51 protein-coding genes and 7 pseudogenes (2 of these 58 only partly in view) are annotated in these 56,650 nt (G+C 65.6%); 23 read left to right on the forward strand and 35 right to left on the reverse strand.

Annotated elements, in window-relative coordinates; translation table 11 throughout:
• From N4G47_RS08675 to N4G47_RS08710, 8 genes are all read right to left on the reverse strand, one after another.
• A protein-coding gene (locus tag N4G47_RS08675; protein ID WP_475286469.1) for a GAD-like domain-containing protein crosses the window boundary here: on the reverse strand, positions 1–149 show its 5' end (the start). 937 nt of this gene lie to the left of the window's left edge; the window shows 149 of its 1,086 coding nt (coding positions 1–149); the start codon lies at positions 147–149; the stop codon falls past the left edge of the window.
• A gap of 116 nt (positions 150–265) precedes the next feature.
• Positions 266–613 (reverse strand): hypothetical protein, encoded by a 348-nt coding sequence (locus N4G47_RS08680; RefSeq protein WP_475286471.1) that lies wholly within the window; start codon positions 611–613, stop codon positions 266–268.
• Between the two features lie 101 nt (positions 614–714).
• Complete coding sequence (locus N4G47_RS08685; RefSeq protein ID WP_475286473.1) at positions 715–924, reverse strand: hypothetical protein; 210 nt, start codon at positions 922–924, stop codon at positions 715–717.
• Between the two features lie 98 nt (positions 925–1,022).
• Positions 1,023–2,177, reverse strand: a complete 1,155-nt coding sequence (locus tag N4G47_RS08690) for a methyl-accepting chemotaxis protein (RefSeq protein ID WP_475289915.1) — start codon at positions 2,175–2,177, stop codon at positions 1,023–1,025.
• Between the two features lie 196 nt (positions 2,178–2,373).
• Entirely contained in the window at positions 2,374–2,988 is a 615-nt protein-coding gene (gene hflD, locus N4G47_RS08695) for a high frequency lysogenization protein HflD (RefSeq protein WP_107230484.1), read from the reverse strand.
• On the reverse strand, positions 2,985–4,127 hold the full coding sequence (gene mnmA / locus N4G47_RS08700; RefSeq protein WP_475286476.1) for a tRNA 2-thiouridine(34) synthase MnmA: 1,143 nt from the start codon (positions 4,125–4,127) through the stop codon (positions 2,985–2,987). Before mnmA ends, hflD begins: the two co-directional genes overlap by 4 nt.
• On the reverse strand, positions 4,124–4,585 hold the full coding sequence (locus N4G47_RS08705; RefSeq protein ID WP_107230486.1) for an NUDIX hydrolase: 462 nt from the start codon (positions 4,583–4,585) through the stop codon (positions 4,124–4,126). The genes mnmA and N4G47_RS08705 overlap by 4 nt, the downstream gene beginning before the upstream one ends.
• 1 nt (position 4,586) lies before the next feature.
• Positions 4,587–5,060 (reverse strand): hypothetical protein, encoded by a 474-nt coding sequence (locus N4G47_RS08710; protein ID WP_475286479.1) that lies wholly within the window; start codon positions 5,058–5,060, stop codon positions 4,587–4,589.
• A 112-nt stretch (positions 5,061–5,172) separates the two neighbouring features.
• Between N4G47_RS08710 and clpS the strand changes: the two are divergent.
• A pseudogene (clpS, locus tag N4G47_RS08715) lies at positions 5,173–5,498 on the forward strand (ATP-dependent Clp protease adapter ClpS).
• Positions 5,499–5,689: 191 nt separating this feature from the next.
• Here clpS and N4G47_RS08720 read toward each other — a convergent pair.
• The gene (locus N4G47_RS08720) at positions 5,690–6,502 is read right to left on the reverse strand and encodes an APH(6) family putative aminoglycoside O-phosphotransferase (RefSeq protein WP_475286481.1); all 813 of its coding nucleotides are present in this window, start codon (positions 6,500–6,502) and stop codon (positions 5,690–5,692) included.
• Between the two features lie 138 nt (positions 6,503–6,640).
• Here N4G47_RS08720 and clpA point away from each other — a divergent pair.
• Positions 6,641–8,925, forward strand: a pseudogene (gene clpA, locus N4G47_RS08725) (ATP-dependent Clp protease ATP-binding subunit ClpA).
• Positions 8,926–8,997: 72 nt separating this feature from the next.
• Here clpA and N4G47_RS08730 read toward each other — a convergent pair.
• The 5 genes and pseudogenes from N4G47_RS08730 to trxB form a co-directional block, all read right to left on the reverse strand.
• A complete protein-coding gene (locus N4G47_RS08730) occupies positions 8,998–9,381 on the reverse strand; it encodes a hypothetical protein (RefSeq protein WP_475286483.1) in 384 nt (127 codons plus the stop codon).
• 202 nt (positions 9,382–9,583) lie between these two features.
• Positions 9,584–9,802 (reverse strand): translation initiation factor IF-1, encoded by a 219-nt coding sequence (gene infA, locus N4G47_RS08735; protein WP_005409596.1) that lies wholly within the window; start codon positions 9,800–9,802, stop codon positions 9,584–9,586.
• An 86-nt stretch (positions 9,803–9,888) separates the two neighbouring features.
• Positions 9,889–10,628 (reverse strand): annotated as a pseudogene (aat, locus tag N4G47_RS08740) (leucyl/phenylalanyl-tRNA--protein transferase).
• A 73-nt stretch (positions 10,629–10,701) separates the two neighbouring features.
• Complete coding sequence (locus tag N4G47_RS08745) at positions 10,702–11,826, reverse strand: GNAT family N-acetyltransferase (protein ID WP_475286485.1); 1,125 nt, start codon at positions 11,824–11,826, stop codon at positions 10,702–10,704.
• Between the two features lie 101 nt (positions 11,827–11,927).
• Entirely contained in the window at positions 11,928–12,899 is a 972-nt protein-coding gene (gene trxB, locus N4G47_RS08750) for a thioredoxin-disulfide reductase (RefSeq protein ID WP_295574940.1), read from the reverse strand.
• A 233-nt stretch (positions 12,900–13,132) separates the two neighbouring features.
• Here trxB and N4G47_RS08755 point away from each other — a divergent pair, with 233 nt between their 5' ends.
• The 5 genes from N4G47_RS08755 to N4G47_RS08775 all read left to right on the forward strand — a co-directional run bounded on the left by N4G47_RS08755 (position 13,133) and on the right by N4G47_RS08775 (position 20,346).
• A complete protein-coding gene (locus tag N4G47_RS08755) occupies positions 13,133–15,496 on the forward strand; it encodes a DNA translocase FtsK (protein ID WP_107230493.1) in 2,364 nt (787 codons plus the stop codon).
• Positions 15,497–15,534: 38 nt separating this feature from the next.
• Positions 15,535–17,478 carry a DUF3857 domain-containing protein gene (locus N4G47_RS08760; RefSeq protein WP_409461385.1) on the forward strand — a complete coding sequence of 648 codons (1,944 nt, stop codon included), beginning with the start codon at positions 15,535–15,537 and terminating at the stop codon, positions 17,476–17,478.
• Between the two features lie 111 nt (positions 17,479–17,589).
• Positions 17,590–18,228: an outer membrane lipoprotein periplasmic chaperone LolA gene (gene lolA / locus N4G47_RS08765; RefSeq protein ID WP_475286488.1), complete on the forward strand. Its 639-nt coding sequence runs from the start codon at positions 17,590–17,592 to the stop codon at positions 18,226–18,228.
• A 254-nt stretch (positions 18,229–18,482) separates the two neighbouring features.
• Positions 18,483–19,760 carry a replication-associated recombination protein A gene (locus tag N4G47_RS08770; RefSeq protein WP_475286490.1) on the forward strand — a complete coding sequence of 426 codons (1,278 nt, stop codon included), beginning with the start codon at positions 18,483–18,485 and terminating at the stop codon, positions 19,758–19,760.
• A gap of 214 nt (positions 19,761–19,974) precedes the next feature.
• Complete coding sequence (locus tag N4G47_RS08775; protein WP_475286492.1) at positions 19,975–20,346, forward strand: DUF805 domain-containing protein; 372 nt, start codon at positions 19,975–19,977, stop codon at positions 20,344–20,346.
• A gap of 73 nt (positions 20,347–20,419) precedes the next feature.
• Here N4G47_RS08775 and N4G47_RS08780 read toward each other — a convergent pair whose 3' ends face one another.
• Positions 20,420–20,794 carry a hypothetical protein gene (locus N4G47_RS08780; RefSeq protein ID WP_107230499.1) on the reverse strand — a complete coding sequence of 125 codons (375 nt, stop codon included), beginning with the start codon at positions 20,792–20,794 and terminating at the stop codon, positions 20,420–20,422.
• A 281-nt stretch (positions 20,795–21,075) separates the two neighbouring features.
• On the opposite strand from N4G47_RS08780, the gene N4G47_RS08785 reads away from it, so the two are divergent.
• The 5 genes from N4G47_RS08785 (at position 21,076) to N4G47_RS08805 (ending at position 26,499) form a co-directional block, all read left to right on the forward strand.
• On the forward strand, positions 21,076–22,104 hold the full coding sequence (locus N4G47_RS08785) for an alpha/beta hydrolase (protein ID WP_475286494.1): 1,029 nt from the start codon (positions 21,076–21,078) through the stop codon (positions 22,102–22,104).
• Between the two features lie 122 nt (positions 22,105–22,226).
• Positions 22,227–23,603, forward strand: coding sequence for a YncE family protein (locus tag N4G47_RS08790; protein ID WP_475286496.1), 1,377 nt, complete (start codon positions 22,227–22,229; stop codon positions 23,601–23,603).
• 51 nt (positions 23,604–23,654) lie between these two features.
• Positions 23,655–24,701, forward strand: a complete 1,047-nt coding sequence (locus N4G47_RS08795) for a heme/hemin ABC transporter substrate-binding protein (RefSeq protein ID WP_475286498.1) — start codon at positions 23,655–23,657, stop codon at positions 24,699–24,701.
• On the forward strand, positions 24,698–25,741 hold the full coding sequence (locus N4G47_RS08800; protein WP_475286500.1) for a FecCD family ABC transporter permease: 1,044 nt from the start codon (positions 24,698–24,700) through the stop codon (positions 25,739–25,741). Before N4G47_RS08795 ends, N4G47_RS08800 begins: the two co-directional genes overlap by 4 nt.
• Complete coding sequence (locus tag N4G47_RS08805; RefSeq protein ID WP_475286502.1) at positions 25,738–26,499, forward strand: heme ABC transporter ATP-binding protein; 762 nt, start codon at positions 25,738–25,740, stop codon at positions 26,497–26,499. Before N4G47_RS08800 ends, N4G47_RS08805 begins: the two co-directional genes overlap by 4 nt.
• Before the next feature lie 43 nt (positions 26,500–26,542).
• Here the strand turns inward: N4G47_RS08805 and N4G47_RS08810 are convergent, their stop codons facing one another.
• A complete protein-coding gene (locus N4G47_RS08810; RefSeq protein ID WP_475286504.1) occupies positions 26,543–26,809 on the reverse strand; it encodes a CD225/dispanin family protein in 267 nt (88 codons plus the stop codon).
• Positions 26,810–27,001: 192 nt separating this feature from the next.
• On the opposite strand from N4G47_RS08810, the gene N4G47_RS08815 reads away from it, so the two are divergent.
• The 4 genes and pseudogenes from N4G47_RS08815 to N4G47_RS08830 all read left to right on the forward strand — a co-directional run bounded on the left by N4G47_RS08815 (position 27,002) and on the right by N4G47_RS08830 (position 31,504).
• Positions 27,002–27,712: a hypothetical protein gene (locus tag N4G47_RS08815; protein WP_475286506.1), complete on the forward strand. Its 711-nt coding sequence runs from the start codon at positions 27,002–27,004 to the stop codon at positions 27,710–27,712.
• Positions 27,713–28,129: 417 nt separating this feature from the next.
• Positions 28,130–30,165: pseudogene (gene fusA / locus N4G47_RS08820) on the forward strand (elongation factor G).
• Between the two features lie 200 nt (positions 30,166–30,365).
• Positions 30,366–30,638 (forward strand): hypothetical protein, encoded by a 273-nt coding sequence (locus tag N4G47_RS08825; RefSeq protein WP_005409616.1) that lies wholly within the window; start codon positions 30,366–30,368, stop codon positions 30,636–30,638.
• 110 nt (positions 30,639–30,748) lie between these two features.
• Positions 30,749–31,504, forward strand: coding sequence for a SapC family protein (locus tag N4G47_RS08830; RefSeq protein ID WP_475286508.1), 756 nt, complete (start codon positions 30,749–30,751; stop codon positions 31,502–31,504).
• On the opposite strand, the gene N4G47_RS08835 is transcribed toward N4G47_RS08830, so the two are convergent.
• The 5 genes and pseudogenes from N4G47_RS08835 to N4G47_RS08855 form a co-directional block, all read right to left on the reverse strand.
• Positions 31,505–32,680, reverse strand: coding sequence for an ATP-binding protein (locus N4G47_RS08835; RefSeq protein WP_475286509.1), 1,176 nt, complete (start codon positions 32,678–32,680; stop codon positions 31,505–31,507).
• Positions 32,681–32,769: 89 nt separating this feature from the next.
• A pseudogene (locus tag N4G47_RS08840) lies at positions 32,770–32,886 on the reverse strand (hypothetical protein); the annotation flags it as partial.
• An 89-nt stretch (positions 32,887–32,975) separates the two neighbouring features.
• Positions 32,976–33,806, reverse strand: a complete 831-nt coding sequence (locus tag N4G47_RS08845) for a type 2 periplasmic-binding domain-containing protein (protein ID WP_475286511.1) — start codon at positions 33,804–33,806, stop codon at positions 32,976–32,978.
• Positions 33,807–33,835: 29 nt separating this feature from the next.
• Positions 33,836–34,543, reverse strand: coding sequence for a response regulator (locus tag N4G47_RS08850; protein ID WP_475286515.1), 708 nt, complete (start codon positions 34,541–34,543; stop codon positions 33,836–33,838).
• Between the two features lie 86 nt (positions 34,544–34,629).
• Complete coding sequence (locus tag N4G47_RS08855) at positions 34,630–35,112, reverse strand: GNAT family N-acetyltransferase (protein WP_475286517.1); 483 nt, start codon at positions 35,110–35,112, stop codon at positions 34,630–34,632.
• Between the two features lie 182 nt (positions 35,113–35,294).
• Between N4G47_RS08855 and N4G47_RS08860 the strand changes: the two genes are divergently transcribed.
• The 3 genes from N4G47_RS08860 to N4G47_RS08870 all read left to right on the forward strand — a co-directional run bounded on the left by N4G47_RS08860 (position 35,295) and on the right by N4G47_RS08870 (position 36,901).
• A complete protein-coding gene (locus tag N4G47_RS08860; RefSeq protein WP_475286518.1) occupies positions 35,295–36,059 on the forward strand; it encodes a hypothetical protein in 765 nt (254 codons plus the stop codon).
• On the forward strand, positions 36,056–36,343 hold the full coding sequence (locus tag N4G47_RS08865; RefSeq protein WP_475286520.1) for a hypothetical protein: 288 nt from the start codon (positions 36,056–36,058) through the stop codon (positions 36,341–36,343). Before N4G47_RS08860 ends, N4G47_RS08865 begins: the two co-directional genes overlap by 4 nt.
• Before the next feature lie 78 nt (positions 36,344–36,421).
• Positions 36,422–36,901 carry an N-acetyltransferase family protein gene (locus tag N4G47_RS08870; protein WP_475286522.1) on the forward strand — a complete coding sequence of 160 codons (480 nt, stop codon included), beginning with the start codon at positions 36,422–36,424 and terminating at the stop codon, positions 36,899–36,901.
• Positions 36,902–37,758: 857 nt separating this feature from the next.
• Here N4G47_RS08870 and N4G47_RS08875 read toward each other — a convergent pair.
• The gene (locus N4G47_RS08875; protein ID WP_475286524.1) at positions 37,759–38,691 is read right to left on the reverse strand and encodes a DNA-binding protein; all 933 of its coding nucleotides are present in this window, start codon (positions 38,689–38,691) and stop codon (positions 37,759–37,761) included.
• 102 nt (positions 38,692–38,793) lie between these two features.
• Here N4G47_RS08875 and N4G47_RS08880 point away from each other — a divergent pair, with 102 nt between their 5' ends.
• Both N4G47_RS08880 and N4G47_RS08885 read left to right on the forward strand, forming a co-directional pair.
• Positions 38,794–39,873, forward strand: a complete 1,080-nt coding sequence (locus N4G47_RS08880) for a site-specific integrase (RefSeq protein ID WP_475286525.1) — start codon at positions 38,794–38,796, stop codon at positions 39,871–39,873.
• 265 nt (positions 39,874–40,138) lie between these two features.
• Positions 40,139–43,858 (forward strand): SIR2 family protein, encoded by a 3,720-nt coding sequence (locus N4G47_RS08885; RefSeq protein WP_475286527.1) that lies wholly within the window; start codon positions 40,139–40,141, stop codon positions 43,856–43,858.
• A 419-nt stretch (positions 43,859–44,277) separates the two neighbouring features.
• Here the strand turns inward: N4G47_RS08885 and N4G47_RS08890 are convergent, their stop codons facing one another.
• The 6 genes and pseudogenes from N4G47_RS08890 to N4G47_RS08915 all read right to left on the reverse strand — a co-directional run bounded on the left by N4G47_RS08890 (position 44,278) and on the right by N4G47_RS08915 (position 50,164).
• Entirely contained in the window at positions 44,278–44,901 is a 624-nt protein-coding gene (locus N4G47_RS08890) for a nucleotidyltransferase family protein (RefSeq protein WP_475286529.1), read from the reverse strand.
• Positions 44,877–45,937, reverse strand: a pseudogene (locus tag N4G47_RS08895) (XdhC family protein). The gene N4G47_RS08890 and the pseudogene N4G47_RS08895 overlap by 25 nt, the downstream one beginning before the upstream one ends.
• An 8-nt stretch (positions 45,938–45,945) precedes the next feature.
• Positions 45,946–48,150, reverse strand: a complete 2,205-nt coding sequence (paoC, locus tag N4G47_RS08900; RefSeq protein WP_475289916.1) for an aldehyde oxidoreductase molybdenum-binding subunit PaoC — start codon at positions 48,148–48,150, stop codon at positions 45,946–45,948.
• The gene (locus tag N4G47_RS08905) at positions 48,150–49,100 is read right to left on the reverse strand and encodes an FAD binding domain-containing protein (protein ID WP_475286531.1); all 951 of its coding nucleotides are present in this window, start codon (positions 49,098–49,100) and stop codon (positions 48,150–48,152) included. The genes paoC and N4G47_RS08905 overlap by 1 nt, the downstream gene beginning before the upstream one ends.
• Positions 49,097–49,744 (reverse strand): aldehyde dehydrogenase iron-sulfur subunit PaoA, encoded by a 648-nt coding sequence (gene paoA / locus N4G47_RS08910; protein WP_475289917.1) that lies wholly within the window; start codon positions 49,742–49,744, stop codon positions 49,097–49,099. The genes N4G47_RS08905 and paoA overlap by 4 nt, the downstream gene beginning before the upstream one ends.
• A gap of 153 nt (positions 49,745–49,897) precedes the next feature.
• Positions 49,898–50,164: an aldo/keto reductase gene (locus N4G47_RS08915; RefSeq protein ID WP_475286533.1), complete on the reverse strand. Its 267-nt coding sequence runs from the start codon at positions 50,162–50,164 to the stop codon at positions 49,898–49,900.
• A 606-nt stretch (positions 50,165–50,770) separates the two neighbouring features.
• Between N4G47_RS08915 and N4G47_RS08920 the strand changes: the two genes are divergently transcribed.
• Both N4G47_RS08920 and N4G47_RS08925 read left to right on the forward strand, forming a co-directional pair.
• Entirely contained in the window at positions 50,771–51,268 is a 498-nt protein-coding gene (locus tag N4G47_RS08920; protein WP_475286535.1) for a YciE/YciF ferroxidase family protein, read from the forward strand.
• Positions 51,269–51,588: 320 nt separating this feature from the next.
• Positions 51,589–51,981, forward strand: coding sequence for a response regulator (locus N4G47_RS08925; RefSeq protein WP_475286537.1), 393 nt, complete (start codon positions 51,589–51,591; stop codon positions 51,979–51,981).
• An 84-nt stretch (positions 51,982–52,065) separates the two neighbouring features.
• On the opposite strand, the gene N4G47_RS08930 is transcribed toward N4G47_RS08925, so the two are convergent.
• The 7 genes and pseudogenes from N4G47_RS08930 to N4G47_RS08960 form a co-directional block, all read right to left on the reverse strand.
• The gene (locus N4G47_RS08930) at positions 52,066–52,494 is read right to left on the reverse strand and encodes a BLUF domain-containing protein (protein WP_475286539.1); all 429 of its coding nucleotides are present in this window, start codon (positions 52,492–52,494) and stop codon (positions 52,066–52,068) included.
• A gap of 122 nt (positions 52,495–52,616) precedes the next feature.
• On the reverse strand, positions 52,617–53,309 hold the full coding sequence (locus N4G47_RS08935) for a glycosyltransferase family 2 protein (protein WP_475286541.1): 693 nt from the start codon (positions 53,307–53,309) through the stop codon (positions 52,617–52,619).
• Positions 53,306–53,893 carry a class I SAM-dependent DNA methyltransferase gene (locus tag N4G47_RS08940; protein WP_475286543.1) on the reverse strand — a complete coding sequence of 196 codons (588 nt, stop codon included), beginning with the start codon at positions 53,891–53,893 and terminating at the stop codon, positions 53,306–53,308. Before N4G47_RS08940 ends, N4G47_RS08935 begins: the two co-directional genes overlap by 4 nt.
• Complete coding sequence (locus tag N4G47_RS08945; protein WP_475286545.1) at positions 53,890–54,648, reverse strand: PIG-L deacetylase family protein; 759 nt, start codon at positions 54,646–54,648, stop codon at positions 53,890–53,892. The genes N4G47_RS08940 and N4G47_RS08945 overlap by 4 nt, the downstream gene beginning before the upstream one ends.
• A complete protein-coding gene (locus N4G47_RS08950) occupies positions 54,636–55,577 on the reverse strand; it encodes an acyl-CoA dehydrogenase (protein WP_475286547.1) in 942 nt (313 codons plus the stop codon). The genes N4G47_RS08945 and N4G47_RS08950 overlap by 13 nt, the downstream gene beginning before the upstream one ends.
• Positions 55,578–55,679: 102 nt before the next feature.
• The gene (locus tag N4G47_RS08955) at positions 55,680–56,171 is read right to left on the reverse strand and encodes a hypothetical protein (protein WP_475286549.1); all 492 of its coding nucleotides are present in this window, start codon (positions 56,169–56,171) and stop codon (positions 55,680–55,682) included.
• Positions 56,172–56,196: 25 nt separating this feature from the next.
• A pseudogene (locus N4G47_RS08960) lies at positions 56,197–56,650 on the reverse strand (zinc-dependent alcohol dehydrogenase); it runs 709 nt beyond the window's last position.

Here is a 56,650-nt window from a genome sequence, read left to right on the forward strand (position 1 = left end):
TCGACAGGTGCGGGGTAGGGCTGCTGGAACGCTCCAAGAGTCCGCAGCGCCTGCTGAAGCGCTGCGAGCGATTCAGTGTCCAAGGTCAATGGATCACGGGTTGCCGGGAGAGCCAAAGCAACTGAAAGACAAAGAGAGGCGCTGGTCATCTGCCTGCATGCGAATCGAAATCGGTCTTTCAAGATGAAGGACAGAATCGTTCTCGATCCATGCAATTAGTCGGAAATCCTTGAGTCCCGTTGCGTCATCCACGCATGGCGTGGATCTACCGGTTCATCAATGCGATGCCTGCGATCGAATAGCTGGCGATCAGCAGCCCGATCACGTACTCCGCCACGATGATCAGCCAATAGGTCATCGGCTCGATCTCGCGCCATACATCAATGGTGCCGTAGCGGTGATGGCTTAAATGGACGTGCCCGGTATGGATGGCCGTTGCCGCCGCCCAGGCAGCCAGGAAGGCCATCAGCAGGAAGAGCAGGCTGCCGAACAGGAACGCGACCGGTCGATGCCGGGGTGGCCGCAAGGTGGCGTAGGCGGGGCGCCAGGTGAACGTGACGGCGATGAGCACCATCGCAGCAAATCCCAGCCAGGTCATGAACGTGGTGCTCATGCGACGACACTCCGTGTCCAGTCGTAGACGACGTACGCGGATCATGCCATGGGTTTGCAGCGGGTGGCGGTAAAGCCATCCACGCATGGCGTGGATCTACCTCAGGGCTTCGCCATCCAGACCCAGGTCCCAGGCCAGTCCGAGCAGTTCTTCGCCCGCAGGCAAGGGGCAGGCCGCGCATCGGCCAGCTGCTGCAGTTCACGGATTTCCTCGCGTGCCACGTCCTCCAGCTGCTGCAGCTGCTCACGCACGCTCGCGTTGCGCGGGCGCTCAGTATCGGTCAGAGAGGGCAGGGCGCGGATCAGGGTCATGGTGCGCGTACAGGATGCATCCAACGGCAGGGTACAGGCAAAGGCCCCGGAATGACCGGGGCCTTGCGGGCTGCCGGTAACGGCAGCGGACATCAGGATCAGAACAGCTCGACGGTGCCAGCGCCCATGCTCTGCTGGGCAACCGGCTTGTGCGGCGGGCGCTCCCACTCGCTGCGCAGTTCGCGCAGGCGGCTGCCGGTGCGCTGCAGGGCGGTGGCGATCTCTTCGTCGAAGACGCCGCCGTTGCGGTGCAGCAGTTCCTGCAGGGCCACGGCTTCGCGATTGATGGCGGTCAGGCGGTCCAGGTGGGTGTGCACGCCGCCCAGGGCCTGGGTGGCGATGTCCTCGAACTGCAGGGCGCGCACGGCCTCGGCCACGCTGCCATCAATCGAACGGGCGCACTCGGACACTTCGCGCATGCCGTCGCCCAGCGAGGCATTGATCTGGGCCACGTTGTCGAGCATCGCCGCCGCTTCCTGGCGTGCTTCGCGGGAACGGTCCATATCGCGCGAGGCCATGTGCGAGACGGTTTCGCGCACCTTGGCGATGGCGTCCTTGGAGCTGTGCGCCAGCTTGCGGATCTGCTCGTTGAAGGTGGTCGAGCGTTCGGACAGGTTGCGCACCTCGTCGGCCACCACCGCGAAGCCACGACCGGCTTCACCGGCACGCGCCGCTTCAATGGCAGCGTTCAGGGCCAGCAGGTTGGTCTGGTCGGCAATCGACTTGACGTCTTCCAGCAGCGCGAAGATGCCATCCAGGTGCTGCGCCATCTGGTCGATGTGCTGCACGGTGGTCGAGCTCTGGCCGCTGACCTGTTCCAGCGCTTCCACCAGCTGTTCCATGCGGTGGCTGGCGTGCTGGGCAAAGCGGGCGACGTCCAGGCCGGCGCTGCCTTCATCACCGGCGCGGTCGACGATGCGTGACAGGGCCTGGCTCTGCTGGCGCGACTTGCGGTTCATCGCATCGAAGCTGCCGCCGAGGCTGGAGACGGCCTGGCGGATCAGGTCGCGGGCGCGTTCCACTTCACCACGCGAACCGTCGATCTCGTTGCCGACGAAGTTGCGCAGCTCGGTCAGCAGCTGATCCTGCTCACGCAGGACGCGGGTGTGTTCCGGGGAACGGTGCGCTTGGGCGCGGGTGGTCCACCACGCAAAGCCCAGCCAGCTCAGCGTCATCGTGGTCAGGATCGCCCAGCGCAGGGCGGCCGGCCATTCGAAACCGATGGCGAAGGGGAGCAGCAGGGTCAGGGCCAGGGGGCGGCCAGACGGATGAAAATGCGTGAGTACATGGACGTTCTCGGGAGGTGCACGGAGGATGTATCGGCCGTACCCCCTTCTCTTTAACGTCGATGTGCCTTGATGTGCATTCTGAATGCGCCGGTTTTCCGGCGCTTGGCGGCTTCGGGGTCAGGGCCCGTTCCGTGCCGGAACGAGATCCGACCCCAAGGCCTCAGGCCAGCTGCCGGTCCACGGCCTCGATCATCGCCTTGCGGCTGAACAGGAAGTCCCAGTAGCTGCCGCCCAGCTGACGCCACAGCACCGCCGAGCGCACCGCGGCCAGCAGCAGGGCGCGGATCTCGGCCACCACGCCGGCCTGGCCCAGGTAGTGCGGGTTGCCCTGCACCATCACCCGCGGCTTGAGGTGGCTGATGGTGTCCGCGTACAGGCCGCCCAGGTTGGCCAGCACGTCCGGGTGACCACTGTCGCCCAGCTCGGCGGCCTGGCGCTGGGCGCGCTCGATGCCACTGGCAACCTTGTTCACTGTGGCGCCGTCCTGCACGAAGCGGCGTTCCAGCTGCAGCACCGACAGGGCCAGCTTGGGCAGGATCGGGTCCTGGCCCTGGCTGCGGAAATAGTTGTGCAGCAGGCGCAGGCCTGCCTTCAGTGCATGGCGGTCACCGAACACTTCCTGCGGCGAGGACGCATCGACGCGGAACACGCTGTCCACGGCGGTGCGCACGGCGGCGGCGTCGGAATGGCCGGTATCGGCGATGCGGCGGACCTGTTGCAGGGCCTGGGCAATGCCGGCCAGGGCCAGGACGCGGTCGTCGACAGTGAAACTCATGCAGCAATTACCTCAAAAGGAGAAGGGGTGGTGCGCAGGCGTTGTTCCAGCGGGGCGTCGGTGGCGGCGATCACCGCACCGCCCAGGCACACCTCACCGTCATACAGCACCAGCGACTGGCCAGGGGTGACGGCGCGCTGCGGGCGGGCAAAGGTGACCAGCACGCTGCCATCGTCCAGCACCTCGACCGTACACGGCTCGTCGGGCTGGCGGTAGCGGGTCTGCGCGGTGCATTCAAAGCGGCGCGCCGGCGGCGAGCCGGCAATCCAGTGCGCGGTCTCCGAGCGCAGGCGCTCGGACAGCATCCACGGGCTTTCACGGTCCTGGTCCACGTACAGCACGTTGCTGGCCACGTCTTTGCCGACCACATACCACGGTGCAGCGGGGCGGCCGCGCACGCCGCCGATGTTCAGGCCCTCGCGCTGGCCCAGGGTGAAATAGAACACGCCCGGATGTTCGGCGATCACGCTGCCGTCGGCCGGATCGAGGATCTGGCCCGGCCTGGCCGGCAGGTAACGGCCAAGGAACTCGCGGAAGTCGCGCTCGCCGATGAAGCAGATACCGGTGGAATCCTTCTTGGCGTGGGTCGGCAGGCTGACGTCACGCGCAATGCGGCGCAGGTCGCTCTTTTCCAGGTCGCCGATCGGGAACAGGGTGGCTGCCAGCTGCTGCTGGCCCAGCTGATGCAGGAAGTAGCTCTGGTCCTTGGAACGGTCGGCGCCGCGCAGCAGCAGCCACTGGTGGCCGCGCTGGGTCACCCGTGCGTAGTGGCCGGTGGCGATGCGCTCGGCGCCCAGCTCGCGGGCGGCGTCCAGGAAGTGCTTGAACTTCACTTCGCGGTTGCACAGCACATCCGGGTTCGGCGTGCGGCCGGCGGCATACTCGGCCAGGAAGTGCTCGAACACGCCCTGCCAGTACTCGCTGGAGAAATCGCGGAAGTGGAACGGAATGCCGAGCAGGCCGCACACGGCCACCGCGTCGCGGCGATCGTCCTCGGCGCGGCACTCGCCACTTCCGTCGTCGGCCCAGTTCTGCATGAACAGGCCGGCCACCGCTTCTCCCTGCTGCACCAGGCGCCAGGCGGCGACCGAGGAATCGACGCCACCGGAGACGCCAACCATCACGCGCGGGGTGCTCATGCGACCTCCTGGACCAGGGAAAGGGGATGGCGCTGGCCGCCCAGGTAGTCGGCCACCACCTTCCAGACCAGCGGGCTGCGCTGGCGCTCGCCGGCCGCCTGCAGTTCGGCCGGGGTCAGCCACAGGGCGCGGTCGATGCCGGTGTCCAGCGGTTGTGCCGGGTCATGCGACAGCGGCCTGGCGGCGTAGCAGAAGCGCAGGAACGCGGTGCCATCGGCGGCAGTCCACTGGTAGCAGCCGATGAAGTGGGTCAGCTCAACCGTCCAGCCGGTTTCCTCGCGGGTCTCGCGCAGGGCCGCCTCGGCCAGGCTTTCGCCCGGCTCAAGGTGGCCGGCCGGCTGGTTCAGCACCTGGCGGCCTTCAATGGTCTCTTCAACCAGCAGCACGCGGCCACCGTCAACCACCACAGTGGCGACGGTGGCATGCGGTGCCCAGCGCGGGTCCGGCGTGGCGTTCAACTCAGAAATCGTCCTTCTTGGTCAGTTCCAGCTCCATCGCATCGGCGGTGCGGATGGCCGCATCAATGGCGTCGCTGAGCTGGTCCGGGGTGGCGTCTGCATCGATCTTCACCACGAACATGGCGGTGCTGTCCTGCTTCACCCAGCCGCCCATCTTGGCGTCCTGCGAATCTTCCAGCAGGCGGTTGGCCACGGCCACCGGGAACTGCTTGGCCGTGGCGGTGTACGCCGGCGACCAGATCTCGCGGATGTTGTGGCTGCCGAAATCCTCCACCGCCGAACGCACGTAGACCATCTGGGTGCGGTCGCCTTCGACGTCGAACACCAGGCGGTAGTCACCGTCCTCGTCGATCTCGTAGGTGTAGCCCAGCTTGTCCAGATGGCGGGCCACGGATTTGTCGGCCTCCGGTGCGGCAACGGCGGAGCCGGTTACGGCCAGGCCGAGCAGCAGGGCGGGCAGAAGCGTCCTTTTCATGAAGATCCTGTGAAGCGGATTTGAAAGAAGGTGCAATTGTGACGGGGGGCGTCCGTGCCGTCCAATCTGCGGCGGGCCGACGCAGGCTCGGCACAGGCCCTATAATGGACGGATGCCTCGCGAGTCTTCCCCCGATTCCCATCACGAACACGGTATTGCCGTGGAGCCCGCGCGCCCGGAAGTGGCGCCGCCGCCGTTCTACCAGGTGATGCTGCTCAATGACGACTACACCCCGATGGATTTCGTGGTGGACGTGCTGCAGCAGTTCTTCAGCATGGACCTGGACAAGGCCACGCAGGTGATGCTGCACGTGCATACCCGCGGCCGCGGGTGTGCGGGGTGTTCACCCGCGAAGTGGCCGAGACCAAGGTTGCCCAGGTCAACGAGTATTCGCGGATGAACCAGCATCCGTTGCTGTGCACGATGGAAAAGGCCTGACCGGCTGCCGATCCGGAAGATTGTAGAGCCGAGCCCACGCTCGGCTGTGCCCACCAAGGTGGGCACCTACCAGGGCGGGTGTAGCGACGCCTGATGCATCGTGCCCACCAAGGTGGGCACCTACCGAAGCGGAAGACTGTAGAGCCGAGCCCATGCTCGGCTATGCCCCCAGGGTGGACACCCGCCGGGGATCATGCCTCCGCCAGCGCCTCCAGCGCCATTTTCGCCACCGCCTCGTCGATGTCGGCCGGGTCGCCGTCATCGCGGAACCACACCGCCGACAGGCCCATGCTGGCCGCGATCCAGCGCAGCAGGCGACGGCGCTCGATGCCGGACAGCGCGCTGACCTGCTCCAGCCGCGCCGCAAAGCGCTCCGGCCGCGTGGCGACATGGATCGCCGGGCCGCACAGGTCCGGGTTGCTGAACATCGTCGTGTAGTCGAAGGCGCGGTCGCCGATCAGCCGCTTCGGGTCGATCGCCAGCCAGCCGCGCGCGCCGAAATCCAGCACGTTGTCGTGGTGCAGGTCACCATGCAGCGGCCGGATCTCCTGCTCGTCCTGCAGCAGCGTCAGCGCCAGCGATCTGCACTGTTCCAGCAGTGGCGGCAACGCAGCCCTTGGCTGCAGCAGGTCGGCGAACCATGTACGCAGGCAGAGCAGGTCACTGGGCGCCGTACTCCGTGGCCGGTGCAGCCGCTGCAGGACCTGGCACAGGAGGGTGGTGCAGGTGTCGTCCTCGCCATCGATCGAACGCTGTCGCAGCGAGTCGCCGGCGGCACGCTCGATCAGGATGGCCGGCCCGTCATGGGCCAGCAGGCGGGCAGCGCCGTCACCGTCCCACCAGCGCAGCAGTCGATGGGCGTTCTGCTCTTCGGGCTCGTCGCTGACCTTGAGCATGGCCGGCACGCCGGTTGGGGTCAGCACAGGCCAGAGCCGGGCGCGGGGCGTTTCGATGGCCGCGCCATCACGCCGCAATCGCCAGCGGCTCAGGTAGGGTTCGCTCATGCTGGCAGGGTCGTCCTGGAGTGAATGAAGATCAAGCGATCTGCACTGCTAACGCCATCTGAACGCAGCAATCCGCTAGGGTGATGGAAATCGCGTAGTCAGGCCGCATATTGTCCCCATCTGCCGCCGGAGTAATCCATGTTCAGCAAAGACCTCGAACACACCATCGGCCAGTGCTACAAGCGCGCCCGTGAGGCCCGGCATGAGTTCATGACGGTCGAACACCTGCTGCTGGCACTGCTCGACAACCCGTCCGCCCAGGCCGTCCTGAAGGCCTGTGGGGCCGACGCCGAACGCCTGCGCCAGGAGCTGGAGCAGGCCATCGAGGCGTCCGTGTCCCGCCTGGCCGAAGATGACGGACGCGATACCCAGCCAACCCTGGGCTTCCAGCGCGTGCTGCAGCGGGCCGTGTACCACGTGCAGTCCTCGGGCAAGAAGGAAGTCACCGGCGCCAATGTGCTGGTGGCCATCTTCGGTGAAAAGGACTCCCACGCCGTCTATTACCTCAACCAGCAGGATGTCACCCGGCTGGACGTGGTCAATTACCTGTCCCATGGCATCGCCAAGCTGGGTGAGGAGGGCGAGCAGCCGTCCTCGTCCTCCGAGGGCGAAGGCCGCATGGAAGGCGGCGAGGGTGAGCCCAAGGGCGACGCGCTGACCGAGTTCGCCAGCAACCTCAACGAGCAGGCCCGGGCCGGTCGCATCGACCCGCTGGTCGGTCGTGGCGACGAGATCGAGCGCACCATCCAGGTCCTGTGCCGCCGCCGCAAGAACAACCCGCTGTACGTGGGTGAGGCCGGCGTGGGCAAGACCGCCATTGCCGAGGGCCTGGCCCGCCGCATCGTCGAAGGCTCGGTGCCCGACGTGCTGGCCGATGCGGTGATCTACTCGCTCGACCTGGGCGCGCTGGTGGCCGGCACCAAGTACCGCGGCGACTTCGAGAAGCGCCTGAAGGGTGTACTGACCGCGCTGAAGAAGGTACCCAACGCGGTGCTGTTCATCGACGAGATCCACACCATCATCGGTGCCGGTTCGGCCTCCGGTGGCACCATGGATGCCTCCAACCTGATCAAGCCGGCACTGGCCTCGGGCGAGCTGCGCTGCATCGGTTCGACCACCTTCCAGGAATACCGCGGCATCTTCGAGAAGGACCGCGCCCTGGCTCGCCGCTTCCAGAAGATCGACATCGTCGAGCCGACGGTGGGCGAGACCTACGAGATCCTGCAGGGCCTGAAGTCCAAGTACGAGCTGCACCATGGCGTGACCTATTCGGACGAGGCGCTGCAGGCGGCGGTAGACTTGTCGGTGAAGCACATCGGCGACCGCCTGCTGCCGGACAAGGCCATCGACGTGATCGACGAGGCCGGCGCTCGCCAGCGCCTGCTGCCCGAAGGGCAGCGCAAGGAGCTGATCGACGTTGAGGAAGTGGAAGCGATCGTGGCCAAGATGGCGCGCATCCCGGCCAAGCAGGTCAGTGCCACCGACAAGGACGTGCTGCAGCACCTGGAGCGCAACCTGAAGATGGTGATCTTCGGCCAGGACCCGGCCATCGGCACCCTGGCGTCGGCCATCAAGCTGGCCCGTTCGGGCCTGGGCAACCCGGAAAAGCCGATCGGCAACTTCCTGTTCGCCGGCCCGACCGGTGTCGGCAAGACCGAAGTGACCAAGCAGCTGGCGCTGCAGCTGGGCATCGAGCTGGTCCGCTTCGACATGTCCGAGTACATGGAGCCGCATTCGATCAGCCGCTTGATCGGTGCGCCCCCGGCTACGTCGGCTTCGACCAGGGCGGCCTGCTGACCGAAAAGATCGTCAAGACCCCGCACTGCGTGCTGCTGCTGGACGAGATCGAGAAGGCGCATCCGGACATCTTCAACATCCTGTTGCAGGTGATGGACCGCGGCGTACTGACCGACACCAACGGTCGCGAAGCCAACTTCAAGAACGTGGTGCTGGTGATGACCACCAATGCCGGTGCGGCGCAGGCCTCACGGCGTTCGATCGGCTTCACCAAGCAGGACCATGCCACCGATGCGATGGAGACCATCCGCCGCGCGTTCACGCCGGAATTCCGCAACCGCCTCGATGCGGTGGTGCAGTTCCAGCCGCTGGGCTTCGAGCACATCCTGCGTGTTGTCGACAAGTTCCTGATCGAGCTGGAGATGCTGCTGCAGGAGAAGCACGTCAGCCTGTCGGCCACGCCGACCGCGCGCGACTGGCTGGCCCACCACGGCTTCGACCCGCTGATGGGTGCGCGCCCGATGGCCCGTGTGATCCAGGACAGGATCAAGCGCCCGCTGGCCGACGAGCTGCTATTCGGCAAGCTGGTCAACGGCGGCAAGGTCAGCATCGATGTCCGCGACGACGAGCTGGTGGTGGAGACCCAGGCCGAGCCGGAGCGTCTGCTGCCGGTCACCGTGGAGTGATCTGACGCCGGGCCTGGACCGGTGGACCTGAAATGACAAGGGCGGCTTCGGCCGCCCTTGTCGTGCCTGCGCTCAACGGCGACGTTGGCGCGCCTTCTGAGCGAAGCTGGCGGGGTCGATGGGTTCGACGCGGGCGACGGCGCAGCGTTCGGTATCGGTGCGCAGGGTGCTGCGGCCGTCGCTGCAGAGCAGGTTCTGCTGTCCTTCGGTGGCAAAGCTCAGCGTGCGGGAGCGGGCCGCGGCGGTACAGTCGCGCTGGAAGTGCACCACGTAGTGGTCCTGGCCGTTGCGCAACAGCACATCACGGGTAACGCCGGCGCGAACCATCTGCTGGTCGCTGCCCAGCTGGATGCAGGCGGTGGTGGCCGCTGCCGGTGCATCGGCGGCCTGGGCCGAGACGGCTGACAGCAGGCTGGCGGACAGGAACAGGGAGCAAAGCAGGGGATGCCGTTTCATGGCGGGGCAGGGGGTGGCGATCCGGACTGGATCGGATTCCACGATGCCGCGGCGGCTGCAAGCGCGAATCTGCCGCAAGCCGGGCTGACCGACGCCACGGTGCGTTCGGTCACGATGACCTCCGGCAGGGCCGGATTGCGGGCATGACAAAAGGCCAGCAACCAGGGCTGGCCTTGTCGAAGTGGCGCCAGGCGCCGACCGCTTACTTCATGCGGTAGGTGATACGACCCTTGGTCAGGTCGTACGGGGTCATTTCAACCTTGACCCGGTCACCGGTGAGGATGCGGATGTAGTTCTTGCGCATGCGGCCGGAGATGTGGGCGATGATTTCGTGCCCATTTTCCAGGCGAACGCGGAAAGTGGTGTTCGGCAGCGTCTCGCTGACGGTGCCCTCGAACTCGATGGAATCGTCTTTCGACATGTAGTCCTGTGCGGTTCAGAAAACGGCCACGCTGGGCCTAAGGCGCGGTATTTTACGCGTGATGCGGCCAGCTTGCAAAGTTTGCGTTAACCCTCGGCCAAACGCTTCGCCGGCAGGCGTCCGACGGCCTGGGTCCAGGCGCCTTCACGGCCCTCGCGGCGCACCGCCTGGCGCACCTGATCCAGGAACACGGCGCGCGGCAGGTGCACTGCGCCCATCCGCAGCAGGTGTGGATTCTCCACCTGCGCGTCGATCAGTTCCCAGCCCCAGCCGCGCAGGGTGGCCGCCAGCGCCGCCAATGCGATCTTGGAGCCGCCGCTGGCGCCGCTGAACATGCTTTCGCCGAAGAACATCGCGCCGATCGCCACGCCGTAGATGCCACCGACCAGGGTCTGCCGGTCCCACACTTCAAACGAATGGGCAAAGCCCAGGTCGTGCAGCTGGCTGTAGGCGTCGACCATGGCCGGGCTGATCCAGGTGCCGTCCTGACCGGGGCGCGGGGTGGCGGCACAGGCGCGCATCACCTGGCTGAAGGCCACATCGGCAGTGACCTCCCAGTGGCTGGCGCGCAGCTGGCGCCGGAAACGGCTGGACAGGTGCACGCCGTCGGTGCGGAACACCATGCGTGGATCGGGCGACCACCACAGGATCGGCTCGCCCTCGCTGAACCACGGGAAGATGCCGCCTGCATAGGCGTTGAGCAGGCGCAACGGGTGCAGGTCACCGCCGACGGCGAGCAGGCCATCGGGCTGGCGCAGCGCGGTCTCGGCCGGGGAAAGGGCGCGTCCGGCGCATCGGCCAGGCGCCAGGGCAGCGGGCGGGTCATGCGCGCAGTGTAACGGGCGTGGGTGCCGACCTTCTTCGGTTCCGGTAGGCACGTCAGTCGAGCAAGCTCGACGCTACGGTTCCGCGCGGAACGGGCTGTGCCCCAGCAGCTCCTGCTGGTAACGGTGCACATCGCGCCGTTCCTGCCGGCACCAGTCCTGCAGGGCGTCGGCAAACTCGGCATCGGCCACCCAGTGGCGGCTGCGCACCCGCGTCGGCAGGAAGCCGCGTGCCAGCTTGTGCTCGCCCTGCGCGCCGGGCTCGAAACGGGTGAGGCCCTCGCGCAGGCAGTACTCGATGCCCTGGTAGTAGCAGGCCTCGAAGTGCAGGCCGGGCAGGGTCGCGCCTCCCCAGTAGCGGCCATACAGCGTGTCGCCGCCGCGCAGGCACAGTGCGCCGGCAATCGGCTCACCCTCCTGCTCGGCCAGGAACATCACCAGCCCGCGCCCCAGTGCGATGGCCAGATGGCGCAGGAAGGCCTCGGTCAGCGCCGGTGCGTTGCCGTACTCGAGGAAGGTCTGCAGGTAGAAGCGGTACATCGCCTGCAGGTCGGCGCGGCTGGCCTCATTGCCATGCACCACGCGGAAGCTGATGCCCTGGCGCGCGGCCTTGGCCCGCTCCTGGCGGATGTTCTTGCGGTGCTTGTGGTCCATCGCACCGAGAAACTGCTCGAATGTCGCCCAGTCGCCGGGGTTCTGCCACTGGAACTGCACGTCCTCGCGCAGCAGCCAGTCATCGCCGAACACGACCTCGTCAGCGGCAGTGTGGAAATTGATGTGCGCCGATGACACGCCCAGCGTCGGCAGCGCTTCGCGTAGAGCCGACAACAGCGCCGCGCGCTGTACATCGTGACGGGCCAGCAGCCGTGGTCCGGTCACCGGCGAGTACGGCACCGCACCCAGCCACTTCGGGTAGTAGTCGCGGCCGTGGCGTGCATAGGCATTGGCCCAGGCATGGTCGAACACGAACTCACCGTGCGAATTGGTCTTCAGGTAGCCCGGAATGGCACCGACCAGAGCATTGCCTTCCCAGAGTGTGAAGTGCCGGGGCTGCCAGCCCCAGTCCTCGCGCAGGCAGCCGTGCGCTTCCAGTCCGGCCAGGAAGGCGTGGCTGATGAACGGGTTGCGGCCATCATGCAGGGCGTCCCAGTCGGCGGCGGCAATGGACTGCAGGGAATCGAGGAAACGGGGCGAAGGCATGGGGGAAGGATAGGGCAGGTGAAACAAAAAGGCCGACGCATTGGCGTCGGCCCTTGGTCCGGGTCGAGCATGGCTCGACGCTACCGAAGCGGGTCAGCGTTTCAGCTGGCCTTGCCTTCGGCATCCAGGAAGCGCTCGGCGTCCAGCGCGGCCATGCAGCCGAAGCCGGCCGAGGTGATCGCCTGGCGGTAGTGCTGGTCGGCCACGTCGCCGGCGGCGAACACGCCCTCCACCGAGGTCTGGGTGGCGTTGCCGCCCAGGCCCGAGCGGATCTCCAGGTAGCCGTTGTTCATCGCCAGCTGGCCGTCGAACAGGGTGGTGTTCGGGTGGTGGCCGATGGCCACGAAGAAGCCGTGAGCGTCGATGTCGCGGGTGCTGCCGTCCAGGGTGGACTTCACGCGCACGCCGGTCACGCCGGCATCGTTGCCCAGCACTTCGTCCACCTGGTGGTGCCAGACGGTCTCGATCTTGCCTTCGGCCACCTTCTTGAACAGCTTGTCCTGCATGATCTTTTCCGCCTTCAGGGTGTCGCGGCGGTGCACCAGATAGACCTTGCGGGCGATGTTGGACAGGTACAGTGCCTCTTCCACGGCGGTATTGCCGCCGCCGACCACGACCACGTCCTGGTCGCGGTAGAAGAAGCCGTCGCAGGTGGCGCAGGCGGAGACGCCGCGGCCCTTGAAGGCCTCTTCGGTCGGGATGCCCAGGTACTTGGCGGTGGCGCCGGTGGCGATGATCAGGGCGTCGCAGGTGTACTCGTGGCTGTCGCCGATCAGCTTGAACGGGCGCTGGGAGACGTCAGCGGTATGGATGTGGTCGAAAATGACCTCGGTCTCGAAACGCTCGGCGTGGGCCTGCATGCGCGCCATCAGGTCCGGCCCCATCAGGCCGTGGGCGTCACCCGGCCAGTTGTCCACCTCGGTGGTGGTCATCAGCTGGCCGCCCTGCTGCAGGCCGGTGATGACGACCGGCTTCAGGTTGGCGCGGGCGGCGTAGACGGCGGCGGTCCAGCCGGCCGGGCCGGAACCAAGGATGACAAGACGCTGATGGCGGGAGGGCAGGCTGGTGCTCATGTAAACTCGCGAAAAGGTAGGTGGGACAAGGCGCTGGCGATGTTTGCGCAGCATCCATGGCAGGTCATAGAGTGGCGGCTGGGGCAGGGCGATTCAAGCCGATGAACAGAACGCCGTCATCCAGCGGTGGTCCGGGCGCCCTACAGACAGCGCAGCGCGTCGCATAACTGAAAACTGACGCCGTCTCATTTATTATCAATCACTAACAGCGCATTCCAAAGGTATGGTCTAAGGTGGCGAAGCAGGTCCCCGAACGCTCCAAGTCCGACGACAGCAAGGCGTCACGTCGCACGGCCGCGGCGGCGACGACCGACAATCCACGCCGCCAGCGGCTCTGGCGCGACCTTGGCCTGATCGCCATCGCGCCAGCGCTGCTGTATCTGGCGGCCAGTCTGTTCACCTATTCAGCCACCGACCCGGGTTGGTCGCATACCGGCAGCGTGGTTGCGCCGGTGCACAACATGGGCGGGCGCGCAGGGGCCTGGATCGCCGACGTGCTGCTGCAGCTGTTCGGCTACATCGCCTTCCTGCTGCCGGTGGTGCTGGGCGCGCTGGCGTGGATCGCCATGTTCGGCCTCAAGCGCGAGAGCAAGGGCGAGAACGATCTGGACCCGGCGCTGCGCCTGGTCGGCCTGGTCGGCTTCCTGATCGCCGGCACCGGCTTCCTGCACGTGCGCCTGTTCAGTGGCGATGTCTCCAGTGCCGGCGGCATCCTCGGCAAGCTGGTCGGCAATTCGCTCACGGTGGGCTTCGGCGCGCTGGGCGCGAACCTGTTCGTGCTTGTGCTGCTGCTGGCCTCGATCACGCTGGCCACCGGGCTGTCCTGGTTCAGCGTGATGGAGAAGATCGGCCGCGGGGTGATGTCGCTGGCGCCGTTGCTGGAGCGCAAGAAGGAAGAGGTCACCGAGTGGAAGCAGACCCGGGTGATGCGCGAGGAGCGCCAGGAAGTGCGCAAGGCCGATGCCGAGGTGCGCGCCAAGCGCGAGCCGGTGAAGATCGAGCCGCGCCCGGAACCGGTGATCGAGAAGAGCGACCGCGCCAAGCGTGACAACCAGATCCCGATGTTCCGCGGCGTCAACGGTGACGGCTCGGACCTGCCGCCGCTGGCGCTGCTGGATGATCCCAAGCCGCAGCCCAAGGGTTACGACGAAGAGACGCTGGAAACCCTGTCGCGGCAGATCGAATTCAAGCTGAAGGATTTCCGCATCGACGCGCAGGTGGTCGGCGCCAATCCCGGCCCGGTCATCACCCGCTTCGAGATCGAGCCGGCGCCGGGCATCAAGGTCAGCCAGATCAGCTCGCTGGACAAGGACATCGCGCGCGGGCTGTCGGTGAAGTCGGTGCGCGTGGTCGACGTCATTCCGGGCAAGTCGGTGATCGGCCTGGAAATCCCCAACGTCACCCGCGAGATGATCTTCCTGTCCGAGCTGCTGCGCTCGAAGGAATACGACAAGTCCGCCAGTGCGCTGACCCTGGCGCTGGGCAAGGACATCGCCGGCCGCCCGACCGTGGCCGACCTGGCGCGCATGCCGCACCTGCTGGTGGCCGGTACCACCGGTTCGGGCAAGTCGGTGGCGGTCAACGCGATGGTGCTGAGCCTGCTGTTCAAGGCTTCGCCGAAGGACCTGCGGATGCTGATGATCGACCCGAAGATGCTCGAACTGAGCGTCTATCAGGGCATCCCGCACCTGCTGGCGCCGGTGGTCACCGACATGAAGGAGGCCGCCAACGGCCTGCGCTGGTGCGTGGCCGAGATGGAGCGCCGCTACAAGCTGATGAGCGCGGTGGGCGTGCGCAACCTGGCCGGCTTCAACAAGAAGGTGAAGGAAGCCGAAGACGCCGGGCAGCCGCTGATGGATCCGCTGTTCAAGCCGAACCCGGAACTGGGCGAGGCGCCGCGCCCGCTGGAGACGCTGCCGTTCATCGTCATCTTCATCGACGAATTCGCCGACATGATGATGATCGTCGGCAAGAAGGTGGAAGAGCTGATCGCGCGCCTGGCACAGAAGGCACGTGCGGCCGGCATCCACCTGATCCTGGCCACGCAGCGGCCGTCGGTGGACGTGATCACCGGCCTGATCAAGGCCAACATCCCGACCCGCATCGCCTTCCAGGTCAGCTCCAAGATCGACTCGCGCACCATTCTCGACCAGTCTGGCGCGGAAACCCTGCTCGGCCACGGCGACATGCTGTACCTGCCGCCGGGCACCGCCCTGCCCGAGCGCGTGCACGGCGCCTTCGTCTCCGACGAGGAAGTGCATCGCGTGGTCGAGCACCTCAAGGCGATGGGCCCGGCCGATTACATCGACGGCGTGCTGGACGAAGTGCAGACCATGGGTGACGGCGTGGTGGTCGGTGCCACCGGCCTGCCGGAGACCAGTTCCGGCGGCGGCGATGAGTCCGATCCGTTGTATGACGAAGCGCTGCGGGTGGTCACAGAGACCCGCCGCGCTTCGATTTCCGGCGTGCAGCGCCGGCTGAAGATCGGCTACAACCGCGCGGCGCGACTGATCGAGGCCATGGAAGCGGCCGGTGTGGTCAGTGCGCCCGAACACAACGGCGACCGCACGGTGCTGGCACCGCCACCGCCGAAGTAAGGCCCGACGTACCCCCACGACGTCCAAGGAACCGACGCATGCTTCACCCCGTCCCCAGCGCGCTGGCACTGGCGCTGGCAGCCTTGATGGCTGCCGGCCCGGCACTGGCAGATACCGCCACCACCGCGCCCGCCACGGCGCCGCCTTCCACCAGCGGCGATACCGAAGCCAGCAACAACTTCAGCATTGTCCGTTACCGCGCCGACTACCAGGTGCGGCCGGATGCGGGCAATGTGCAGACCGAAACCTACGAAGTGCTGCTCAAGACCAAGGCCGCCGTCGAGCAGTTCAGCCAGGTGCGGCTGAGCTACAGCGAAAAGATGGAAACGCTGGAAGTGCTTGGCGCCTACACCATCACCGCCGACGGCCAGCGCCGCGACGTGCCGGCCGACCGCATCTACACCCAGGAAAGCTATTCCAGCGCCTCGGCGGCGATGTACGCCGACCGCAAGGTGCGGGTGATCGTGTTCCCGAATCTGGCTCCGGGCACCCGCCTGTACTACCAGGTGCGGCGTACCCAGGCCACGCCGTACTTCCCGGGCTACTTCGGCCTGTGGGAAACCTTCAATGTGTTCACCGAGTACGAGGACGCCGAGGTCACCCTGAGTGCGCCGGCCAACCTGCCGATGTTCGTTGACAGCCGCGGCGTGCAGGGCAGTGATCGCCCGGTGGTGAAGAATGGCCAGGCGCAGTGGCGCTGGCATTACCAGCGCCGCGAAGCAATGCCGGCGCAGAACTGGTCGGCGGCCGGCTGGGAGTTCGGCCCGAACATCATGGCCAGCACCTATCGTGACTGGTCGCAGATGGGGCGCGCCTACCAGCTCAAGGCCGGCCCGGCCGCGCAGGTCACGCCGGAGCTGCAGGCGCTGGCCGACCAGGTCACCGCCGGCATCAGCGACCGCCGCGCGCAGGCCGATGCGCTGTACCGCTGGGTGGCGCAGAACATCCGCTATGTGGCGGTGTACCTGGGCAATGGTGGCCTGGAGCCGAACAGCGCGCAGAGCATCCTCGACAACCACTATGGCGACTGCAAGGACCACGTGACGATCCTGGAGGCGCTGCTGGCAGCCAAGGGCATCGCCAGTTCGCCGGTGCTGATCGGTGCTGGCGGCGGTCCGACGCTGCCGAAGATCCCGGTGCTGGGCCGCTTCAACCACGCCATCACCTACATTCCCGAGTTCGATCTGTACCTGGATTCGACCACCGCGTGGGCACGCTTCGGCCAGCTGCCGGAAGGTGACCTCGGCGCGCCGGTGATGCGCACGCGCGATGCCACGCTGGCGCGCACCCCGGCCAACACGCCGCAGCGCAATGCCACCTCGATGGAAGTGCGCTTCACCTTCGATGCCAACGGCAACCTGCGTGGCGAGACCGTTCCGAAGCTGGGTGAGAACGCCGAGATCGGCATGCGCGCGCAGTTCTCCCAGCTCAACGCGCAGAATCGTGCGCGCGCTGAAGAGCAGATCATGGCCGCGTCCGGTTTCGATGGGCGAGGGCAGCTGCAGATCCAGGGCGTGCCGGTCGACCTGACCCGGCCGTTCGGCTACCGCATGGCGTTCCAGGCCGAGGACTACGCCGACTTCAGCGTGGCCGGCGGCATGGCCGTTCCCGATCCGCCGGGCGGCGAATCAGTGCGTGGCCTCTACGCCACCGCCTCGGCGCCGGCCAACGAGACGCCGTTCTACTGCAACGCCAGCCTGCGCGAAGAAACCTACCGCCTGCAGTTCCCGGCCAATGCGCCGATCATCGCCATTCCGGCCAGTCAGCGCTTCAGCAATGCCGCTGGCGACTACCGGGTGGATTGGAGCAGGCAGGGCCAGGAAGTAACCGTGCATCATCGCCTGCAGCAGAACGCGGTGCGTGGCCCGGAAGCGCTGTGCCAGCCGCAGGACTACGCCGCGTTCCGCGCGCTGTACCGCGAGGTGCGTCGCGGCTTCCGTGGCCAGGTGCTGTACGGCAAGCTGCCGGCGGCCGGCGGCTGAATCGCCGATGGACGTTCGGGGCGGCATAATGTCGCCCTGATCGCCCATTCATGTTTCTACGGGCACACTGGCCACTACCTTTCCTGGCGTTCGCGCCCACAGGATTTCCGCATGAACTTCCGCTTCCGCCGTTTCCTCGCCACCACCACCCTGGCTGTGGCCTGTGCCGCCGCTGGCAGTGCCTGGGCCGGCGCCCGCGATGATCTCAAGACCTTCACCAGCGGCCTGAAGGGCCTGGATGGCCAGTTCAGCCAGCAGGTGTTCGATAGCCGGGGCAAGGTGAAGGAATCGACCAGCGGCCGCGTGGCGCTGTCGGCGCCGCGCCTGTTCCGCTGGGAGTACGTGCGCCCGCACGAACAGCTGATCGTGGCCGACGGCAAGAAGGTCTGGATGTACGAGCCGGACCTGGAGCAGGCCACCGTGCGTGAGCAGGGCAAGGAAGAGCAGAACAGCCCGCTGACCGCGTTGATCAACCCGGCGCTGCTGGAACAGCAGTACGACCTGAGCGAAGAGGCGGCGCAGCGCGACGGCCTGCAGTGGCTGTCGCTGTCGCCCAAGCGCGATACCGAAGCCAGCTTCCAGTACGCCGCGCTGGGCTTCAACGCACAGGGCCTGGCCAAGATGGAGATCACCGATGCTGTCGGCCAGCGTACCGTGATCACCTTCAGTGGCTGGAAGCGCAACCCGGGCTTCGCCGCCGGCACCTTCAGCTTCACCCCGCCGAAGGGCACCGACGTCATCGGTAATTGATCTCCGGGCGGAAATGCTCTGGTGGGTGCGAACCCTCCCGCATTGGTGGATGTCAACCTTGGTTGACACGCTTTTGATCTGCCGGCCAGCGGCCGGCACTACCCGCCCTGGCCTGACTGCCTGGGTGGGTGCCAACCTGGGTTGGCACGCTCTCGCGGTACAATGAGCGGGTGGCAAGACATCGTTCAACTTCCTTCCCCGGCCCCGATCTGCTGAGCGTTGATCGGGATCATCTGCGCCCGCTGGCCGAGCGCATGCGTCCGCGCACCCTCGATGAGATGGTCGGGCAGAAGCGCCTGCTGGCGCCGGACAGCGCGCTGCGTCGCGCGGTCGAGTCCGGCCGCGTGCATTCGATGATCCTGTGGGGGCCGCCGGGCTGCGGCAAGACCACGCTGGCGTTGCTGCTGGCCGAGTATTCCGACGCTGAATTCCGTGCCATCTCCGCCGTGCTGTCTGGTTTGCCGGAAGTGCGCCAGGTGCTGGCCGAGGCGGCGCAACGCTTCGCCGAAGGCCGCCGCACCGTGCTGTTCGTGGACGAGGTGCATCGCTTCAACAAGGCGCAGCAGGATGCGTTCCTGCCGCATATCGAGCGCGGCACGATCCTGTTCGTCGGCGCCACCACCGAGAACCCGTCGTTCGAACTGAATTCGGCGTTGCTGTCGCGCTGCCGCGTGCATGTGCTGGAGGCGGTCTCGCCGACCGATATCGTCGAGGCGCTGGAGCGTGCACTGGGCGACCGCGAGCGTGGACTGGGCGAAGAGGGCATCGAGGTTGCACCCGAACTCCTGCTGGAAATCGCCACCGCTGCCGATGGCGATGTGCGGCGTGCGCTGACCCTGTTGGAGATCGCCGCCGAACTGGCGGGTGGGGAGGGCGGTCGCATCACCCCGCAGACCCTGACCCAGGTGCTGGCCGATCGCACCCGGCGCTTCGACAAGGGCGGCGAGCAGTTCTACGACCAGATTTCGGCCCTGCACAAGTCGGTGCGCAGCTCCAATCCCGATGCTGCACTGTACTGGCTGACCCGCATGCTCGATGGCGGTTGCGATCCGTCCTATCTGGCGCGCCGGCTGACGCGCATGGCCATCGAGGACATCGGCCTGGCCGATCCGCGTGCGCAGAGCATGGCGCTTGAAGCGTGGGACATCTACGAGCGGCTGGGCAGCCCGGAAGGCGAGCTCGCCTTCGCCCAGCTGGTGCTGTACCTGGCCAGCACCGCCAAATCGAACGCCGGCTATGCGGCCTTCAACCAGGCCAAGGCCGATGTGCGCGAAAGCGGCACCGAAGAAGTGCCGCTGCATCTGCGCAACGCGCCGACCAAGCTGATGAAGGAGCTTGGCTACGGTGCCGAGTACCAGTACGACCACGATGCCGAAGGCGGCATCGCGCTGGACCAGACCGGATTCCCGGATGCGATGGGCGAGCGGGTGTACTACAGCCCGGTGCCGCGCGGGCTGGAGATCAAGCTGAAGGAAAAGCTGGACCGCCTGCGCGCCGAACGTGAGGCCGCGCGCGCCGCCAAGGGCCGTTGACCCCGCTTCCGTAGAGTCGAGCTTGCTCGACTGCTTTTCGCAGCACCTCATGGTGCCCGATAGTCGAGCAAGGCTCGACTCTACAGTGGCAATGGCAGCCGAGCATGGCTCGGCTCTACAGGGGTAAAGGCAGCCGAGCGTGGTTCGTCACCACATTGTCCTGCGCGCGTTCATTTGGCACACTGCGCGGCTTCTCTTATCAAGGAACGATGCCGTGCAGGAAATGATTCTGCCGTTGAAGCGCTACGCCCAGTTCGAGGGTCGTGCCAACCGCCGCGAGTACTGGATGTTCCAGCTGTTCCTGCTGATCGTCTCGGCCGTGCTGATGGTGCCGCTGGTCACCGCGCTGGTGATGCAGTCCGACGTCCTGGGCATCGCGTCGATCATCCTGTTCGTCGTGTTCTGGCTGGCTACGCTGCTGCCGGTCATCGCCGTCACCGTGCGCCGCCTGCATGACTGCAACCAGTCGGGTTGGTTCTACCTGCTGGCGCTGGTGCCGGGCGGTGGCATCGTGATCCTGGTCTTTGCGCTGCTGCCGGGTACGCCGCAGGAAAATGCGTATGGTCCGGTGCCTGTGGGCCCCTGACATGGCGTAGGTCGAGCGTGGCTCGACGCTGCCGTGGCAACGAAAAGAAGCCGGCATTTTGCCGGCTTCGTCGTTACTTGAGGCTGCAATCGCCGAAGGACAGATAGTCGGTGCCGGAGCTGAACTGCAGCGTGCAACTGGCGGTGAAGACAGCGCCTTCTTCCAGTTCACCCAGTTTGGCCGCCTGCTGCTCATCATCGCTGGTCAGTCGGGCCAGGACATTGCCCTGGTCATCGCCGGCCTCGATGAGCGGTTCGCCCGCCATGTTGCTGGAAACGCCCAGCGCGACGGCGGTGAAGGTCACCGTCTGGTTGAGTTCTTCCATGCTCAGCGTTGAATTGCCGGCTTCTTCAAAGGCCTGATAGAGCGTGGGCAGATCCTGCGCGGCGTGCGCGGCCAGCGGTGCAGACAGGCCGAGGGTAAGGGCGATCAGTGCGGTGTGCTTCAAGGGGTCTCACAATCATGGGATCCAATCCCATGGCGGTCGTGGCGCGGATGAACGCGACCCGGACGACGGCAACGTGCCCGCCGTCCATGGCTACGCTGGAAGTGGGGCGGTCCAATGCCCCAGTGGGCGGAAAAATAGGGGAAGTGCCGCCTCCTGTGCAACCGGCCCGTCGCGCGCGTGATACACAGTGTGACGTATGATCGATGTGATAATCATTCGCGTTTGAGGTAGACTGCGGTCCCTTGTGAACCGGCGGCTTCGGGCTGCCTCCGCTGCCGCTGATGAAGCATTTCGTCCTGCCTTCGCGCCGTGGTCCGCTGGCCCGCGGCCTGGCCGCCTTGATGATGGGTCTGCTCCTGGCCACTCCCTATGCCCATGCGCAGCAGCGCAACCCGCTGCAGAAGATCGGCCACACCGTGCTCGACGAGCCGGCGTCCAGCTATCGCTTCGAGCAGTTCGTGGTGGACAGCCCCGACCAGCAGCGCCGCTGGCGGGTGAATGTGGCGATCCCGGCCAAGGCCGGCAAGGCGCCGATGCCGGTGCTGTATGCGCTGGACGGCAACGCGGTGGCGATGGTGCTGGATCAGCCGATCCTGGCCGAGCTGGCCGCGCGCAAGGCGCCGCCGGTGCTGGTGCTGATCGGTTACGACAACGACCTGCGCATCGATTCGAAGGCCCGTACCCGCGATTACACCGCATGGATCGACCGTGCGGATGACGAGAGCGGCAGCACGCAGGCCGTCGGCGGCGGTGCAGCGGCCTTCCTCGATGTGATCGAGCGCCGGATCAAGCCGGAAGTCGAGCGCCGCGCACGCATCGATGCGCAGCAGCAAGCGCTGTGGGGCCACTCGCTGGGCGGCCTGTTCGTGCTCAATGCGCTGTACACCCGCCCCGCCGCCTTCCAGTCCTATCTGGCCGCCAGCCCGTCGCTGTGGTGGAGCCAGGGTGCCGCGCTGGGCGACCCGGAGCAGCAGTTCGTGCAGAACGTGCATGGCCAGGCAGCGAAAGTGTGGCTGATGCTGGGCGGTGCCGAGCGCGTCGGCGATCGCGGCAAGCGTGACATGAACAATCCGCGCGTGGTCGCGCACCTGCGCCGTATTGGCGGTGCCACGCCCGATGCAGCCATGCAGCTGTCCCAACGCCTGGGCAAGGTGCCCGGGCTGAGCGTGCAGTACCGCGAGTTCGACGGCCTGGGCCATGGCCCGATGCTGCCCGCCTCGTTCCACGCTGCGCTGCACGAACTATACGGCGTGACCGATCGCAGCGCCGGCGACGGCGCCCCCAATGGCAGTGACAACGCTGCCGAATGAATCCGTACGCACGCATCGCCGTGCGACCCCACTACCCAGGCGAGGCTGCCGGCGTGCAGCGGCCCAGGCAACCGATGAATCCCGCGCCACGTGGCGCGGCCTACGTGTGCAAGGAGCCTTCCATGTCGTTCCGTCCGTCTCTCCGTCTCACCTCTCTCGCCGCCGGCCTGCTGCTGGCCGTCACCGTCACCGCGCAGCCGGTGTTCGACCAGCCGGCCAATGCCACCTTCAAGGGCGAGGTTGTCTCGCGTGGTGAGAATGTGGTTCCCGGCAGCACCGCCGACGTGATCGGTCGTGGCTTCGTGCCGGGCCAGAAGGTCAGCCTGCTGCGTGGCGACAGCGTGCTCAACGCGCAGCCGGTGGTGGTCGATGCCGATGGCAACTTCAAGACCCAGCTGAGCATCCCGACCGATGCCGTGCCCGGCACCCACCCGGTGGTGGTGCGTGCCAGCCAGCCGGCGGCGGCAACGGTGCTGAAGCTGCGCGTGTCGCCGCAGCTGCCGCTGTCCGGCCAGGCGCAGTTCGCCACCCAGTCCAACAAGCTGGTGCCGGGGCTGTACCAGTCCGCCTACAGCGCCGCCAGCAATGCGGTATTCGTGACCTCGGCCGTGGGCCGTCCGCCGGTCACCCAGTCGCAGCTGCTGAAGCTGGACCCGAAGACGCTGAAGGTCACCAAGGCGATCACCCCGGCGCAGGTGCCGGGCGGCAGCAACGGTGCGGTGTACGCGGTCTACGGCGTGGGCGTGGATGACACCAACGGCAATGTGTGGGTGACCAATACCCGCCAGAACTCGATCGCGGTCTATCGCCAGAAGGACCTGTCGCTGGTCCACCAGTTCCCGGTCGATGCCGTGCCGCATGCGCGCGACGTGGTGGTCGATGGCACCCACGGCAAGGTGTTCGCCTCGGCCACGGGTGAGGACCACCTGTCGGTGTTCGACGCGAAGACGCTCAAGGAGCTTCCGCAGATCACGCTGGAGTCCGGCGTCGATGAAGGCAAGTTCACCCCGATGAGCCTGGTGCTGGACGAGAAGGGCGGCAAGCTGTTCACCGTCAGCATCGGCACCCCGGAAGCGGCAGTGATCGATGTGGCCAGCGGCAAGGTCGACAAGGTCATCGACCTGGGCAATTCGATCAGCGCCTCAGGCGTGGCCTTCGACGCGGCGCGCAACCGCCTGTACGTGGCCTCGCAGGGCACCGACAACCTGCTGATCGTCGATGTGGCCGCCGGCAAGGTGCTGCACGATGTGCCGGTGGGTGCCGGGGCGCTGAACGTTGCCTTCGATGATGCCTCCGGCCTGGCCTACGTCAGCAACCGCGGCGCCGGCACCGTCACCGTGGTCAACGGCGATGGCAAGGTGGTCGCCAATCTCGATGGCGGCACGCTGCCGAACCACGTCCGTGCCGATGGCAAGGGCAACGTGTTCGCGGTGAACAAGTCGCGTGGCGCCGAAGACCCGAAGGGTGACCGCATCACCCGCATCACCCCGAAGCAGTAAGTCACCGGGCAGGGCGGCGTAGGCGTCGCCCTGCCAGCAAGGAGAAGACCCATGAACATCGCGTCCTGCCTGCGCCTGTGCGCGCTTCCGTTGGCTGTTTCGCTGGCACTGACCGCCTGTGGTGGCACTTCGGCGCCGTCCGATGCCGCCAAACCCGTCGAACCTTCGGCCGCAGCGTCGACTGCGGAAAGCGCGCTGCCGGCAGGCTGGCAGCGCGTGGCCGGCGCCGAGATGCCGGCGGTGCAGGACCAGGCGGCCGTGCTGCCGGCCAAGGTGCATTCCGATGATGGCGCCGACGTCGAGGTGGCCGACACCAGCCGCATCATTGCCGGCGGCGACGATGTCATCGCGGTGATCGAGGCGCTGGGGCTGGGCAAGCAGGTCTTTGCCGCGCCGACCAACACCACCACCCAGGCCGGTCTGGCCGCGCCGCACCAGTTCCTGTTCAACCGCACCACCGGCGTGGAAGGCGTGCTGAGCCTGAAGGGCTCGCTGTTCCTCGGCAACAGCCTGCGCCGCCACACCGAGCTTGCCAAGAAGCTGCGCGAAGTGGGCGAGCCGGCGGTGGTCATCGACGATCTGCAGCCGGCGCCGGACAAGGTGCGCAAGGTCGCCGCCGCGCTCGGCCTGGCCGAGGCCGGGCAGGCGTTGGCCACCCAGGTGCAGCGCCAGCTGGACGAGGCAGCGGCACTGGGCAAGGGCCTGGGCCATGCGCCGCGCGTGATCCATGTCTCGGCCACCGGTGCCGGTGGTGCACCGACCGTGGCTGGCGCCGACAGCGCCTCGGCGCAGCTGATCGCGCTGGCCGGCGGGGTCAACATCGGTACCGAAGCGGGGGTGAAGAACTACTCGCAGCTGAGCAATGAAGGCGTGGTCGCCGCGGCACCGGAGGTGATCCTGGTGACCGAGCATGACCTGCAGCTGTTCGGCGGTGCCGACGGCCTGTGGAAGTCGTACCCGACGCTGAAGCAGACCCCGGCCGGGCTGGCCAACCGGGTCTGGGTGATGCCGGATGTGCAGCTGAAGTACACCAGCGTCGGCTCCGGTGCCGGTGCGCTGGCGCTGGCCAAGGCCTTCGCGGCGATGCCCAAGGCATGAGTCCAGCGGATCGGCGCCGCCGTCGCGGGCGGATGATGGTGATGGTGGCATTGCTGGCACTGCTGGGGGCGGTGCTGGCGTCGTTCGCCGTGGGCCCGCTGCGGCTGCCACCGCTGGAAGTGATGCAGGCGCTGGGGGTGAAACTGGGCCTGGTCGATCCTCAGGCGGTCAGCACTCGCGATCTTGCCGTGGTCTGGCAGCTGCGCATTCCGCGCGCGTTGCTGGGCGCGATGGTCGGTGCCGCGCTGGCCATGGCCGGTGCCAGTCTGCAGGGCCTGTTCGGCAATCCACTGGCTGATCCGGGCATCGTCGGTGTCAGCCAGGGTGCGGCGCTGGGTGCGGTGGCCGCCATCGTGCTCGGCGCGGCCGGTGCCGCCGGTTGGCTGGTGCCGGTAGCCGCCTTCGTCGGTGGCGCCTTGGCCATCGGCCTGACCTATGCGCTGGCGCGGCCGGGCAAGGGCAGTGGCAATGCGACGCTGCTGCTGGTCGGCATCGCGATGGCGGCGTTCTGTTCGGCGCTGATCGGTTTCCTCACCTATATCGCCAGCGAAAGCGAACTGCAGTCGCTGGTGTTCTGGCAGATGGGCTCGCTGGCACGTGCCAACTGGGCCGACGTGGCCGCCGTGGTGCCGCTGTTTGCCATCGGTGTGCTGGCGCTGCAACGGTTGGCAACGCCGCTGGACATGCTGGCGCTGGGTGAGCGCCAGGCGCAGCACCTCGGCCTGGATGTGACCCGCACGCGACGCCGCCTGGTGGCCTTCAGTGCGCTGCTGGTGGGTGCGGCGGTGGCGTTCGCCGGTTCGATCAGCTTTGTCGGCCTGGTGGTGCCGCACGTGGCGCGCCTGCTGGTTGGCCCCGGCCATCGTTGGCTGCTGCCGCTGTCCGGCCTGCTTGGGGCATTGCTGATCGTGGTGGCCGATACCGCAGCGCGCACGCTGGATCCGCCCGCGGAGATTCCGCTGGGCCTGTTCTCCGCCGCGCTGGGTGCGCCGTTCTTCCTCTGGCTGGTGCTGCAGCAGCGCCGCAAGGCGGCACCATGAGCGTGCTGTTGAAGCTGCACGAAGTGGTGGTGCGCCGCCAGCAGCGCGAGATCCTGCATGGCATCTCGCTGGCGTTCGAGCCCGGCACGGTAACGGCGCTGGTGGGTCCGAACGGCGCAGGCAAATCCACGTTGCTGGCCGTCGCGGCCGGCGATCTGCGTGCCGATGCGGGCGAAGTGAGTCTGCTGGGCAAGCCATTGAACAGCTACAAGGCCGGGCCGCTGGCGCGCGAGCGCGCGGTGATGCCGCAGGAACACGGCGTGCGTTTTGCCTTCAGCGTGGAAGAGGTGGTGGCAATGGGGCGCTTGCCGCATCCGCCGGACCCGGTCGTCGACGATGCCCAGGTGGAGGCGGCGATCGATGCCGCTGAACTGCAGGCATTGCGCCTGCGCGAAGTGCAGCAGCTGTCCGGTGGCGAATCGGCTCGCACCACGTTCGCCCGTGTGCTGGCGCAGGATACGCCGCTGTTGCTGCTGGACGAGCCGACCGCCGCGCTCGACCTGCGCCACCAGGAGCGCACGCTGCGCAGCGTGCGTGCCTGCGCCGAGGCCGGTGCGTGCGTGATCGTGGTGCTGCACGACCTGAATCTGGCGGCCGGTTATGCCGATCGCATCGTGCTGCTGGAGCAGGGCAGGGTGGCGGCCGATGGCACGCCATTGCAGGTGCTGACCGAAGAGAACCTGCAACGCGTCTACCAGCAGGACGTGGTGGTGCTGGAGCACCCCAGGCGCGGGGTGCCGCTGGTGGTGGTGACCTAGTCTGGACCTGCCGGGGCAACGACGAAGGGCGTGAGTGGGAAATCTACATCGCGCCCGTGTAGTGCAGGTACACGCCGGCAACAACGATGATGGCGAACGGGATCCACAGCAGGGCAAACGAGGCGTACGCCCAGCCCCGGGATCTGCGCGCGGCGGCCAGGCTGGAATCAATCTGGCCAGACAGGTGGAGCACTTCGGCCTTGTTTGCGTACACGATGGCAACGATTCCGAGCAGCCAGTTGCCCAGCAGAAGCGAGGCCCATGCGAGGCGTTTGGGGTCATTCGGGGGCTGTGTCGTCGGAGTGTTCATGGAAGCTTCCACAGGTACGGGTGGGACGCATGTTCGCTTCCTCCTGACGCCTTCGGAATACAAGAACTACGAAAGACGCCTGGAAGCAGGCGGGGCCGTCGCACCCTGTCGGGCTATCATGCAGCGATCCAAACTTTTCAATGGACTGATGCAGTGATTCGTAATGCTTCGCGTAGTGTGTTGTTCGCTGCAATGCTCGTCTCGACGACCGCCGCCGATGCGGCCTCCACCTCTACGGTTTCGCTGACCCACGCGGCCGAGAACGCCTCGCTGATCGAGACCCGGCATGCCACTGCCGAGGGCGCTGGTGTCACCTCGATCAGGACGCAGTACTTCGCCAACGAGGAAATGTCGGTGAGCTGGGACGACCAGCAGGTGCTGGTGCTGTGCAAGGAGGCGGCATACCTGAAGATTCCTGCTGCCAAACTGGAGGCCGGTGCGCTGACCACCGAGCAGCGGCAGATGATCGTCTATCAGGCGCTGATGTCGGGCCTGGGGGCTGTGGCAGGCGTGATCGGGCCGGCGGGCGAGGAGGTGGCCGTGGCGGATGATGGCAGCGAGACCCGCAGCGTCGGCGAAAGCAGCTGGGCGTACGGTGTCGAGCGCCATGAAGTGACCACCCAGCGCTTGCCGGATGGCACGCTGCGGGTGCGCGCGCGGAAGACGGAAACCGTGAACACCACGCCGCCGGCCAGCCCCGATGACATGTTCAGTACCGAGGACGACCAGGCCGCGCGGTTGTCCGAACTGGCGCCGGTGGGCAGCTGGACCGAGGTGCTGATCCAGGGTGGCCCACGCCAGGCACAGGTGGACCCGGCGATGTCGTTGAAGGGCTGGCTGCCGATGGCGGACGATCAGGCGGCGACGGTGGCCGAGGCGCGCAAGCTGCACCGCTGCAAGTAAGGCATGGCAGGGGTCAGAGCCCTTTGCTCTGGCAAAGGGATCCGACCCCGATCCCGACCCGTACCCGCATCGTTCCATTCATGTGCGCAATATTCACTTGTGCGCCAGATTGGCAGGTCTAGAATGCGCCCCATGAACCGGATGCCGCTCCTGAAGTTTTTCACCCTGACCCGCGCAAGCGCGGAACGGGCGTCTCTGCCTGGAGCCCCACGAGGCCGCTGAAACGGCCATCGCTGGACCTTCGACAGAGCGCCCTCCGGGGCGCTCTTTTCGTTTCCGCAGTTCCATTTCCCGCAACCCGATGTACCGCAAGGAGAACGTGCCATGCACCAGATCGCCGAGACCGAACGCTAGCCGCGCACCCTGTCGCCAACCGGGGTGCGCGGCCCCTGAAGTTGGCTTTGCAGGAATCTCTCCATGAACACCCAGATCCTTTCCCGCCGTCGCAACCTCGGCATCATTGCCCACATCGACGCCGGCAAGACCACGTTGACCGAACGCCTGCTGTGGAAAAGCGGCGAAATCCATCGCGTCGGCGAAGTGCACGACGGCAACGCGACCACCGACTTCTCGGCGATCGAGCGCGAGCGTGGCATCACCATCGGTGCGGCTGCCGTGCAGGCGCAATGGGCGCCGCGCGATCTGCCGCCGCATCGGCTGACCCTGATCGACACGCCCGGCCATATCGACTTCGCCATTGAAGTGGAGCGATCCCTGCGCGTGCTGGACGGTGCCGTGGCCGTGTTCTCGGCCGTGGACGGCGTGCAGCCGCAGTCGGAAACGGTGTGGCGCCAGGCGCGACGCCATCGCGTGCCGCTGATCGCCTTCGTCAACAAGATGGACCGCGTTGGCGCCTCCTTCGAGCGCGTGCTGGAGCAGCTGCAGGACAAGCTGCAGGCGCGGCCGTGGGCGCTGGGCGTGCCGCTGGGCAGCGAAAGCAGCTTCAACGGCTGGGTCGATCTGGTCGATGAGCGCGTGCTGCACTGGCGGGACGGCGCGGCGGCCACGGTTGCAGCGTGGGATGCCGCCGCACGTGCGCAGTGGCAGTCGCGCCGCGATGCGCTGGTCGAGGCGGTGGCCGACCACGATGACGTGCTGGCCGATGCCTGGCTGGAAGGTCGGGTGATCGACGCCGAACTGCTGCGCGCGGCGATCCGCCGGGCGACCCTGGCCGGCGCTGGTGTGCCGGTGCTGGCAGGGGCGGCCTTCAAGGACAAGGGCATCGAAACGCTGCTGGACGCGGTGGTCGATTACCTGCCGTCGCCGCTGGATCGGCCTGCGGTCACCGCCGAATCAGACCACGGCGACATGTCGCTGCCGCCGGACCCGGACGGTCCGTTGGCCGGCCTGCTGTTCAAGATCACCCACCAGCAGCACGGCGCCCTCAGCTTCGTGCGGCTGTATTCGGGCACCTTGAAGGCCGGTGACGCGTTGGCCAGTTCGCAGCATCCACAGGGGCGGCGTGTCAGCCGCCTGGTGCGGGTGCAGGCCGACCAGACCCACGACATCGAGCAGGCGGTCGCCGGCGACATCGTCGCAGTGCTGGGCTGGAAGGATGCGGTCAGTGGCGAGACGCTGAGCAGCCGAAGCCAGCCGCTGCGCCTGGAGAACATCCAGGCACAGGTGCCGGTACTGGCGTGGCGGCTGGAGCCGGCGCGTGCGGCCGACCTGATCCGCATGGCGCAGGGGCTGGCCAGCCTGGCCCAGGAAGACCCGTCGTTCCGCGTCGAAACCGATCGCGATACGGGTGAGACGCTGGCCTGGGGCATGGGTGAGCTGCACCTGGAAGTGATGGTCGAGCGCCTGCGCAGCGAATGGAAGGTCGAGGTGGGCGTGGGTTCGCCGCGCGTGGCCTACCAGGAGACGCCGTTGCGTGCGATGACCGGCGTCGTCGGGCGGCTGGTGAAGCAGACCGGCGGCCAGGGCCAGTTTGCGCACGTAGTGCTGGACGTGGCGCCGCGCGAGGACGACCAGGTGGTGTTCAACGACCGCATCGTCGGTGGCGTGGTGCCGCGCGGCTTCATCGCTGCGGTGGAGAAGGGCGTGCGTGCCGCGCTGTCCGAAGGCCCGCAAGGGCATCCGGTGGTCGGTATCGAGGTCAGTCTTGTCGATGGCCAGACCCATGCCAAGGACTCCTCGGAGATGGCGTTCCATCGCGCTGGCGCCGAGGCGGTCAAGGCGGCGCTGGCCGAGGGTGGCACACAGCTGCTGGAGCCGGTGATGGCGGTGACGGTGCATTCGCCGTCGGCGTCGGTGGGGATGTGGTGGGCGACCTCAACCGTCGCCACGGCCGCATTGCCCGCATCGATGACCAGGACGGTCGCGCCGAAGTCAGCGGCTTTGCGCCATTGGCGCAGATGGTGGGCTACACCACATCGCTGCGCTCGCTCAGCCAGGGCCGGGCCAGTAGTGAGGCACACCTGCACGGCTACGAGCCGGTGCGCGCCGCATGAAGAAGGTGAGGGAGCCCGTTCGCGGGCTCCCTTTTTGTGTTGGTATGGGTTCCGCATCCCGCCATGCGTGGATGGTTTCGGCGCGGCGCACGAAATTTTTTGCACTGCATCGCAACAAAGCCACAGAAAAAGCTGGATTAAAGTGATGCCTCACGATAAATTGCGCACCCCCGTTGCTCGCCGCCGCCCGCACCCCGCCCATGCGTGATGACAAAGACCCCGGAACCCTTGAGCTGACCCTGCCGCGCAAGCGCGGTCGTCCGCCCAAGTTCGGGTACGCGATGAGCGATGCGCAGCGCGCCGCGCGCTACCGTGCGCGCAGGGCCGGGCAGGCCAATCACGCCGACGTGCGCTCGTGCAGCGACATGGTGCTGCTGGACAAGATCCGTGCCGCCGTCAGTGCCCGCGATACCGAGCTGGCCGGTTTCCTGGTCCATGTGCTGTGGCAGCGCTATCCCCTGCAGCTGAAATAGTGCGCCGGTGGGGTGGCCGTTGTCATCGTGCTTGTTGATAATGCGGGATTCAGGTTGTTCCCGCTGGCGTGCCCGGGATGGCAGGCGCGCATGATCGAACGGTTCCCAAGATGACCACCACCAGCGACACCACCACCGAAGCGGCGCCGAACGGCGCACCCCTGTTCTATTCCCGTCCGGTGCCGCTGCAGGCCGATCTCCACGCCGACCTGCGCATCCTGCCGGGCCGCCTCGAGTTCGCCGCCGGCAACAACGCCATTCCGCTGGTGCTGGGCGAGTTCGCGCTGGCCCTGCATCACTTCCCGATCCTGTTTGCCGGCCCGGGCGCGGTGCCGATGGCCGCCGTGGGCGTGTCCGACCAGAACCTGTTCATCAAGGACGGCCTGTGGGAAGACGAGACCTACATCCCGGCCTACCTGCGCCGCCATCCCTTCATCTTCATCGATACCGGCGCGGACAATGACTTCCTGCTGGGCATCGACGAAGACAGCCCGCGCGTGGTGAAGGGTGGCGAGGAAGGGCAGCCGCTGTTCGCCGACGGCAAGGCCACCGAAATGGTGCAGCAGGCGCTGGAATTCTGCGGCCAGTTCACCCGTGAACACGAGCAGACCCTGGCCTTCTCCAAGGCTCTGGTCGACAACGGCCTGCTGGTCGAGCGCAACGCTACCGTGCGTACCCCCGATGGCCGTGAGTTCAACCTCAATGGCTTCCTGGTGGTGGACGTCGAGAAGTTCGTCGCGCTGCCGGAAGCGACCGTGGTCGAGTGGCACCGCAGCGGCTGGATGGCGCTGATTCACCAGCACCTGATGTCGCTGGGTCGCTTCAACGACCTGACCCGCCGCCAGGTCGAGCGCCTGGCCGCCTGATCACGGCGATGGCAGGGCGTCCGCGGTGCGGGCGCCCTGCCAATCCCGCAGGCGTTCAAGCAGCTGCCGCGCCGCGCTCCAGTCCGGCGTGGCACGCTGCCCCAGATCCCAGAGTGCGGCCGCCAGTGCGGCCTGCTCGTGGGCGCCGAGCATCTGCAAGGTCCCTTGCAGTCGATGTGCATGGTGGCGCAGTGCGGGCGCGTTGTGATCGCGCAGGCAGCCTTCAATATTCCCCAGTTCGCTGCCCATGTCGCTCAGATAGGCAGCCAGCAGGCTGTCGGTTGCGGCGGTTGCTTCGTTGGGTGCGATTCCCTGCGGTGCGTGCAGTTCCAGCGCCTGCAGCAGCTGCGCCGGCCGCAGCGGTTTGGTCAGCACGGCATCGAAACCTGACGCCCTGCAGCGTTCAAGATGCCTGCGTCCGGTGCGCGCCGACAGTGCGATCAGCCGCAACGGCGCGTCCGACTGCCGTCGCAGTTCAGCTGCCAGCGCATGGCCATCCATGCCGCGAAGCTCGATATCAAGCAGCATCACGCTGCGAGGGTGGCGCGCCTGTTCGGCCAGCGCTTCGGTGGCGTCAGCCACCGCGCACACTTCGGCGCCCAGCTGTCGCAGCTGTTCGGCAACCACGCGCCGGTTCAGTGGGTGATCCTCCGCCAGCAACAACGCCAGCCCCGCCAGTGGCGCTGCCGCAGCGCGAGCCGGTGCCGGATCGGTGGTTGCCCTGATGGCGCGCACCGGCAGGCGCAGGATGAATCGGCTGCCTTTGCCGAGCACGCTGTGCACGGTCAGTTCGCCTCCCATCGCGCGGGCCAGCTCGCGGCAGATGGCCAGCCCCAGTCCGCTGCCGCCGCGGCGCCTGCCGCCGGCACCCTGGTGGAAGGGGCGGAACAGCGCTTTCAACGTCTCGGGCGCAATGCCGATCCCGCTGTCGATGACCTCCAGCAGCAGTTCGCGCGGCCGCGCAGGCGGCACCAGATCCAGGCGTAGCTCGACGCTGCCGGCGTCACTGAACTTCACGGCATTGATCAGCAGGTTGCTGGCGATCTGGCGCAGCGCGTCCGGGTCGACCAGCACGCTGGGCGAGGGCGACGCAGGCGCCGCGAACTGCAGGCGCAGTCCTTTGCGGCGAGCCTGAGGGTCAATGGCATCCAGCACCTGCTGGCACAGGCCCAGCACATCGCAGGGCCGGGGCTGGGGGTGAACGTGCCGGCGGCCAGTCGCGAAAAATCCAGTGCTCGATTCAGCAAAGCGCGAAGGGAATGGCCGGCGGCCTTGGCAACGCCAACCAGCTCACCTTGCCCACGGCGTAACGGCGACTGTGCCAGCAGCTCGATCGCAGCGAGCATGGCCTGGGCTGCATTGCGCATCTCGTGGCTGATCATGCCTGCCGCGCGTGCGCCCAGCCGATCGCTGCCTGAGCGCAGGCGATGGCGAAGGCGCCACAACAAGGGCAGGGCGGCCAGCAGGGGTATCAGCGCCACCCAGGCAAGCGCAGGCGGTTGCCGCGCCCAGCGCAACGCCTCACCGAAGGGGCTGGCAGCGCCTGCTCGGCCCACAGATGCAGCAGGCCGGCATGCTCGTCCAGTGTGATGTCGCGCACGGCCTTGTCGATCCGTCGCAGCAGGACCTCGTTCTGGCGACGCACCAGTAGATGCAGGTCGGAGGAAAAGTCACTTTCGAGAGACTGCAGTTGCAGGCTGCCATTGAAGTGACGACGGACCATCGGTCGCAGCGTGCTTTCCAGGCCGATGGCGACGTCGGCGAGGCCCGCCGCAACGGCTGCCAGGGTGGCGTGCCGATCCGGGAAATGCCGCAGCTGAATCTGCGGATGATGTGCGGCCAGCCAGCCGGCAAAGGGTCCTCCCCGAACTACCGCGATCGTACGTCCGTGCAGTTCGTGCACGTCGCGTGGCAGCCGGGTGCCCGAGCGTGCGGCCAGCAGCGTGGCCCCGCCGGGAAACGCGCCGGACGCGATCAGGTCAGGGCAGGGGAGCGCACGGTGCTTGGCGCCGCCGAACACCATCACCAGTTCAGCATCGTTCCGGCAGACGGCGCGGATTGAAGCCTCGATGCTGGGGTAGGGGATCTCTTCAAACACCAGGCGGGTATGCCGGGACACGATCTCCGCATAGCCATGGGCAAGGGTTGCCGGAGACGTGTTGTCAGCCAGTGCGGCCGGCATCGGGCGCAGGGACGGCGGCATGGCCACCCGGACATGGCCGTTCGGAGGCCAGTGTTGCAGCGTGGCATCCTCGGCCGCCGCGCAGGGCAATAGAAGCAGCGTCAGCAGCAGTGCAATCAACGCAGGCTGGCGAAGTGCGCTGCCGCGTCTCACCGCAGCTCCAGCAGTTGTTCACGCATGGCGTAGACTTCAATGTCGCTGCGCAGGCCAAGCTTGCGTAACGCGGCGATCTTCTGCGTGCTGACGGTCTTGATGCTGCGATGGCGACGCAGGGCGATCTCGGACAGGGTGAATCCCTCCAGCAGTAGATCCAGGACCTCGCGCTCGTTGCGGCTGAGCTCGTTGCGCCCGATGGCCAGGGTGAAATCCGGCGGCACGCGGGTCAAGCCCTGCGCAACACGCAGGATTGCGTCGGAGAGAGCGTGGAGTGGCTCGGCCTTGCTGACAAAGCCACTCAGTCCCGTGCCGATCAGGTGATTGAGATTGGTGGTGGGTAGGTGCGTTGCGAATGCCAGCAGCGGCATGCGAGGGAACTGCTCGCGCAGCAGCGCCACCAGCTCGGCGCCGTCGCGGTCGCCCGGGGCCAGGGTGAGGTCGATGATGGCCACATCCACCCGGGCGTACGGCAGGCTGTTGATGAGATCGTCGCTGTGGGTATGGCTGGCGACGATGGTGAAGCGGCGGTCGCCGGCAAGATGGAGGGCGGTGCCGCGGCGGACGATTTCGTGGTCATCCAGAAGCGCCAGTTGCAGGGGCGCGGTGCAGGAAATCCATTCATGCGCAGGAGGTGATCGGCGCCCGCAGGCGTGGTGACCATTCTGGCGCCGCTGTCGCGTCGAACATCGAAACCGATGCACTTTTGCGACTATTCCTAGAAATCGATTGGCCCTGAATATTGGGCGCCAGGACTCCGATTTATCGCATCAATCGCGCCTTCTCCAGGTCAAGGCGCTGCGCTGCCAGTGTGCAGGGTGCGCGCCATCTCGCTGGTTGCGGCCCATCCAAGGTCGGCATACAAGGGCTGGCCTTGTGCGGTGGCGTGCAGCACCGCGTAGTCGACACCGCGCTCGGCGAACGCGGCGTCGGCCAGCGCCATCAGCCTGCGGGCGATGCCGCGGCGGCGATAGGGTGGTTCCACATACACGTTCAGGACGTAGCCGCGGCGGTCCTGCTGCGGGTGCGCGGGGTGGGGTGGCCAGTCGATCAGCATCAGGCCAATGCCTGCGATGGAGGTGCCGTGTTCGGCAAGGACATAGCCGAAGTAGTCGCCCGTGGCCAGCCGTGGCTCGAGCCACGTCCGGAAGGGCGCCGCCATCTGCTGCAGCACTTCTTCGCTGCGGCCGCTTTCACGGAACATCGCCTCGCGGTGCCGGCAGATCACATCGATGTCGTGCGGCAGGATCGGGCGGACGTCGAGGTCGCTCATTGAGAATGCCTTGATGGGATCCCGGAGATTCTCGGGCATGCCGCTGACCGGGGGTAGGGGTAGAGGCGGGTTGGCTCGCGCTCAAGATGGGATGACGGCGGCCGATACCGGTCTGGGCGCATGCTGCTGTTTGGTGGTCATGTTGCCGCATCCTTCTTCAGACACCGGACGTCAGAGCGCACATGCCGCAGAAAACAAGGCTGGAAATTCTCGCAGAGCTGGTCACGGGCTACTCGGCTGCCCGGCATGAAAAGCAGATGCTGCCGATCGGTCATCCTCGGTTTGCGTGGCATGCACGCTTCCGGAGGCTGAACCCGGCGTCATGGGCGACCCCTGCGGCCATTCCGTACGTTGCCGCCACCAGTCTTCTGGATGCCTATTGGCAACTGCCGCGAAGGCCGGATCTTGCCTTCAACTCGCTCTGGTCGGCCACCAACAATTCGTACAACGATCTGTTCCTGGCCAGCCCGCAGAACGCTGCTTCAGAAAAGCTGACGGACAAGATGTCCATCGACTTCTCCCTGGAGGAAGTCGCAGCGCGGCTGAATTTGATGGTGCCGATCTCATCGCCTGCAGGGGCGCCCGCACAAGGCATCTCGATCCGGGATCTGATCAAGAAGTACCTGAAAAACGCGCACGACAGAAACTTCCATTTCATTGCGCAGTACATCCTTCGTGGCATCGCGGTTGATGACCACAATGCGAACAAGGTGCCGCCCAATGCGGCTATCAGGAAGATCCTCGTTCCCGCGTCGTATGCGTCGTTCAAGAAGGAGTTTGGCAAGGTTCACGCCAAGATCGAGAACTTGCTGGGTGGGAAGTTTGCCAGCCTGTGCACGATCACGGAGTCGGCCTGCGGCACGGAACTCAACTTCGGAATCCAGGACAGCAAGAAGGCAAGGGGATTGTCCACCAGGCCAGTATTCTGCTCCGGCAGGAGGCGTTGAATCCCAGCATCACCAATGGCGGCGTGGCGGGAACCTTCAAGAGCGAGGAGCACTGGCTGTCGTTCCTGGTTCGGCCGCTTCTCTACGCCAGCCGCAACAATGCGGCACACGGAAACGTCGCGTCTCGACTGAACAGTCTTTCGGCCTCGGCCAACTCGGTCACGGCCGCCACCTGGACGTTCCTGTTCTGCTATCTGTACTTCTCGTTGATTCTTCTTTGCCAGGGAAAGATCACGCTGACTGACCTTGAGCCCTTGTACGAGAACGCTGATCTCATCCAGTGACGGGGGCGCTGAAGGGCGCCAGGCTCCATTCTGCTAGTGTCCATGCCGGCGATTGCGCCAGATTCCAGCGGGAGCGGCATGGAGATCCGTGTTGCCAGGCAGAGCGACTTCGAGGCCATGTGGGCCATCTTCAAGGCCGTGATAGCTGCCGGGGATGCGCTGCCATTTGCGGAGACCTTCGAGGCTGAGACGTTTCGCAGCCACTGGTTCCAGGCGCAGACCCCGTACGTGGCTGTGCAGGACGGCCGGATCGTTGGCCTGTACAAGATCGGGGCCAACGTTCCTGATCTGGGTGCCCACGTGGCCAGCGCGACCTATGTGGTGGACCCCTTGTCACAGGGTCGCGGCGTTGGCCGGGCATTGGTTGAGCACAGCCTGGAACAAGCCAGGTCAGATGGATTTCTCGCCATGCAATTCAATTACGTGGTGAGTACCAATGTGCCGGCGGTTGTGCTGTACCGGAAGCTGGGGTTTGAAGTGATGGGGACGTTGCCGCAGGCGTTCCGACATCGGGCGCTGGGCTTGGTGGATGTATATGTGATGCACCGGTTCCTGTAGAGCGGAGTTGGGTCGGGCGCCTGCGCTGCCTGGAACATAATATACATTATGCGAAATGTCGTATGCGTCGATTCTGGGCCTTTGTTGGCTCCGCGTGGCAATGGCTGAGGCTCTGGCTTGGCTCTTGCCTCCCTGCTGGCTCCCCCGACAAGGATGAGCTTGCAGCATGGCTGATGATGGCCGAGGCTCGCACAGACTTGGCCGCACGCTCGGTTTCGGGGATCCACGGAATCCGCCACGCTAAAATCCGGCGTATCTACCTTGTCGAAATCCTCAGAATTCGCCCAGAACGGCGGTTGGCCGGGTGTGGGCCGGGTTCCGATGCCGGCCCCTCCAATGTGTGTTCATCGCAGAAATTTTCAGGTTGCCATTGCAAAGATTTCAGCTTTTGAGGGAGACAATTTCAGTGCATAAAGAATCATTGCAGGAAGTGTCGACTCGTTGCTGTCCAATGCAGAACTTATTGACTCGCGGATGACGTGACGTAGAGATTCCTGGCTTGCGGATGATGTCTCTTTGCCCATGGGTCGGCACAACCTAGAGGCCTTTAGGAAGGCTGCTCCCGTGTTCCAGCCATGGGAGACCGCTGCCGCTCCCTCAATTTCAGCTCAGGTGTCAGCTTTTCCAATTCGTGCCCTTTTGCTTTGGATCGCGCCTTTGTTGATTTCATTGGGAATTTTGAGGCGCCAAGAGGCGCGATCCTAAGCAGACGGGCGTCGGTTCTGGCTGACTCCCGCGCTGTTCGCAGTAGCCCTGCGTCTCTTGCCGTTGTGCCTATCGTGATCGTCTGCTTCAGGCAGTTAGTGAGCAGCTCTCCTCGATCACTCGGTCTGACTGGATGCTGCTTACTTAGGGCGCTACTTTGACACTGACTCAGATTTCGGACTTTGTCGCCTTGAGCGAGTCTTAGGTGGTGATTCCACTCCTTGGCTCCGCTTGAAGGCCGATTTGAGCTGCGCCGGCAAATCTCGCAGGCTCGAAAGTTGTTGCTCCAAGGCGTCACTCCGTCCGCGCAGGATGTCCGCGACTTTGCTCGCCGCCGCTACCGCGGTTTGGGCGGCGTGGAGATCCTGGCGCAACTGTCTCTCAATCGCCCTATGATGTTCGGCCATGTTGTTGAGTTGCGCCTGGAGTTCTTTCGCTTCTTGGCGCGCTCTATCAACATCGCTCAGTGCCCGATTCTCGACAGATCTGACGTACTCGGCCCAGTCTTCTCGCTCAGATTTCGCCGTTTCTAGCGCCTCACGAAGCCTGGCGTCGAGTTGCTGTCTCGATTCTTCATTTCGATCGGCTCTCCGAAGCTCGACATCCCGTTGCTCTAAAAGCTCTGACATCTGCAGGCGGAGATGGTCAACCAATCGCTGTAGCTCTGCAGCTTGGGTCGTTGCAACTCTCTCTCCGGTGATTGCAACGTCACGCTCTGCACGCAGTTGCGCCAGCTCTTCAGCCGCAAGTCGGGAACTGGCCTCCAGCGCTTCACGCTCGGCAGCCAGGGCCTGCTCGGACGATGCAAGCTCTCGACGGGCGGCCTTCTGGGCATGCGTCAGCGCCAACTCCCACCATTGCCCGGCGAGTTCTGTCAACACCGCTGGCGCATCTTCCACGTCCGGACGCGCTGGCTGCAGGCGCGTGCCAAGTCGGTTCCACCATGTCTCTAGCCAGCGGGTCACCGTGTTCGGCGAGCCTGTCCCTAGGTGAGCCCGGATCCGCTCGACGGTTGGGCGCTCGCCCTTGCCCACTAGCTCGTCTGCGGCGGTATGGACGTCAGATTCAGTGATGCCGCGGGCCATGCGAAGTCTCCTGTACTGGCGCCTGCTCTACTGGTAACGTACTCGCGATAAGTGATGATTATCGCTAGTAGGTCCCCTGTTTCATAACATACATTACATATTATGAAGCGAAATCGCACATTGCCTGTCGTGGCAGCGACGGCCACGAACCTGGTGCTCCCCGAGCAATTGGCCCAGCAGGCGGCCGACGCTGTGCGTGAACTGCTCGCCGAGGCGGCCGCGGCCAACACCACCCGCAGCTACGCCACCGCCCTGCGTTACTGGGCTGGCTGGCACCAGGCCCGCTATGGCGTTGAGCTAGCGTTGCCGGTGAGCGAGGCCGTGGTGATCCAGTTCCTGGTCGACCACATCCAGCGCAAGAACAACACCGGCCTGGTCAGCGAGCTGCCGCCAGCTATCAACCAAGCTCTGGTCGCCGCCGGCCTTAAGGCCAAGCTCGGGCCGCTGAAGCTGTCGACCGTGGTCCAGCGTGTGGCAGTGCTGTCCACCGCGCACAAGCTCAAGCGGATGGCCAATCCGTGCGAGCTACCCAGTGTCCGCACGCTGCTGAGCCGGGCCCGGAGGGCGGCGGTAAAGCGTGGCGAGCGGCCGGCCAAGAAAACCGCGGTTGCCCGAGCTGAGCTCGAAGCCATGCTGGCCACCTGCGACGACTCGCTGGAAGGCCTGCGTGACCGTGCCCTGCTCTGCTTCGGCTTTGCCAGTGGCGGACGCCGGCGCAGCGAGATCGCGGCCGCGGACATGCGCGATCTGCGCAAGGTCGGCGAGGACAGCTACATCTATCGGCTGGAGTACTCGAAGAGCCAACAGGCCGGGGTGACAGCGGACTCGAGCCCAGACAAGCCGATCCTGGGACGCAGCGCCGACGCGCTTACCGCCTGGCTGGAGGCGGCGGGGGTCCATGAAGGGGCGATTTTCCGGCGGGTCTGGAAGGGGCGGGTCGGCCCTGCCCTGCTCCCCGGGTCAGTGGCTGCCATCGTGAAGCGCCGGGCTCGCTTGGCGGGCTTGGCAGGAGATTTTGGAGCGCACAGCCTGCGCTCGGGGTTTGTCACGGAAGCAGGGAGGCAAGGGATGCCGCTGCCAGCCGTGATGGCGATGACCGAACACCGATCAGTTGCGAGTGTCATCGGATACTTCCAAGCAGGCGCAGCTGAGGACAATCCTGCCGCGCGCCTGCTGAAATAGTGAAAGCTCTTGAGCAACGGCTATCTCGCCCGGTGTCGAAATCTGCGACTCATTCTGCAGCTTTGACGGCAAGCGTCTACGGACGCAAAGTGCCGAGTGATGCGTCGCCCGGGAAACGAACGGAAGGAACCAAGTGGGGCAATCGTCCGCCTCTGCGGTCGTGCTTCGCATCAGTGGCGAGCTGGCTTGTTGGCTTGGCATCTTGTGGATACTGGGGGATGCCAGGCGTAAGATTTGGCGCATCAGCCATGGCCTCAGGGACGAGATGGACACCGCCTATATTGTTCCCAGTACGGTGCGGGAGGCAGCGCGCCACGGAGAGCTTGTCGTATTCGTCGGTGCTGGTGTGTCGGTTCTGTGCGGGAGCCCGAGCTGGGATGGCTTCGCGAACGCCGTAATCGATCAAGTCCGCCAGCCAGCAAACTTGAGTTTCCTCGACTGCGAACAGCTCCGGAGCATCTCAGACCCTCGACGCCGTCTCTCGATCGCATTGGACCTTGCACGCGAAGCCAGGCACGACGTCAACTTTGATTCCATCTTGCATCCGTCCGCAGGCATGGAAACTGGCCTCGAGGCGTATAGGCTGCTGCGCTCCTTGCGCCCGGTCTTTGTCACGACGAACTACGATCGCTGGTTCGACATCGCCCCGCCATCCACTCTGTCAACTGGATCGAACGACAGTTCAGGGGTCACCAAGTACAAGCCCATCTACGGGCGTGACAAGCTTGCCGGCGACCTGCTGTTCGACAGAGACTCCGTCATTCACCTGCACGGAAGCTGCCTCGACCCCGGCTCTATGGTGGTATCCCTGCGCGACTACATCTCCCATTACAGTAGTCCGTATGTTCAAGCGTTTCTGCGCGAAATGTTCGCCAACAAAACGGTGCTGTTTGTCGGATACGGGCTCGCCGAAATGGAGATCCTGGAGTACGTAATTCGCTTCGCAAAGCTCGACGGCGACAGCGCCGTGACGTCGCCCCGACACCACGTCCTGTACGGCTATCGCTCCAGCGAGGAAGTTCAAAGCGGCTTCATCGAGCGGTTCTTTCAGCGCGAGTGCAACATCGGCGTCCTCAAGTACAAGATCGACATTGAGGGATGGGGCGAGCTCGTGAATGTCCTTCGTTCTTGGCAGTCGCAGTTGGACGTGCGTGACGCCACCACGATGGAGCTCCAGCAATTCCTAGACCGGTGCATCGAGAACGAGCAAAGCGGTACGGAGCGGGCGTCGGCAATTCGGCTTGTGACCGGTAAGCCGCAGCTCGTGCCTTACCTTCTCTCCCACCTCAGTAGTTCGGTATGGTTCGAGGAGCTGCGATCCGCCGGCTACTTCGATCCGATGCATAATCTGGCGCCGATCGTTGAAACCTCTGTGGACGGACAGACGCTGTACAGCGCGCCGCGATGGCCGGCTGTGGGCTACTTGGAGAAGATCGCGGAGGAGGCAACTCTACAGGACGCCGCGACTATCCTGGAGCTAATCGTCAGGATCTCCGACGATGCTAAGAAGCGCACTATCGACAACTGGACGACAAACTGGACGCTAGCCCGGACGCTATCAAAGCTGCCGACGTCGCTGATCACCCTCGAGCATATCGATATCGCGCGTGGATGGCTGGAGGGGGCGTTCTCGGTTGACGTGATTGCAGTAGTGCTGGGGCAGGTTCTGCTGCCGCGCCTACTTGAAGACGCCGAAGGCACCTCGGCAGAGGTGGCCTTGTCGCTGACGAGTGCGCTTACTTTGATGCGGAAGCCTGCGGGCGGCCAGGGCACGCGCGCGGTCCTGGACAGCTATCACGCCAAGCAGATTTTCGATCACAACGCATCGCTTCTTGGCCGACGGTGTGGATCGGACGCGGTCACCGTTTTGATAGACGCACTTCGCAACAACGATGCATCCGACCTGGATTCGGCGCACTCCCATATCTGGCGGGCGGCCATTGAAGATCACCCTCAGGATCGGCATAGGGACGAACTTCGCGATGTTCTGATCAGCGCCGTCCGTGATGCCGCTGTCGCGATCTTGGACGAGAGCCCGGTGTCTGGACGCGAGGTAGTCACATCCCTCCTAGATTCGGAGTATCCGGTTATTAGGCGAATTGGCATCTACGTTGGCGGTGAGCGTTACGAGACGGCAGGTGAGCTCGTGTGGCCGAGACTTACGAACGAATGGGTAGCAAACTCGAACTACTGGCACGAGATCTACTGGTTTCTTCGCAAGGGTTTTCCGAAGTTCAGTACTGAGGAGCGCGCGCGACTGGTGGCACTGCTCGATGCGCTGCGGGGCCCCACGGAGGGCGGGACCGCCCGTAACCTGGCCAGGCAGCGGGACTTGCTCAGCGCGGTAGTGGGGATGAACGACGCGGAGCTCGATGGGCGCTTCGCCCGCTTGGTGGAGGTCAATGGGCGTCCTGGTGAGCACCCAGACCTGCTCGTCTACAGCATCGACGCCGGTTGGGTAGGCGAACAGAGTCCAGCCTCACCAGTTGAGTTGTTGCATATGTCTCCCGAGGTGCTTAGCGCCTACCTGCGTGACTTTGAACCCTCTAATGCATGGAACGCCCCAAGCCGGAGGGGCTTGGCCGATGCACTGGCCCAAGCGGTCCGCCAAAGTGAATCAGGCTACATGGATTCGCTGGCCGACTTCATCGAAGCCCATCCTGCCTACCAGCAGGCTGTGCTAAGCGGGATTCGCGGTCGCTGGGTCGAAGACAAGACGTCTGTCGATTGGGTGAAAGTCCTGCATTTCGCGCATGAGATTGTGCTCAGCGCGCAGTTCATCGACGGGGTGCGGGAAGACGCGACGGTCTTCAACGAACCCACCCACCACGGGGTTGCTCGAGAAGTCGCAGACCTTATTCAAGCCGGTATTTCCGAGGAAGAGCGGGCCATTCCGCAGGACTTGCTCGGCCCCGCGTCGGCGATCCTTATCGGCATCGCCCGGGTTTATCCACCTGCACCGGCCGAAGCCGGGGCCGACGCAGTCTCCAATGCCATCAACCGACCGCGAGGTCGCGCCTTGGAATCCATCATCCGACTCCTCCTGCATGCTCGTGCGCTGCACGACAAGGGCCTGTCTGCCAGCCCTACGTGGGAAGACTTGCGGGAGTTCTTCGACGAGGAGCTGGACCTGAGCGAGGCCGGCAACAATGCCGACTTCGCCGCGCACCTAGGGGTATACCTGCCGAACATGAGGTATTTGGCAGAGGATTGGGTTGAACGCAACTTCAACCGCATCTTCTCCCAGGAGAGTCAGGCCGCGTGGGCGTGCGCCGCACAAGGGTTCGCCTATCAGCGCACCCTATACGACTGGCTGTACACAGCACTGAAGGACGGCGGCCACCTTGCACGCATGCTCGCCCGGGACGGACTACCAGATACCGTTACCGATAAGGCCATTCAGTTCGTCGCACTTGCTTACCTCCACGGTACCGAGACATTGAGCGAAGCGCGCGTCAGCTTGATCGGCGAACTGTTGCGGGGCCGTCGGGTCGATGACTATGCCAAGCTGGCGTGGTTCCTTTGGACCCTGCGCGGCGGACTCGACGACACCCAGCGTCAGAGGGTGATGGTGCTATGGCTAGAAGCGTCGCGCCTTCTCTCGGGGCACGAGATGAGCAGCCAGAAGCAGCTCTCGCATCTGTCCCTTCTCGCGGTGCACATCGCTGTTCTGACACCTGAAATCGAAGCGGCCTGGATTCAGGCGGCACCGTACGCCGACGTCTCGCACCATGGATCCACGCTCGTCGCGGCGCTTGCCGATGTTTCCGCCACGGACTCAGGTGCGAGCGGAAGGGTGTTTCTCGCAGCCCTCGCCGGCTTTTTGCCGCAGTACGACCCCGAGGACATTAAAGCGACTGTGGCGAACATGGCGGTCAACGGCGAAGTGGATCTGGCTGAACAGGTCTGCATGGTCTACGCGAATTCCGGGTCGACCCTGCTCAACAGTACGTATCAGGACATTCGTCAGCGCCGTGGCGATTAATTAGGAAGTGCCTGCTCGCAGCAATGCCGTTCGTTGACTGGTACCCCTCGATGGGGGTGGCTGGGGAACTCGGCCGTTGCGCTTCTATAACGGAATGTCCGTTTCGGGTCGACAGCCGCGCTTCCCTACCCCCGATAAATTCTCCTTGTCGCGACTGCATCGGCTAGGCCCCGCGCGTCCTCCTCCATCGAGGCAAACCTGTCATATAGCAACATGCGACGCATCGCCCCAAAGGATTCAATTCGATTAACGTGACGAATCACGACCGTTTGGTGCCCCTCATTGGCGCCCCACCCCTCACCCACTCACAAGGACGAGGTGGCACGCACGACCTATATCGGAATCGGGGTCCACGTATTGGCGGCCATTTGCTTCGCGGCGCACGCCATTCGCGGGCGCCCGGCAGGTGAGCGTGCGACTCACTCAGTATCGATCCAGCCCGCATCGCGCGCACGCGCAAGATCTTCTGGCGTGTCGATGTCCAGGCTCAATTCCGGTGCCTGTAGGACATGCACCGTGTCGGCAGGAAGTTGCCGCAGGCGCGCTCCGAAGCCGCGGTCACCGGCTGCAACCACGGGGGTGAACCAGGCGCGCGGCACTACCGCGGGAACGCCAAGCGCATTTCCGTGAAGAGAGCCCGCGCACGCTGACGCCGTGGCGCGGGCACCCGAAAGCAGCGTCTGCAGATGGGAGCGCTCGATTGCGGGCTGGTCGCATGCCACGACCATCACCGCGCTCACCGTGGGCAGCAGGTGTGCGCCGGCAACCTGCAGACTGCTCGCCAGGCCGCGTTCCCAGTGGTGGTTGGTTACCGGGGTGGCCTCCAGCCCGGCAATGCTGGATGTCACTGCCTGTGAGTTCGCGCCCACCACGACCAGCATCTGCGCTGGCGCGAGCTCCAGTGCCAACCGCACTACGCGATGCACTAGCGTCTCGCCCTGCCGGGTTAGAAGCTGCTTGGGCTGGCCAAGCCGGGTGCTCCCGCCGGCAGCAAGCACGACGACCGCATGCGCGTCAGTCACCTGCCGTGCGCGCTTCGCCATTGCTGCAGCTGCGCGGCGATGCTGAGCGAAATCGCCTCTGGCCCTCGGCCGCCGATGTTCAGGCCGACCGGTGATCGAAGTCTCGGGGAAAGGCGGTGGCGCTGATCCGGTGTCAGCAGCTTGAACAAGTCCTCACGCCTTCGCCGGGGCCCCAGAAGTCCAATGAAGCCAACCTCGGTATCGGCCAGGGCCACCAGCGCCTCCCGGTCCAGTTCGAAATCGTGATGCATCACCAGTGCCGCATCGCAACGGTCGCCATGAAGGGCCTCGGCCGGGCTGGCCTGAAGATGCGCATCCGCGCCCTGCCCGGCTGAGGCCCAGCGCGCTCGCCGTTCGGCCACGCTGACCCGCCACCCAAGGCCCCGCAGCAACGGAACCAGGAATGGCGTTTCGGGACCGCCACCCAGGATCAGGGCCCTAGGAAGCCGGGGCAACGGCAAATGCCATGCGCCCTCGCCAAAGGACTGCGCCCCGTCCATCGGATGCAGCTGCCACGCCCGCTCGTGACGGCCCGCGCGGAAAACGATCTGCCCCGATGCGCGAAGCTCGCGCTGTAGTGGCACACCCTCGCGCAGCCATGCCTCGATGACAACGTCGATGCCGGCCATGGCACGCAATGGCAGGAGCGCAATCCGCAGCCGGCCGCGGCACCCGAGCGCGGACCCACTCAAGAGGTCGTCGTCACTGCGGGTGTCGATCTCGATCCAGTCGACCTGCCCTGCCACGCTCACCAGCTCCGCGCGTCGCGCGAGCTCGGGCTCCAGGCATCCGCCGCTGAGCCAGCCGACCTGGCTGCCGTTGCAGAACAGCACCATGTCGCCGGCACCGGCGTAAGTGGAGCCATCGGTTTCCAGCACCAGCGCGAGCACGGCGTGCTCCCCGCGCGCACGCGCGTCAAGGCCGTCTCGAGCACGCCGCGCGGGCTGCCTTCGGTGAGGAAGCCCGGCGCTGGGGACAGGTCCCCGGCAAGATCGCCGGGTTCCCCTCCGCCTACCGCTGAAGCCTCCAGCGCGGGTGAGGCTACGGGTCGGTCCATGCGCAACCTCAGCCTACGTCGGGCAAGCCGGGCAACAGCTTGTCCAGGGTAATGGGATAGTTGCGCACGCGCACGCCGGTTGCGTTGTAGACCGCATTGGCGATCGCGGCGCCAACCCCGCAGATGCCCAGTTCACCCACGCCCTTGGCCTTCATCGGCGAGATCACCGGATCCAGCGTGTCGAGGAAGACCACTTCCTGGTACGGAATGTCGGCGTGCACGGGAACCTCGTAGCCGGCCAGGTCATGGTTGATGAACAAGCCAAGCCGTTTGTCGACCACCAGCTCCTCCATCAGGGTCGCGCCCGCACCCATCACCATCCCGCCGATGACCTGGCTGCGTGCAGACAGCGGATTGAGGATCCGGCCGCCATCGCATACGGCAAGCATGCGTCGAATGCGCGTCTCTCCAGTGTAGGTATGCACGGCGACCTCGCAGAAATGCCCTGCATAGGTGCCGACGTCGTAGCCTTGTTTGAAGTCGCCGAAGGCAATGCCGTCCTCCGCCGACAGTGTCCCCGCCTCCGCCAGCTTGATGGTCCGCCCACCCACCTGGATGCGGCCATTGGCGAAGTTTGCGGTGTCGCCGTCGAAGCCCAGTTTCTCGCCCACCTTTCGGCGCAGGCTGACGCAAGCCGCGTACACGCCTGCGGTGGAGCTTGCCGCGCCCCACTGGCCACCGGAACCGGCGGAGGCGGGATGACGGGAGTCACCGAGGGTCACCTGGACCCGCTCCAGCGGCACGCCCATGGTCTCGGCTGCCGTCTGCGCGATGATTGTGTAGGAGCCGGTGCCGATGTCGGTCATGTCGGTCTCGACAATCACTCCGCCCTGGCCGTCAAGCCGTACCCGCGCCGCCGACTTCATCGTCGGTGCGCCGCGATAGCCCGCGGAGACGCCCATGCCGACCAGCCAGTGCCCTTCCCTGACCTGCGCCGGCCTGGCGTTGCGCTTGTTCCAGTTGAAGCGCTCCGCGCCTTCGCGCAGGCAGCGCACCAGGTTGCGGTCGGAGAACTTCTTGGACGGATCGCCGGGTACGACCTCGGGCTCGTTGAGGATGCGGAACGCGATCGGGTCGAGGCCCAGCTTCTCGGCCATTTCGTCCATCGCCACTTCCAGCGCCATGTGGCCCGGTGCTTCGCCCGGTGCGCGCATCGCATTGCCTTCGGGCATGTCGAGCGTGGCGATGTAGTTGGCCACCAGGCGGTTGGCGCCTGCATAGAGCTTGGGCGTCTGCAGGGTGCCGTTTTCGCCATCCTCGCCGTTGATGTTGCCCGACCAGTTCTCATGGGCGATGGCGGAGATCCGGCCATCCTTTCCGCAGCCGATCCGCACGCGCTGGAGGGTGGCGTGCCGGTGCGTGGTGTTGTTGGGCATCAACGGGCGTTGCAGCGCGATCTTCACCGGCCGCCCGACCTGCTTGGCCGCCAACGCGGCCAGCACCGCGTCGGCACGGATGAACAGCTTGCCGCCAAAGCCGCCGCCGATATAGGGCGAGTCCACGCGCACCTTTGCAGGATCGATACCGAGGATCGCCGCCATGCCCTGCCTGGCCCAGTCGATCATCTGGTTCGCCGTCCACAGCGTGAGCGTGTCGCCCTCCCACGCGGCGATGGTGGCGTGCGGCTCCATCATCGAATGACTTTCGTCGGAGGTGTGGTACGTCTCGTCCAGCTTGACCGCGGCGCTCGCGTAGGCGATGTCGAAATCGCCCAGCGACTGCCGGTCGGGCTTGCCGTCGCGTCCCTTTGCCAGCGGCGCGGACGGCGCCAGGGCAGGAAAATCGAAGCGGCCCTTGCCGCGCTCGTAGCGGGTGCGGATCAGCGCCGCGGCGGCGCGGGCCTGCTCGAATGTCTCTGCCACCACGCAGGCGATGGCCTGATGGTAGTGGGCCACCTCGGCTCCGCCGAACAACGGTGCATTGTTCCAGTTCGATTTGCCGACCGGCTTGGTTTCCGGTGCGGTGATGACCGCCAGTACGCCGGGCGCGGCACGTGCGCGGGAGGCATCCATCGAAATGATGCGCCCCTTGCCGATGCCCGCGCCGACGATGTAGCCGTAGGCCTGGCTCGGCGCCACGTCATGGCGCTCGTAGGCATAGGGGGCGGTGCCGGTGGTCTTGCGTGGACCGTCGATGCGCGGCGTCGACTTGCCGACGACCTTGGCCTTGTCGAACAGGTTGTCGCCGGCGGGGGCATTGAATTCAAGGGGCATCAGCGCTCTCCTTCCACCAGCACCGCTGCGAGGGTGCGCTCGGCAAGAGCGATCTTGAACGCGTTCTCCCGCGTCGGACGGGCGCCGGCGAACACCTGCCGGGCCGCGGCCTTTACGCCGTCGCGCAGCAGGGGTTCGGCTGCCTCGATGCGCCACGGCTTCGGCGCAACTCCACCGAAGGCGAACCGCGCCGAGCCGTCTCGCTGCACGACCGCGGCGACCGACACCAATGCGAACGCATAGGACGCGCGATCACGTACCTTGTGGTACACGTGCCGGCCGCCTAGCGGTTCCGGCAGCGTGACGTGGGTGATCAGCTCACCGCGCTGCAGCACATTGTCCTGCTGTGGCTTGTCGCCCGGGGAACGATGGAAATCGGCAATCGGGATGCTGCGCGTGCTGCCGTCACCCTTGACGGTCTGGACCGAAGCGTCCAGCACGCGCAGGGCCACCGCCATGTCGCCCGGATAGGTCGCGATGCAGCTGTCCGAGGTGCCGATCACGCCCATCTGCCGGGAGAACCCTTCGAGCGCGCCGCAGCCTGATCCGGGCAGGCGCTTGTTGCACGGTAGATGGAGGTCGTAGAAGTACGGGCAGCGGGTGCGCTGCAGCAGGTTGCCGCCGGTGGTGGCCTTGTTGCGCAGCTGCCCGGACGCGCCTGCCACGATCGCGCGGGTCAACACTGCGTAGTCGCGGCGCACGCGCTCATGCGAGGCCAGCGCGGTATTGCTGACCAGCGTGCCGATACGCAGGCCGCCGTCGTCGGTGGGTTCGATACTGTCCAGGCCGATGTCCTGCACGTCGACCAGGTGCGTGGGCGTCTCGACCTCCAGCTTCATCAGGTCGAGGAGGTTGGTTCCTCCCGCCAGGAACTTCGCGCCCTCGGTGCCGGCGACGGCCTTGGCGGCCTCGGCCGGGGATTTCGCGCGTTCGTAACTGAAGGCCCTCATGTGCGCCTCCCTGCAGAGGTCACGCCAGCGACCTCTTCCATCGCCTCGGCAATGTTGGAATAGGCCCCGCAGCGGCAGAGGTTGCCGCTCATGCGTTCGCGCATTTCCATGTTGGTGGCCCGGGGCCGTGCGCTGACGTCCGCCTGCACATGGCTGGGGACACCCCGCTTGATCTCGTCCAGTACCGCCACCGCCGAACAGATCTGCCCCGGCGTGCAGTAGCCGCACTGGTAGCCGTCATGCTTGATGAAGGCGGCCTGCATCGGATGCAGGTCATCAGGGGTTCCGAGGCCTTCGATGGTAGTGATGGCATCGCCCTGGTGCTGCACTGCCAGGCTGAGGCAGGCATTGATGCGCTCACCGTTGACCAGCACGGTACAGGCACCGCATTGACCGTGGTCGCAGCCCTTCTTGGTCCCGGTCAGCTTCAGATGTTCGCGCAGGGCATCGAGCAGCGTAGTCCGGGTGTCGAGTTCAAGTTCCCGCCGCTTGCCGTTGACGGTCAACGCCACCGTGCTGATGACCGGCGGCCTGGGCGGTGGGGACGCCGCCAGTTCGGCGGCGAGCGATGACGCCCCCGGTGCGGCGGACATCGCCATGGTCGTGGCGCCGCCGGCGATCACCTGGCGACGCGTCAACTTCATTCCTTCATCACAACTTGGCACAGAGACCTCCTGGCGTTCGGGGAAACCCCGTGGCTGGATGGACGCGCTCACACTACCGAAGGGCCACTATGCCCATCTGCGGGGTACAGATTTGTGAAGCGGGTTGGAGGCACGCCGGCATGGTGGGCCGGGCTACTTTCCAGTCATCTTCAACGCAGCCTCTGGCAACCGTGCGCCGCTGACGTTGATCTGCTGCACTTCTTCAGCGATACGCACAAGGTCGGCTTGGTCCAGCACCAGATCCACTGCCCCCAGGTTCTCATGCAGCCGCTGAAGTTTGGTCGTGCCCGGAATCGGCGAGATCCACGGCCGCTGGGCAAGCAGCCGCGCCAGAGCGACCTGCGCGTGCGTAGCCTTCTTCGCTGCAGCCACCGCTTTCACCACGTCGACCAAGGCCATATTGGCCCGGCGTGACCCAGGGTGACATCCCCACCCTGCCGATTGACGGCATCGCGCCAGTGACGGGCCATTTCCAGCCGCGCCCGCCAGCTGTCCTACGCGGGCAGGTCAACGGGCTTGTCGGGAATGTTGTCGCCATATATCACCAGAATCGGAATGCGGGGCTGCGCCTTGAACCGCTCGGGCGAAACCACAGAGGGGGCGGCGCGGGCGCATCGCCCTTTGCAAACACGAAGCTGCTGCCAGGTTCGAAGGCAACGATTGCGCGAACGCTCGTGCTCTTTATGGCCGTCATCCAGCCCGGGCCATCCGCCTGATGGGCCACGATGTGTGGCGGATTAGCCGAGCCTGGCTCGGCTCTGCAGGGCGCGACCACGGCCGGTTCTTGTGTGGAGCCTGTAAGCAGGACGACGTACGTGGCCCTATGCATTACAACATTTACCTCGCCACCCTGTTTCCGTGGACGCCATCACTGGACGGCATCCGCATCCGTGAAGATCGTGCGCACGAATCCGGCCAGCGTTCCCATGCCGCCGTCACCCGTGCGCTGCCTGATGGCAACCGATCTTCGCATAGCCTGTCGGCTCACTCATTGCGGAGTTTCGTATGGCTATCAAGACGGCGGAAGACCTATTCATCCACGAACTGTCGGACATCTACAGCGCGGAGAAGCAGTTGACCAAGGCGCTTCCACGCTTGGCCCGCGCTGCGGAGAGCCCGGAACTGGCTGCAGCGTTCGAGACCCATCTCGAAGAAACCCAAGGCCAGATCGAACGCATCGACCAGGTGGTCGAGAACCTTGGCATTCGCTTGAAGCGCATCAAGTGCGCGGCGATGGAGGGTCTGGTGGAGGAAGGGAAAGAGGTGATCGACAGCATCGACAAGGGCGCCGTGCGTGACGCTGCCCTGATCGGTGGCGCGCAGAAGGTCGAGCATTACGAGATCGCGTCCTACGGCACCATTGCAGCGCTGGCGAAACAGCTGGGCTACAAGGACGCCCTGCCGCTGTTGCTGGAGACCCTGGAGGAAGAAAAGGCGACCGATGAGAAGCTGACCTTGCTGGCCAAGGGCGGCGGCAACGCCAAAGCGGCGCAGGCTGCCTGACCTCTCCCATGTACTACCCGGCCGCCAGGGAAGGCAGCTTCATGACCCACCCAGCACGGATCGATTGGTCAGAATAGCTTGCCCAACTGGAATGCCTCCCTTTGGTGAGCCTGCGGATAGGCTCATTGCTGTGGATGGCGGTCGCCAAAGTGTGTGGCGGGGTGTTACATCTCAACGTCAGCGCCTCCGGACCATGGCGAAAGCATTGGCGATACATCCAAAGGGCTTCGCACAAGACTGACAGCGCGCACTCACAGCGTTGATGCAGCACAGCACAAAATACCGGTCCCAAGGCATTAAAGGCATGCACGCATGCACGCATGCAATCCAGAATGAGCCAGCGCGGATGCAATCTGCTGCTGGTGGAAGACCAGCTCGACCTGGCAGCCCTAATGGAACAGGCGCTGGAACATGGAGGCGGCCAGGTGACGCACGCCTACAGTGTGTTTGATGCGATAGGACTGCTCGAGACGCAGACCTTCGATGTCGCAGTCCTGGACGTAGAGCTTCGTGACGGCGTGGTATTTCCGGTTGCCGACCGCTTGGCCGAACTGGGCATTCCCTATCTGTTCGTCTCTGCGGTGTACGACCAGCTGGTGCCACTGCGTCATCGCCGCGCCACCTTCGTGGCCAAACCATTCCACATTGCTCGGTTGCAGGAGGCGGTGCAGCGTGTAGCAGGAAACCTCTGCGCACCTGCCATTAATCACTGATTCTGCCGCGCCCTTACACCGGGCTGCGTCTGCCTTCCAGCCCATCTGCTGATGTGGCCGGCAATCGTGCTGCTGACGGACGCCTCAGGCAGCTTTGGCGTAGGGCTCAACCAGCAAAAGCAGCTTTTCCATGGCGGTTGCACCGGTCTGATCGGTTGCCGCCCGCTGGATGAAACTGGTCCAGTCAGCAAGGGCAATCATTCGCAGCTCATCTTCTGCAACTGAGAGGCAGCGCATGGGCCAGAACGGCAACCGCCGCTGCCCGACGCGGCCGCGAGCGAGTTCTATGAGGTTGGCGTGGCTGCTGGCACCACTGACGCGGGAGAAGGCCACTTCCAGGCCATCGGCAGGCCCTTCCATGTATTGAAGGAATCGACACCTGTCGAACAACAGAACTCCGGTTACACCGGCGCTGCGATTGAAACGGGCGGCATCCTCCATGAGCTGGGTCAGGCGCGCTGGCGTGACCGCGCTGGCAGCTTCACTCACATAGACAATCGCTCTGTTCGGCATGGCTGCACTCCTACTCTCCCGGCCGCCTAATCTAAGGCCGGCGCCGTTGCTGGAGCGTGTACAACCAATGTGAACCGGTCACACTTTGGGCCAGGTACCGGGGGCTGTATCGTGATTGATCATCACGCCGTCACGTTCGCACACGCCCCAGCGGTAACCGAGCGCGCTCGGCCCATTCCAGCCAGATAGTCGGAAAATCCTCCCGCAGCGCGCCCCACCAGACGCGCACTGGTGATGACGACAGGCGCGCCGTACCATCTCACTTCAGCGCCGCGATTCTGCAGCACCTTCACAAGCTGAACGTCCTCTCCGCAGCGCAGGGAAGCGAAGCCACCCGCCGCCAGATAGGCCTTGGCAGAAACACCGAGATTCGCGCCATGGATGCGTCCATGATCGTCGCCCCATCGCTGCCGGGCGCGAAACGCGTTACGCAGGCGCTTTTCGGCCCTGCAGGTCACTGCTATATCCACCAGTCCACAGAAGGCGTCACATCGCCGGTCTACCTGTGCAACCAGCCATTCAGGCGGAACCTCGCTGTCGGCGTCCGTGCTCGCCAGCCATCTCGCACCCCGTGCCAGCAGTTCCGTGGCGGCCGCAGCGCGGGCGGCACCCACGCAGCGCGCCTGCAGCTGCACGGTATACACACGCAGGCGGCGGCAGATGGATTCCGTGGCGTCCGAACAATGGTCCAGCGCAACCACCACCTCCACCGCCTCGCCGTCCAGTCCGGGATGCAGCGCCGCCCGGCGGATCGACTGCAGGCACCGCTGCATGCTGCCCGCCTCGTTGTGGGCAGGGATCAGGACGCCTATCACCGCAAGCCCTCGTTCCGCGCCAACGAGAGCGCACGCCGCGTCCAGCCCTGCAGTACGAAGTCTGCATCACGGTAGAGGAAGGCTTCCTGCAACCCTTCGCCCAGACAGCGATGCACGACATCGGTTCGGCACGCGCGTCCCGGGAACGGGGGCAACCAATGGCAGGCCACCAACAGGCCGTCATCACGAAGTGCTTCATCGATACCGGCGCGCAGTTCGCGCAATGCTCCGGTGCCCAGGTAGTAGCCCATTTCCCCGCAGACGATCAGGTCGAAGCGACCCGGTGGCCACTGCTCGGGATGGCTCGCGCAGTGAACCTGCACATGCGGCAGGTGCGCCAGGTTGCGGCGGGCCCGGAACGCAGCACGCGGGCTGATATCCGTCGCCAGCAAGCGCTCGCAACGGGCGGCCAGCGCCTCGGTCAGTACGCCGTTGGAACACCCCAGCTCCCATCCACGACTGAACTGGCGCTGGCTCAGGCTTGCCAGCAGCAGCGCACGCTTGCGCTCTTCATACCACCGGCTGCGGTAGCCAAAGGGATCCTCCTGCTCATGCAGTTCATCGAAGTACGGTTGCGCGCTCATGCCAGGAATACCTCGTAGTTTCGGAAAAAGCGGGTCAGAACATGAGCGGGCAGCACCGGCGGGCTGTCCAGCCTCGGCACCTGCCCGGTCTGCGTGCGGAAGTGCGCGATCGCCTTCTGCTTGGTGGCCGCCACGTCTGAAATGTCGATAAGCTTGGGTAGCTCCCATGCCATATGTGCGCAGGCCGGATCCAGCCAGTGCCAGCCCCAGACCGGGTACTCCAGCCGGCGGCACCCCACTGCGCGCGCGGCGCGGCAGGCCGCACGCCCTGCAGCTTCATGGTCGGGATGCCCGTCGAACCGCCAGGGTGCGAGCACCAGATCGTGCGGTTGCAGATGCTGTTGTAGCCAGTCTTCCAAGCCCTGCTCGTGTTCGCTTACGCCGCCGTCGGCGATGCCGAGATAAAACGCCGAGTCGACCTGGATGCCGATTTCGTCCAGCGCCGCGGCAAGCTCGGCGCGGCGCGTTGATCGCAGCCGTTCTGGCGTCCACCAGGATTCGCCTGGATAGCAGGCTTCACCATCGGTCACGGCAACGACGCTCACCGCCATGCCCTGCCCCGCTGCGTGCCGGAGCAACCCACCACAGCCAAGGATCTCGTCATCCGGGTGGGGAGCGACGACCACCAGGCGGTCGTGATCGGCACACAAGGCAGCTGCGGATACTGTGGGTTGCTGCCAGAGCCAATGGCAGCGCAGCCAGGCCTGCTCCTGTGTTCCCTGCCCCTGCAGCGGTGTGCCGGCTACAGCGCCCATGTCGCCTCCTGTGCTGCACGCTGCTCGCCCAGCCACTCCCAATCGCGGTCGGCATGACTCTGCCGCAGGAAGACTGTCAGATCAGCGCAGCGACGGGCGTGCGCCGCTTCCATGCACAGGGGCGCCGGGCCCAGCGCTCGACCTGCCAGATCCAGTACGCGCGTGGCCGCACGCTCAACCACACTGCGCACCTGCACCACGTCCTCGCGGTGCGCCGACCCGGGACGGGCGTCGATGCGCGCTGCCAGCTCACGAAGCAGCGACGCAGCGGGGGCCAGGGCCAAGTCCGCTTCGCCCAGCAGCCGCGCTCGGCTTCCCTCGGTGCAGGTCGAGCGCATGCGCTCGGTCAGTGCCACGGAGGCACCAAACCAGACTGCCGCAATGCCGGCACCGCCATGCCAGAACCCGGGTCGCTGCAGATAGTCATCACGCGTCCCCAGGAGCACCATCGGCGCAGCGTCAAAGCGCACCGTGGTGGATGGAATCCCGGCCATGCCAACGGCAGACCATGGCTCATCGGAAAGCGTGCTCCAGTTCGCCGTTTCGACCTGGCACAGCCATACCCCCTGCGCGTCGCGAACCGTTACCAATGCCGCGTCCACCCAGCAGCTGCCGGAGCACCAGGGCTTGTCCCCGCGCAACCTGCCCTCGGCGTCGATGCGAACGGTACTGGCCGGCCCCTCCGCGGCCCACACTGCCAGCAGATGGCCTTCGGCAGGGGCAGCCGCGTTCAACTCGGCAATGATCGCCTGCGCGTCATAGTGCGCCTCAAGCATCTTGGCCAGGCACAGATCTTCGGCTCCCAGCGCCGCCAGCGCCTGCCACCGTTGCAGTGTGCGACCGGCCCCGGGCAAAGGCAGCTGCGGCCGCTCGATCAGCACTTGGCGAGCGCGGTTGACCAGCGGAGTGGGCGACATCACATCCTGCATGAGTGTGTCTTTGAAAGAGATACGACATGAACGTAGGCGACAGGCGGTCACATCACTGTCTTGCCAACGTGGCGGGCACATGAATTCCCGGCGCAGCGTTCCTCACGCACTCATGCCACGTCGTTGCTGCCTGACACGCAGGCACTGCTGCAGCTCCCACAGCCACGGCAGTACCACCAGGCATAGCGCCGGCAGCAGGACGAACCACCACACCTCCGGCGCTGCAGGCGCTGATGTCAGCGACCAACGCGGCTGCGTGTGCCAACCCACCCATGCCAGCAGAACCCAGGGCGCAGCGTCGAGCACGCTGTGTACGTGCTGCTCCGCTGGACTGATGCGTCGGCAGCCGTCCGCGCTGACGGTATCGAAATATCCGGCGACCGCGTGCGCGATGACCAGAAGTGCCAGAAACGTGATGAGCGACAACGTGTTTTCCAACAGCAGCCACGCCAGCACGCCGCTGCCGATCAGCAACAGCTGTAGCCCATGCAGCAGACTCTCGCGTATCGCGGACGTATGCGGCAGGTCGGTCCGCCGGTGAAAATGGAAGTCCAACGCGCCCGCAGCCAGCCAGAGCGCGTAGGCAGCTGCCATGACTGTCGCGCTCACGACGGCGTGCTCACGGTGTCAATACGATCTTACGGCAGTCGTCATCCTTGGCATCGAACATCGCATAGCCTTGCGCTGCGTCGGCCAAGCGCATCCGGTGCGAGATGATGTCCCCCGGATCCAGCTTTCCTTCCATGATTGCGTCGAGCAATTCTGGCATCAGGCCCTGCACGTGGGTCTGGCCCATCTTGAATGTCAGCCCCTTGTCGAACGCATCGCCCAGCAGGAACCCGTGGATGAAACCAGCATAGACACCCGGAATGCTGACTACGCCGCCGCGGCGGGTGGCCGCGATGCATTGCCGGATCGCCACGCCGCTGCTGCCCTCCAGTTTCACAGCGGTCAGGGCGGACTCCAGGGCACTGCCCTCGGCCTCGAACCCGACGGCCTCGATGCAGGCGTCCACGCCGCGTCCACCGGTCTGGGTCACGATGTAATCGGCCGGATCCTCGGTTTCCCTGAAG

Source organism: Stenotrophomonas sp. GSD10 (assembly GCF_056172695.1).

Coding starts and splice junctions, on each gene's coding strand:
- N4G47_RS08680 (WP_475286471.1), bottom strand. CDS start 613: ATGAGCACCACGTTCATGACCTGGCTGGGATTTGCTGCGATGGTGCTC.
- N4G47_RS08685 (WP_475286473.1), bottom strand. CDS start 924: ATGACCCTGATCCGCGCCCTGCCCTCTCTGACCGATACTGAGCGCCCG.
- hflD (WP_107230484.1), bottom strand. CDS start 2,988: ATGAGTTTCACTGTCGACGACCGCGTCCTGGCCCTGGCCGGCATTGCC.
- mnmA (WP_475286476.1), bottom strand. CDS start 4,127: ATGAGCACCCCGCGCGTGATGGTTGGCGTCTCCGGTGGCGTCGATTCC.
- N4G47_RS08710 (WP_475286479.1), bottom strand. CDS start 5,060: ATGAAAAGGACGCTTCTGCCCGCCCTGCTGCTCGGCCTGGCCGTAACC.
- N4G47_RS08720 (WP_475286481.1), bottom strand. CDS start 6,502: ATGAGCGAACCCTACCTGAGCCGCTGGCGATTGCGGCGTGATGGCGCG.
- N4G47_RS08730 (WP_475286483.1), bottom strand. CDS start 9,381: ATGAAACGGCATCCCCTGCTTTGCTCCCTGTTCCTGTCCGCCAGCCTG.
- infA (WP_005409596.1), bottom strand. CDS start 9,802: ATGTCGAAAGACGATTCCATCGAGTTCGAGGGCACCGTCAGCGAGACG.
- N4G47_RS08745 (WP_475286485.1), bottom strand. CDS start 11,826: ATGCCTTCGCCCCGTTTCCTCGATTCCCTGCAGTCCATTGCCGCCGCC.
- trxB (WP_295574940.1), bottom strand. CDS start 12,899: ATGAGCACCAGCCTGCCCTCCCGCCATCAGCGTCTTGTCATCCTTGGT.
- N4G47_RS08760 (WP_409461385.1), top strand. CDS start 15,535: ATGCTTCACCCCGTCCCCAGCGCGCTGGCACTGGCGCTGGCAGCCTTG.
- lolA (WP_475286488.1), top strand. CDS start 17,590: ATGAACTTCCGCTTCCGCCGTTTCCTCGCCACCACCACCCTGGCTGTG.
- N4G47_RS08770 (WP_475286490.1), top strand. CDS start 18,483: ATGCGTCCGCGCACCCTCGATGAGATGGTCGGGCAGAAGCGCCTGCTG.
- N4G47_RS08785 (WP_475286494.1), top strand. CDS start 21,076: ATGAAGCATTTCGTCCTGCCTTCGCGCCGTGGTCCGCTGGCCCGCGGC.
- N4G47_RS08790 (WP_475286496.1), top strand. CDS start 22,227: ATGTCGTTCCGTCCGTCTCTCCGTCTCACCTCTCTCGCCGCCGGCCTG.
- N4G47_RS08795 (WP_475286498.1), top strand. CDS start 23,655: ATGAACATCGCGTCCTGCCTGCGCCTGTGCGCGCTTCCGTTGGCTGTT.
- N4G47_RS08800 (WP_475286500.1), top strand. CDS start 24,698: ATGAGTCCAGCGGATCGGCGCCGCCGTCGCGGGCGGATGATGGTGATG.
- N4G47_RS08805 (WP_475286502.1), top strand. CDS start 25,738: ATGAGCGTGCTGTTGAAGCTGCACGAAGTGGTGGTGCGCCGCCAGCAG.
- N4G47_RS08810 (WP_475286504.1), bottom strand. CDS start 26,809: ATGAACACTCCGACGACACAGCCCCCGAATGACCCCAAACGCCTCGCA.
- N4G47_RS08815 (WP_475286506.1), top strand. CDS start 27,002: ATGCTCGTCTCGACGACCGCCGCCGATGCGGCCTCCACCTCTACGGTT.
- N4G47_RS08825 (WP_005409616.1), top strand. CDS start 30,366: ATGCGTGATGACAAAGACCCCGGAACCCTTGAGCTGACCCTGCCGCGC.
- N4G47_RS08830 (WP_475286508.1), top strand. CDS start 30,749: ATGACCACCACCAGCGACACCACCACCGAAGCGGCGCCGAACGGCGCA.
- N4G47_RS08855 (WP_475286517.1), bottom strand. CDS start 35,112: ATGAGCGACCTCGACGTCCGCCCGATCCTGCCGCACGACATCGATGTG.
- N4G47_RS08860 (WP_475286518.1), top strand. CDS start 35,295: ATGCCGCAGAAAACAAGGCTGGAAATTCTCGCAGAGCTGGTCACGGGC.
- N4G47_RS08870 (WP_475286522.1), top strand. CDS start 36,422: ATGGAGATCCGTGTTGCCAGGCAGAGCGACTTCGAGGCCATGTGGGCC.
- N4G47_RS08875 (WP_475286524.1), bottom strand. CDS start 38,691: ATGGCCCGCGGCATCACTGAATCTGACGTCCATACCGCCGCAGACGAG.
- N4G47_RS08880 (WP_475286525.1), top strand. CDS start 38,794: ATGAAGCGAAATCGCACATTGCCTGTCGTGGCAGCGACGGCCACGAAC.
- N4G47_RS08885 (WP_475286527.1), top strand. CDS start 40,139: ATGGACACCGCCTATATTGTTCCCAGTACGGTGCGGGAGGCAGCGCGC.
- N4G47_RS08890 (WP_475286529.1), bottom strand. CDS start 44,901: ATGGCGAAGCGCGCACGGCAGGTGACTGACGCGCATGCGGTCGTCGTG.
- paoC (WP_475289916.1), bottom strand. CDS start 48,150: ATGCCCCTTGAATTCAATGCCCCCGCCGGCGACAACCTGTTCGACAAG.
- N4G47_RS08905 (WP_475286531.1), bottom strand. CDS start 49,100: ATGAGGGCCTTCAGTTACGAACGCGCGAAATCCCCGGCCGAGGCCGCC.
- paoA (WP_475289917.1), bottom strand. CDS start 49,744: ATGAAGTTGACGCGTCGCCAGGTGATCGCCGGCGGCGCCACGACCATG.
- N4G47_RS08915 (WP_475286533.1), bottom strand. CDS start 50,164: ATGGCCTTGGTCGACGTGGTGAAAGCGGTGGCTGCAGCGAAGAAGGCT.
- N4G47_RS08920 (WP_475286535.1), top strand. CDS start 50,771: ATGGCTATCAAGACGGCGGAAGACCTATTCATCCACGAACTGTCGGAC.
- N4G47_RS08925 (WP_475286537.1), top strand. CDS start 51,589: ATGCAATCCAGAATGAGCCAGCGCGGATGCAATCTGCTGCTGGTGGAA.
- N4G47_RS08930 (WP_475286539.1), bottom strand. CDS start 52,494: ATGCCGAACAGAGCGATTGTCTATGTGAGTGAAGCTGCCAGCGCGGTC.
- N4G47_RS08940 (WP_475286543.1), bottom strand. CDS start 53,893: ATGAGCGCGCAACCGTACTTCGATGAACTGCATGAGCAGGAGGATCCC.
- N4G47_RS08945 (WP_475286545.1), bottom strand. CDS start 54,648: ATGGGCGCTGTAGCCGGCACACCGCTGCAGGGGCAGGGAACACAGGAG.
- N4G47_RS08950 (WP_475286547.1), bottom strand. CDS start 55,577: ATGCAGGATGTGATGTCGCCCACTCCGCTGGTCAACCGCGCTCGCCAA.
- N4G47_RS08955 (WP_475286549.1), bottom strand. CDS start 56,171: ATGGCAGCTGCCTACGCGCTCTGGCTGGCTGCGGGCGCGTTGGACTTC.